Consider the following 57,116-nt stretch of genomic DNA (forward strand, 5'->3'; position numbering starts at 1 on the left):
CAGGACCGACTGCAGCACACCCAGCACGAACGCCACGATCACCGTTCCCTTCAGCTGGCCGATCCCGCCGACCACGATCACCAGGAAGGCGTCGATGATGACGTTGGTGCCCATCGTCGGCCCGATCGGGCCGACCAGCGTCAGCGCCACCCCGGCGATGCCCGCGAGCCCGGAGCCGACGAAGAACGCTGTGCGGTCGACGCGGGCGGTGGAGATGCCGGACACCTCCGCGAGGTCCCGGTTCTGCACCACGGCCCGGATCCGGCGGCCGAGCGGCGTCAGCCGCAGCGTCGACGCGAGCGCGACGACCGCCGCGACGGCGAGGCCCAGGATGAACAGCCGGCTGTTCGCGACCGTGAGCGGATCCGCGCCGCCGATCAGCGTGACGTTTCCGGTGAGCCAGTCCGGCGCCCGAGTCTGCACATTGGGTGCGCCGAAAATGTCCCGGGCGAGTTGCTGGAGCATCAGCGAGACACCCCAGGTGACGAGAAGGGTGTCCAGTGGCCGCAGATAAAGCCGTCGTATCAGCAACCATTCGAGCAGCGCGCCCAGGGCACCGGAGACGAGAAAGGCGACGGGCAGCGCGACCAGCAGCGACATTCCGGCGTCGGAAATGGATTTCTGCAGGACGTACGTTGTGTAGGCGCCCGCCATGATGAACTCGCCGTGGGCCATGTTGATGACGTTCATCTGGCCGAAGGTGAGCGACAGGCCGAGTGCGATCAGCAGCAGGACGGCACCGATGCTGATGCCGGTGAAGGTCTGACCGAGGATGACGGTCATGCGGCGCCTCCTCAGCTCAGGTCGGAGGCCCAGGAGTAACCCTTGAGGTACGGGTCGGGCTCGATGGGCTTGCCGGAGTCCCACACCTCCTTGATCAGTCCGTCGGTGCCGATCTCGCCGATGCGGGCGGTCTTGTAGAGGTGCTGGGTGGCGCCGTCCACGGTGACCTCGCCCTCGGGTGCGTCGAAGGTGATGCCGTCGGAGGCGGCCTTCACCTTCTCCGGGTCGAAGGACTTGGCCTTCTCGACCATCGCCTTCCACAGGTAGACCGAGGTGTACGCGGCCTCCATGGGGTCACTGGTCGGCTTGTCCTCGCCGTACTTCGCCTTGTACGCCTTCACGAACTTCTCGTTCGCGGCGCCCGCGGTCGTCTGGTAGTAGTTCCAGGCCGTCAACTGGCCCGCCAGATACTGCGAGCCGATCGATTTGACCTCCTCCTCGGCGATCGAGACGGAGACCACCGGCAGCGACTTCGCGGTGAGCCCGGCCGACTTGTACTCCTTGAAGAAGGCCACGTTGGAATCGCCGTTGAGGGTGTTGAACACGGCGTCCGCCTTCGCCGCCTTCACCTTGTTGGCGATCGTGCTGAACTCGGTGGAGCCGAGCGGAGCGTAGTCCTCGCCGAGAATCGTCATGCCGTTGGCCTTGGCGTACGCCTGGATGATCTTGTTGGCGGTGCGCGGGAAGACGTAGTCGCTGCCGACCAGGTAGAGCTTCTTCAGGCCCTTGCTCTTGAGGTAGTCCAGCGCCGGGACGATCTGCTGGTTGGTGGTCGCGCCCGTGTAGAAGATGTACGGCGACTGCTCCAGGCCCTCGTACTGCACCGGGTAGAACAGCAGCGACTTGTTCTTCTCGAACACCGGCTTGACGGCCTTGCGGCTGGCGGAGGTCCAGCAGCCGAAGGTGGCGGCGACCCGGTCCTCCTTGATCAGCTTCTGTGCCTTCTCGGCGAACGTCGGCCAGTCGGAGGCGCCGTCCTCGCTGATCGGCTGGATCTTCTTGCCGAGCACCCCGCCGGAGGCGTTGATCTCGTCGATCGCCAGCTTCAGGGAGTCGCGTACGGTCACCTCGCTGATCGCCATGGTGCCGGACAGCGAGTTGAGCAGACCGACCTTGACCGTGTCACCGCTGACGTCGGCCTGCGCGGCCTCGTCGGACGAGCCGGCCGCGTCGGTCTTCGCCCCGCACGCGGACAGCGCCACGACGGCCGTGAGCGCGAGGCCGCCGGACAGGAAGCGACGGCGGAGAATGATGGAAGCGCTGGACAAATGGACCCCCTCGGGTGTGGAGGACGACAACCTCCTGAAGTGCGGTCCACAGCCTCAAGTCGCTCTGTTTCCGGGGCGTTTCACGGGACTTTCCCCGAGGCAACAAAAAACGCCCCGGCGGTGTGTGATGTGCATTCGAAAGCAGAATTCACACGGATTCACAATTCGCCCGAGGCATTCTAGTTAGTTTCCGTGGGAAGTATCTTGACGTCCGCTCAGCCGTGTCAAGAGGGGGAGCTGTGAAGATCCAGCTCCGTGAGCACATCGAAGTCGCAGCCGTCCGCCCGCGCCAGATAGATCCGCTGACGCACATGGCCGCCCCGCAGCCGCAGCAGCCCGCGCGGCCCCTCGTACGACACCGTCCCGGCCGCCGCCCCGATCGCCCCCACGTCCAGCGTCCCGGCCCGCTTCAGCAGTGCCGCCAGCAGCAGGACGCCCTCGTAGCAGGACTCACCGAGGCTGCCGAGCGCGGGTGCCTCGATGCCGTACCGGCGCGAGTACTGGCCGTGGAAGTCGAGGGTGTTCTGGTTGGCGAGAGAGGCGAAGAAGCCGGCGGTGCTGTAGAGGTCGGTGGTCGCCGAAGGGCCGCTCGCCATCAGCATGTTCTCGTCCATCAGGGTGCTCAGCCGCAGGCAGCGCGCGTCGAGGCCGTACTCCGCGAACGCCCGGTTGAACCGCACGGCGTCGCTGCCGACCAGCAGCATCAGTACCGCGTCGGTGTCCGAGCGCTCGACGCGGCGCAGCGTGGGCTCGAAGTCGTGGGTACCGAGCGGGAGATACACCTCACCGGCGACCGTTCCGCCGGTCTCGCGCGCGTACGACCGTGCCGCCCGCGCCGTACGCCGCGGCCACACGTAGTCGTTGCCGACGACGAACCACCGGCGCACCCGGCGTTCGCGCGCCAGCAGGGTCATCGCGGGCCGCAGTTGGTCGCGGGGCGTCTCACTCGTCAGGAACACGCCCGCGGTGTTCTCCCCGCCCTCGTACAGGGCGGTGTAGACGTACGGCACCCGATGGGCGATCCTCGGCGCCAGCGCCTGTCGCACCGAGGAGATGTGCCAGCCCGTGACGCCCTGCACCACGCCCAGGTCCACCAACGCCTCGACATGGTCGGCGATCTGGCGGGGCGGCGCCCCGCCGTCGACGGGGATCAGCCGCAGCTCGCGGCCGAGCACCCCACCCGCGCCGTTGATCCGCTCGGCGGCGAGCCGGGCGCACAGCTCGCAGGTCGGCCCGAAGATCCCCGCCGGTCCCTGCAACGGGAAGACGAGCGCCACGCCGAGCACGGAGGCGTCGGCCGTGAACCACTCGCCGAGTGGGGGATCGTGCCGGAACATGCCGTCATGATTTCGGGTCCCCCAGGTGAACTCCAGTCCGTCTCATACGATGTACGCACACCGTGATCCAGGAGCAGGATGCCCACTTCATCTGCGTCGCGTCGGCCGCAGGACCTGATGCGGCTGCTGACGCGGGCCGAGCGGCTGGCCGCCCGCCGCCTGCAGGCCGCGTTGGACGAGGAGGGCTGCTCGGTCGAGACGTGGCGGGTGCTCGCGCTGCTCTCCGACGGGGCCGGGCACCACATGACCGCTGTCGCCGAGGCGGCGTTCCTGCCGGCGCCGACGCTCACCAAGCTGGTCGACCGGCTCGTCGACCAGAACCTGATCCACCGGAGGGTCGACCCCCTCGACCGGCGCCGCATCCTCGCCCACCTCACTCCACGCGGCCTGGAGTACTGGCGACGCGTCGACCGTGCGGTACGGGCGGACTGGCCGGGGCTAGACGAGGGCGACACGGACGTGCTGCGCACACTGCTGGAGCGGCTCGCTGCCGTGCTGGGGGAGACGGCGTCGCGCGTGTGACCGCGTTGCGCCTGGCCGCTCAGCTGAGCGGGGCGCGGCGGTCGTGCTTACCCTGGAGACGTGGCTCGTTCCAACGATGAGGTCGCCGCGCTGTTCGCCGAGTACGCGGACCTGATCTCGATCACCGGAGGAGACGCGTTCCGCACGCGCACCTACGAGAAGGCCGCCCGCTCCATCGGCGGCTACCACGCCGACGTGTCCACCCTGGACGTCAAGGGCCTGCAGGAGATCCCCAACGTCGGCAAGTCGATCGCCGAGAAGATCGTCGAGTACTTCCGCACCGGCCAGGTGTCGGCCGTCGAGGAGCTGCGGGCGAAGATCCCCGCCGGGGTCCGGCGGCTGACGGCCATCCCCACGCTCGGCCCGAAGAAGGCCATGGCGATCTACGAGGAGCTGGGCATCTCCTCGATCGAGGAACTGGCCGACGCCATCCACGAGGAGCGGCTGCGGGATCTGAAGGGCTTCGGTCCCAAGACGGAGGAGAACATCCTGCACGGCATCGCGCTGCTGCAGTCCTCCGGGGACCGGGTGCTGATCGACGCCGCGATGGACGTCGCCGAGGACGTCCTCGCCCAGCTGTCGAAGGTGACCGGCTGCCGGCGGTGCGCGTACGCCGGCTCGCTGCGCCGCGGCCGCGAGACCATCGGGGACATCGACATCCTCGCCGCCGCCGAGGACTCGGAGCCGCTGATGCGGGCGTTCACCGAGCTGCCGGCGACCAGCGAGGTCATCGCGCACGGCACGACCAAGACGTCGATCCGCACCACCAAGGGCCTCGCCGTCGACCTGCGGGTCGTACCGCCGGACTCCTGGGGAGCGGCGCTGCAGTACTTCACCGGCTCCAAGGCGCACAACATCCGCACCCGGGAGCGGGCCGTGCACCAGGGCCTCAAGCTCTCCGAGTACGGGCTGTTCGACGTCGAGAGCGGAGAGAAGATCGTCTCCGAGACGGAGGAGGACGTCTACGCCCGGCTCGGTCTGCCCTGGATCCCGCCGACCCTGCGCGAGGACCGCGGCGAGATCGAGGCGGGGCTGCGCGACGAGCTGCCCGAGCTGGTCCAGGAGTCCGACATCCGGGGCGATCTGCACACCCACACGGACCTCACCGACGGTCTCGCCCCGCTGGAGGAGATGGTCGCCGCGGCCGCCGAACGCGGCTACGCCTACTACGCGATCACCGACCACGCGCCCAACCTCTACATGCAGCGCATGACCGACGAACGGATGCTGGCCCAGCGGATGCGCGTCCGGGAGCTCGACGAGGAGTACGGGCGGCGCGGCAAACGCGGCGGGATGCGGCTGCTGCACGGCGTGGAGCTGAACATCGACCCCGACGGCGGCGTGGATTGGCCCGACGACTTCCTGGCCGACTTCGACATCTGCGTTGCCTCGGTGCACTCGCACTTCAACCAGGGGCACGACGCGATGACCCAGCGGTTCGTGCGGGCCTGCGAGAACCCGTACATCAACATCATCGGCCACCCCACCACCCGCATCATCGGCAAGCGCCCCGGCGTCGACGCCGACCTGGACGCCCTCTTCGCCGCCTGCGCCCGCACCGGCACGGCCCTGGAGATCAACTCCCACCCCGACCGGCTCGACCTCAACGACGAGCACATCCTGCGGGCCAAGCGGTACGGGGTGAAGTTCGCCATCGACAGCGACGCCCACTCCACCCTCCACCTGGCCCACCTGCGCTACGGCGTGGGCACGGCACAGCGCGGCTGGCTCACCAAGGACGACGTGATCAACACCTGGCCGCTGACCCGCCTGCGGCGCTTCCTGCGCAAGGGGCGGGCGGGCTAGGACTCGCGCCCCTCAGAGCGGCCGTTGGCGCAGGAGGTTGAGCAGAGCCCCGTGCCGTGTACGCCGCCACCAGGCCGGTGATCCGGCTCTGTTCGCGCCCTGTCAGTGCGTAGGCCACGCGCCGGTCGCCCCGCCAGGCGTCGACACGCACCACGAACCCTTCCCCGCCGAGGTGCACGGCGCGTCCGGCGGCTCCATGCACAGCACGACGGCGGCGAATCGCCGAGCGTCGCCAACTGCCGTCCGCAGTCCTCAGGTTCGGTGACGTCCACCCGAACACCCCCCAGCTCGTGCGTCAACTCGTCCGAAATCCCGGACAGTTCGACTGGTCTAAACCCTTGACTGGTACAGACCAACGCGGTTGAGTGTCGGTCCAACCCCCCACCACGGCCGCCCCCACCGTCCCTCCCCTGGGAGCGGCCGTGTACCGCAAAGGAGCTGAACCTGTGTCGAGGCGACGTATTCGCATCTCCGCACTCTTGAGCTCGCTCGCCCTCGCGGGCGCCGCCCTGGCCCTCCAGCCGACTTCCACCGCGTCCGCAGCCGGATTCGTGGTCAGCGAGGCGCAGTTCAACCAGATGTTCCCGAACCGGAACTCGTTCTACACCTACAGCGGTCTCACCGCCGCCCTCAGCGCGTACCCCGGCTTCGCGAACACGGGCAGCGACACTGTGAAGAAGCAGGAGGCCGCGGCGTTCCTGGCCAACGTCAGCCACGAGACCGGCGGCCTGGTGCACATCGTCGAGCAGAACCAGGCCAACTACCCGCACTATTGCGACTGGAGCCAGCCGTACGGCTGCCCGGCCGGTCAGGCCGCCTACTACGGGCGCGGCCCCATCCAGCTGAGCTGGAACTTCAACTACAAGGCCGCGGGGGACGCGTTGGGCCTGAACCTCCTCAACGACCCATGGATGGTGCAGAACAACGCCTCGGTCGCCTGGAAGACGGGCCTGTGGTACTGGAACACCCAGACCGGCCCCGGCACCATGACCGGCCACAACGCCATGGTCAACGGCGCGGGTTTCGGTCAGACGATCCGCAGCATCAACGGCGCCCTGGAGTGCGACGGCAAGAACCCCGCGCAGGTGCAAAGCCGGGTGAACAACTACCAGCGGTTCACGCAGATCCTCGGGGTTTCACCGGGCGGCAACCTCTACTGCTGACGCCGGTTCGCGGGGCATGGTGTCATGCACCTGACTCACCACCATCACCCCTGCGGACGAAGGGCATCGTCATGCGTCGCACCCCCCACGCCCTGCTCGCCACGACCGCCGCGCTGGCCGCCGCGGTCGTGGCGCCCTCGCCCCCGGCCGGGGCCGCGGCGGCCCCGGCTCCCGGCGCGTACTACGTGCAGAGCGCCGTCACCGGACTCAACGCGGCCGACAACCAAAGCGCGGTCGAGCAGCGCAGACCCAAGGGCAACGAGGACCGCCAGCAGTGGAATCTGCGGCCGAGCGGATCCTCGTACGTCCTCGAAAGCACGGACGCCACGGGCAACTGCCTCGGCCGCTCGGGCGACCAGGCGCGGACCGTCGCCTGCACGAGCGCCGACGCGGCCTGGGAGATCACGTCCACCGGCGCCGACCAGTACACGCTCAAGGCCCCCGGCACCGACCGCCACCTCACACTCGCACCCAAACCCTCCGGCGCCAACTACCCGGCCCAGCTGGCGATCGGCGCCCATGGCTCCCTCGCCTCCTGGTACCTCACCCCCGTCACCCCGGCCGCCACCCCCATGCCACCCCAGGGCCAGCGCACCCTGGACCAGGTCACGTTCCTCACCTCGCACAACGCCTACGCCAACGGTGTCGACGGCGGCTTCGCCCCGCCCTTCGTGAACCTCGTTCCGAACCAGTCGCGCGGCATCACCCAGCAACTCGCCGACGGTGTCCGGGGATTCATGCTGGACATCCACCAGACCCCCGACGGCGCGATCCTCTGCCACAACAGCTGCACCCTGGTCAGCAGGCCGGTCGCCCTCTGGGTCGACCTCCAGCGGATCGTGGACTTCCTCCGGGCCCACCCCGACCAGTTCGTCACCGTCTTCCTGGAGGACTACGTCGACCCGGGCATCCTGCGCGCCGAACTCGCCCGCGTGAACGGCCTGGACGACGTCCTGTACCGCCCCGACCGGACGGGCGTCCGCCAGAACGGCTGGCCCCGGCTCGCCGACCTGATCGCCGCCAACGACCGGCTGCTGATCTTCACCGACCACAGCCGCTCCGCCGACCAGTCCGCGGGCCTGACCCGGGACAGCTTCGGCGTGATGTACCAGCGGGAGTGGACCGTCGAGAACTACTGGTCCATGGGCTCGGGCATCGGCTCCTCCGACTGGTCCTGCTACAGCCGCTGGTACGACGCGAACACCAACATCCCACTGAACCGCACCGAGCCCGGCTTCCGCCCGCTGTTCGTGATGAACCACTTCCGTGACGTCCCGATCACCGCCACGGTCCGCACGGACAACACCAAACTCGCCGACCGCGCCCGCCGCTTCTGCCAGCCGGCCGCCCGCAAGAAGCCCAACTTCCTCGCGGTGGACCGCTATGAGCTGGGCGACACCGCGTCCGCGGTGAACGCGCTGAACACCTACACGTATCCGTAACGCCTCAAGGGGTGGGCCCCGGCCACCCGGGGCCCACGTGGCTCAGCTCAGTACCCGATCACCGGGTAGTGGTCGGAGAGATTGGTGTACGTGTAGTCGGTACCCCAGCTCGTCACCGTCCAGGGCGCGCTCTGCTCCTTGACGACCTCGTTCTTCCAGACCGTCGGCCGCGCGTGCCCCGCCCGGTGGAGCACGTGGTCGAGGTCCTCGCGCGGGTCGTCGGGATAGCGGTCCCGCGCGATGGAGTTCTCCTGGGTGTCGAAGGAGTACGGGTGCCCGGTGCGCGCGTCGCTGTCCACCAGCCCGGCGTCGCCCAGCATCGAGGCGTGCTCGGCACTGCGTGAGTCCACGTTGAGATCACCGGCGACCAGCACCTGCTCGCCCGCCGGGATGTTCTTGCCGTCCAGGAACGCGTCGATCGTCCTGAACTGCCGGCTGCGCATGGCGGCCGCCTCGCCCGCGTCACAGCCCGGGTCGGTCGACTGGGCGTGCGTGCCGAGGACGTGCACCCTGGTGCCGTTCACGTTCAGGACGACGTACGCGAAGCCCTTGTTGGACCACCAGTCGGCCCCGCACGCGTCCTTGTAGACCCACTGCTCCTGGCGCAGGATCGGCCACTTGCTGAGGATCGTGACCCCGCCGTCCTCGGGCGTCGTCGCCGAGTACGCCCCACCGGTGGCGTCCCAGCCGCTCCTGCTCCGCCCCACCACCGGCGTCTGGTACGGGTACTCGCCCGCCACGGCGCTCTTCAGCGCGTCCGAAGAGGAGTTGTCGAACGCCTCCTGCACGACCACGACGTCGTTTCCACGGAAGAAGGCCGCCTTCGCGATCTCCGAGGCCCGGTGGTCCTGGCCCCAGTTCGGATAGAGGGTCTTGCTGAACAGGAAGACGTTGTACGACAGCACCTTGAGCGACGGCGCCTGCTCGGCGGCCGACGCGGTGGGCGCCGAGCCCGCGAGCCCGACGGCGGCGAGCGAGGACGCGAGCACGACGGCGCCATGAGTGCGGCGCGGTCCGGAGAGCGGCACTGGATCTCCCTGCGGGTGAAAGGGGTGAGTGGCGCCGCACATCAAACCATCTGGAGTTACTCCCAGGTAACACCCGTGCGCGGGACGGATGACGGATGGGCGTATGCAAGGGGCTAGGGCCGCCCAGCTCGGACCTGCCGTACAAAATGAGGTATGTCGGACATGGGCGTAACGTGGCTGCATGGGTCCGGCCGCTGACTCCGGCTGCGATCCAGCGCTTCCCTATGGCTGGGATCCGTTAGCCCCTGCTGCGGATCAGCGACCCGCACGACCCAGCCGCTTCCGCCTCTCCAGCAGAAGGATCAGCAATGGGCACGGTCACCACCTCCGACGGCACGACCATCTTCTACAAGGACTGGGGCCCTCGCGACGGGCAACCGATCGTCTTCCACCACGGCTGGCCGCTCACTGCCGATGACTGGGACAACCAGATGTTGTTCTTCCTCGCCCACGGCTACCGAGTGATCGCCCACGACCGGCGCGGACACGGGCGGTCCGGCCAGCCCACGGCGGGCCACGAGATGGACACCTACGCCGCGGACGTCGCCGCGCTGACCGACGCGCTCGACCTGCAGGGCGCCGTGCACATCGGGCACTCGACCGGTGGCGGCGAGGTCGCGCGCTATGTGGCGCGGGCCAAGCCCGGGCGTGTCGCCAAGGCCGTACTCGTCGGCGCGGTTCCGCCGATCATGGTCAAGTCCGAGAGCAACCCGGGCGGTACGCCGATCGAGGTCTTCGACGGATTCCGCGCAGCTCTCGCCGCCAACCGCGCGCAGTTCTACATCGACGTCCCCTCGGGGCCCTTCTACGGATTCAACCGGGACGGCGCAAAGGTGTCACAGGGCCTGATCGACAACTGGTGGCGCCAGGGGATGATGGGCGCGGCCAACGCCCACTACGAGTGCATCAAGGCGTTCTCCGAGACCGACTTCACCGAGGACCTCAAGCAGATCGACGTGCCCGTCCTCGTCGCGCACGGCACCGACGACCAAGTCGTGCCCTACGAGGATTCCGCGCCGCTGTCGGTCCAACTTCTGAAGCACGGCACCCTGAAGTCGTACGAAGGGTTCCCGCACGGCATGCTCTCGACCCATCCGGAGATCCTCAACCCCGACCTCCTGGAGTTCTTGAAGGCCTAGACCACGGGCACGCCGACCAAGTGCCTTTTCTGGAGGTGAGCCATGTCCACTCCCGGCCCGGCCCTTACCCAACCAGGCACCGCACGGGCGGAACGAGGTCCCGGGCCGGTGCGGGTGAGACTGTCGGTCAACGGCACCGAGCACACCCTCGACATCGAGCCGCGCGTGAGCCTGCTGGACGCGCTCCGGGAGCGCCTCGACCTGACAGGCGCGAAAAGGGGCTGTGACCAGGGCACCTGCGGGGCCTGCACCGTGTGGGTCGACGGACGGCGTGTGCTGGCCTGTCTCACGCTCGCGATGAGCTGCGAAGGCCACGAGATCACCACCGTCGAAGGGCTCTCCCAGGACGGGGAACCGCACCCGATGCAGCAGGCCTTCGTCGAGCAGGACGCCTTCCAGTGCGGCTACTGCACACCCGGCCAGATCATGTCCGCCGTGGCACTGATCGCGGAAGGGCACGCCGGGGACGACGCCGAGATCAAGGAGTGGATGAGCGGCAACATCTGCCGCTGCGCCGCCTATCCGCACATCCGGGCTGCCATCCGCGCCGTCCGCGACCAGACGTAGGGAGGCGCCCTCGTGCGGCCCATCACCTACCTCCGCGCGACCGACACGGCGACTGCCGTCGCGGCCGTGAGCACGGATCCCACCAGCGACTTCCTCGCCGGGGGCACCACCGAGGTCGACCTGCTCCGCCAGGACGTGCTGAACCCCCGACGGCTCGTCGACATCAACGACCTCCCCCTGGCCGGCATCGAGGGCACCCCGGAAGGCGGCCTGCGCATCGGCGCCCTGGCCCGGATGAGCGAGGTAGCGGCCGCCCCCGTCGTACGCGAGCGGTTTCCGCTGATCGCGCAGGCACTGGAGCTGGGAGCGTCCGCGCAACTGCGCAACATGGCATCCATGGGGGGCAACCTGCTGCAACGCGTGCGCTGTTCGTACTTCCGTGACGCCGAGTCCCCGTGCAACAAGCGGGACCCCGGCACCGGCTGCTCGGCCATCGAGGGCTTCAGCCGCGGTCACGCGGTACTCGGCACCAGCGAGCACTGCATCGCCACCCACCCCTCGGACGTGGCCGTCGCCCTGGTCGCGCTGGACGCGCGCGTGCACACCCTGGGCCCGAACGGCGAACGGACCCATGCCATCGACGACTTCTTCCTCCTCCCCGGTGACTCCCCGCACCGCGAACACCCCTTGGAGCACGGTGAGTTGATCACCGCGATCGAGGTGCCCGCCGCACCTGTGGCGCGCCACTCCCTCTACCTGAAGGTCCGGGACCGCGAGTCGTACGAGTTCGCGCTCGTCTCGGTCGCGGCGGCGCTGTCCGTCATGGACGGCACCATCGCGGAGGTGAGGGTGGCGCTGGGCGGCGTGGCCACCAAGCCCTGGCGTGCCAGACGGGCCGAGGACTTCCTCGTCGGAGCAACCGTCCGGCGCGACGACTTCGCCATGGCCGCCCGCGTGGAGCTGGCCGACGCCCGGCCGACCCCCATGAACGCCTTCAAGGTCGAACTCGCCCAGCGCGCGATCATCCGTGCCCTGGACATGCTCAGCGACGGAACGGGCACGGGGCCCGCACCCCGGCCCGGGATCGGGAGCCCGTCATGACCGCGACCATCCCGTCCGCCATCGGACAGCCGCTCGACCGTGTCGACGGCCCCGCCAAGGTCAGTGGGAGCGCACGGTACTCCGCCGAGATTCCCCTCCCGGCCATGGCGTACGCGTACGTGGTCGGCTCCCGCATCGCCGCAGGGCGGGTCACCGGGATCGACACGAGTGCCGCCCTGGCCGAGGAGGGCGTACTGGCGGTCCTCACCCAGCAGACGCTGCCGAAGATCGCCGAGCAGCCGCCGCTCGTGCCCTCGCTCGCCGGTACGGCGGCCCCCGGGCAGACCTTCTTCCCCATGCAGGACGACACCGTGCACTACGCGGGCCAGCCGATCGCGCTCGTCGTCGCCGACACCTGGGAACGGGCCCAGTACGCGGCGCGACTGCTGCGCGTCTCCTACGCCGAGACCCCTCCCGTGACCACCCTCGACCAGGGCCGCGACCTGTCGTACGAACCCGAGCGGATCTTCGGCGGATGGATACCGGGCCGCATCGAACGCGGCAACGTGGAGGCCGGACTGCGGGAGGCGGACGTCCGGGTGGAGGGCACGTACACCTACGCCGCGAACAACCACAATCCGATCGAGCCGTCCTGCACCACGGCCCAGTGGGACGGCGACAACCTGCTGCTGTACGACGCCACCCAGGGCGTCAACGCCACGCAGATGACCGTCTCCCGGCTGCTCGGCGTCCCGATGTCGAAGATCCGGGTCATCGGCCACTACGCAGGCGGCAGCTTCGGCTGCAAGGCGATGATCCACGCCCACCCGACGCTCGCCGCGATGGCGGCCCGCGCGGTCGGCAGGCCCGTCAAGCTCGTCCTCACCCGCGAGCAGATGTTCACCTCGGTCGGCCACCGCGAGGAGCAGGAGCAGCATCTGACGCTCGGCGCGACACGCGACGGCCGGCTGACGGCCATACGGCACCACAAGCTGTCGCCGACCTCGCACTTCGACGACTGGGCGGAACCGTCCGTCGGCGTCTCCTCGCAGATCTACGCGTGCCCCCACTACGAGGGCGTCTACCGGTTGTTCCGCGCCAACACCATGACCCCCACCTTCATGCGCGCGCCGGGTGAGGCGAGTGGCATGTACGCGCTTGAGTGCGCGCTGGACGAGCTCGCCCACGAGCTGGGCATCGACCCCATCGAGCTGCGCCTGCGCAACCACACCGATGTCGACGCCATGACGGGCCTTCCCTGGTCCAGCAGCGGCCTCAAGGAGTGCTACGAGCGCGGTGCCCAGCGCTTCGGCTGGGCCGGTCGCGATCCCCGGCCGGGCTCCCGCCGGGACGGGAACTGGCTGATCGGCACCGGCATGGCCACCGCCTGCTACCCGGTCGCCCCCCTCGCCAATCCCCAGCGCGCCCGCGCGCGCCTCTACGCCGACGGCACGGCGGTCGTCCAGGCCGCCACCCCCGACTTCGGCACGGGAGTCGCCACGGTGATGACACAGGTCGCCGCGGACGGCCTCGGACTGAGCGTGGACCGCTGCCGCTTCGAGAACGGTGACACCGACCTGCCCAACATCGCCGCCGCGGTGGGCTCGGCGGGCGCCGGCATGATCAGCGCGGCCGTGCACAGCGCGGCCACCGCGCTGCGCAGTCAGCTCATCCGGAGCGCCGTCGGTGATCCCGGTTCACCGCTGCACGGTGCCGACCCGGTCGACGTCGTCGTGCGCGACGGCGTCATGACCGCCGGAACCGCCTCCGAGTCGTACAGCGACCTGCTGAGGCGCACCTTCCAGCCGGACGTCGAGGCCGCGGGGCAGTGGAACCCGCCCGCCCATGACATCCCCTACGCCACGATGACCTTCGGCGCACAGTTCGCCGAGGTCGCCGTGGACGCTGAGCTGGGCCTTGTCCGGGTGCGGCGCATGACCGGGGCCTTCGCGCCCGGCCGGGTGCTCAACCCGAAGACGGCCCGCAGCCAGCTGATGGGCGGCATGCTGTGGGGCCTGGGCCAGGCACTCCTGGAGGCCAACCACATGCAGCCGGACACCGGCCGCTGGGTCAATGCGAGCCTCGGGGAGTACCTCGTCCCCGTCAACGCGGACGCTCCCGACGTCGACGTCGAGCTGATCGAGGTCGAGGACGACATCGTCAATCCCCTGGGCGTCAAGGGGGTCGGTGAGATCGGCCAGGTCGGTGCGGCGGCCGCGATCGCCAACGCAGTGCACCACGCCACCGGGCGGCGGGTGCGGAAACTGCCGATCATGATCGAGGACCTTCTCTGAGCAGCGCGTCGGCAGCCCAGAGCGCGCGGAATGAGTCCGGGCCCTCTGAAGGTTGACCACCCCATGGCAGCAGCAGACCCCGCCCACGGAGCGGACGACGTGGCGGCAATGATCGGGGATGCGGGGAACGCCGTCGGCGCGGCCCTGCGGGCCCTGCTGACCCACTCGGTCATGGGGTTCGCCGTCTGGGACACCGATCTGCGCTGCATCTGGTCCAACGACGCCCTCGAACGCTACGACGGAATCGCCCGCGACCAGCGGCTGGGCCGACGGCCACGCGAATCCCTGACCGGAGACGCCGTCGAGTTCGAGGCGGTCGTACAACGGGTGCTGGACACCGGTGAATGTGTCATCGGCCGCGAGTACCGTGTCCCGGCTGTTCCGGGCAGACGGCGTGACGGTGCCTTCTCGGCCTCCTTCGTGCGTCTGGACGACGCCGACGGCCGCCCGCTGGGCGTGTGCATGGTGCTGGTGGTCGTCAAGGACCGCCGATGGGCAGGCGACCGCCTGGCCGTGGTGAGCGAGGCAGGCGCCCGCATCGGCACCACGCTGGACGTGATGCGCACGGCCCAGGAGCTGGCCGACTTCACGGTGCCGTTGATCGCCGACTACGTGACCGTCGACCTGACGGAGGCGGTACAGCTCGGTGAGGAGCCGCTGGACCGGCTCGGGCTCTCTCAGGGACGCATCCCCAAGTTCCGCCGGGCGGGCAGGGCCTCCATCCACCACGGTGCCCCGGAGTCCCTGTGGACACCGGGCGAGGTCGTCTACGTCCCCGAGACATCGCCGTTCACGCAGGTCCTGTGCTCGGGCCGCCCCGTGCTGGAGCCCGTCCTCGACGTCTCCCGCGCCACCTGGCTGGACAACGACCCGGAGCGGGCCGCGAAGATCCGGGAGTTCGGCATGCACTCCCTGCTGATCCTTCCGATCCACGCACGCGGCGTGCTCCTGGGCGTGGCGGTCTTCGTGCGGACGGAGAACCAGACGCCCTTCGACGAAAGCGATCAGCTGCTGGCCGAGGAGCTGGTGGCCCGGGCCGCGCTGAGTCTGGACAACGCCCGCCGGTACACCAGCGAGCGGAGGACGGCCCTCGCCCTTCAGCGCAGTCTGCTGCCGCACCGGGTGGACGGCGGTTCCGCCATGGAGGTGGCCGCCCGTTACATACCCGCGGACGCCGCGGACAGCGTCGGCGGTGACTGGTTCGACGTCATCGGCCTGCCCGGCGGACGTCTGGCGCTCGTGGTGGGCGACGTGGTCGGGCACGGCATCAACGCTGCGGCGACCATGGGCCGGTTGCGTACGGCCATCCGCACGCTCGCCGATCTCGATCTGTCTCCGGGGGAGCTGCTGACCAGGCTGGACCGGACGTTCATCCGGCTCACCGAGGACGAGGAGGCCGCCGGTACGGAGGCTCCGTCCATGGGTGCCACCTGCGTCTACGCGGTCTACGATCCCGCCACGCGGAAGTGCACGCTGGCACTCGCCGGGCATCCGCCGCCCGCCGTGGTCCACCCGGACGGTCACGTTTCGTTCCCCGACCTGCTGCCCGGCCCTCCGCTCGGCGTCGGCCTGTTGCCCTACCAGCCCGCGGAACTCGATCTCCCCGCAGGCAGCCTCATCGCCCTGTTCAGTGACGGGCTCGTCGAGGAGCGCCGTCAGGACATCGACGTCGGCCTGGAACGCGTGGCCCGTGCCCTCGCCGGGAGGGCCTCGTCCCTGGAGGAGCTGTGCACGGCGGTGATCGGCACGCTGCCGACCACGACTCCGGCCGACGACGTCACCCTGCTGCTGGCGCGCGGCCTGTGAGACGCACTCGTCCGTGACGGACGACTGGCGCCCGTTGCGTTTTACGTATAACCTCTCCGGTCAATCAGCCCTCCCGGAAGGCCCCGATGCGACGTATCGCCCTGGTCACCCTCGTCGTCGACGACTACGACGAGGCGATCCGCTTCTACACCGAGGCCCTCGGCTTCCGCCTCGCCGAGGACGCGCCCCGCGAGGACGGCTCCCGCTGGGTCGTGGTCGAGCCCGGAACGGCGGGCGCCGGTACCGCCCTGCTGCTCGCCCGCGCCAAAGGTGAGACGCAGCGGGCCCGGGTGGGTGACCAGACCGGCGGTCGCGTCGGCTTCTTCCTGCACACCGACGACTTCGCCCGCGACCACGCCCGGATGCTGGCCGCGGGTGTGACCTTCCTGGAGGAGCCGCGACACGAGCCGTACGGCACGGTCGCCGTCTTCCAGGACCTGTACGGCAACCGGTGGGACCTGCTTCAGCCCGCCTGACCCGCACCTCCGCTCCGTATCAACGCCCGCCCGAAGAAACTCCGCATCAACGCCCCGCCCGAGGAAAGCCCACCATGACCGCTACGCGCGTAGACGCCGCCACCCTCCGACGCCTCCCCAAGGCCGTCCTGCACGACCACCTCGACGGCGGCCTGCGCCCCGCCACCGTCGTCGAGCTCGCGGAGACCGTCGGCCACACCCTGCCCACCACCGACCCCGATGCGCTGGCCGCCTGGTACTACGACGCCGCGAACTCCGGGGACCTGGTCCGCTACATCGCCACCTTCGAGCACACCCTCGCCGTGATGCAGACCCGCGAGGGCCTGCTGCGCACCGCCGAGGAGTACGTCCTCGACCTCGCGGCGGACGGTGTGGTGTACGGCGAGGTGCGCTACGCGCCGGAGCTGATGGTCAAGGGCGGGCTGACGCTGCCCGAGGTCGTCGAGACCGTGCAGGAGGGGCTCGCGGCGGGCATGGCCAAGGCGGCCGCCGCCGGCACGCCGGTCCGGGTCGGGACGCTGCTGTGCGGGATGCGGATGTTCGACCGCACCCGGGAGATCGCCGATCTCGCCGTCGCCTTCCGGGACGCCGGTGTCGTCGGCTTCGACATCGCCGGCGCCGAGGACGGCTTCCCGCCCGCCGACCACCTGGCCGCCTTCGAGCACCTGCGCCTGGAGAGCGTGCCGTTCACCATCCACGCCGGTGAAGCGCACGGCCTGCCCAGCATCCATCAGGCGCTCCAGGTGTGCGGCGCGCAGCGCATCGGGCACGGCGTGCGGATCACGGACGACATCGTGGACGGCAAGCTCGGCCGCCTCGCCGGGTGGGTGCGCGACCGCCGGATCGCGCTGGAGATGTGCCCGACCTCCAACCTCCAGACCGGCGCCGCCACCTCCATCGCCGAGCACCCCATCACGGCGCTCAAGGACCTCGGCTTCCGCGTCACGCTCAACACCGACAACCGCCTGGTCTCCGGGACGACCATGACCCGCGAGATGTCCCTGCTGGTCGAGGAGGCGGGCTGGACGGTCGAGGATCTGCGCACGGTGACCGTGAACGCCGTCAAGAGCGCGTTCATCCCGTTCGACGAGCGGAACGCCCTCATCCGGGACGTGATCCTGCCCGGCTACGAGGCCTGAAGCAGCCCTCGTACGTAGGCGGCCTGCCCGACGTGCTGAAGGTCGTCGGACAGGACGCTCACCAGCCGTACGCCGAGGCTGACCGGCGGATCCCAGCGGTCGTCGATGATCTCCTCCAGGTCCTTGGCGGTCAGCCCGCGCACGAAGCCGAGCGTCTGCTCGTGCACCGCGTCGTAGTAGCCGGTGAGCAGGTCGGGGGAGTCGACCCGCACCTTGGCCACCTTCGCCGAGCTGTGCCCGTACCCGGTGTCGAGGCGCGGCAGCCCGAGTCCGAAGCGCTTCTCCCAGTCCTGCGTCAGCCAGACCTGGTCGAGCCCGGAGGCGTCGGCGATGTGGTCGTCCTGGACGCGGGTCAGGTGCCAGATCAGCCAGGCGATGGAGTTGGCGGCGGGGCCGGGACGGGCGTTGACGTCGTCGCCCGTGAGGCCTTCGACGGCGGCGTGGACTTCTTCCTGGATGCGGCTGTAGCCGTCGGTGAGGATGTCCTTGGCATGCATACGTCCCACCATGGCGCATCGCCGGGATTCCCACGACGACGCACCGCCGAGATCCCCGCGACGGTGCGCCGTGAGATCCCGCGAGGGACGCTGCCGAAATCCCGCGACGGCGCGCCGGGAGCTCGCGCGACAGGCGTACCGCCAGGCGGCCGCGACGGTGCGCCGCCGAAGTCCCGCGACGGTGCGCCGTGAGATCCCGCGAGGGATGCTGCCGAAATCGCGCGACGGTGCGCCGGGAGGTCGCGTGACGGCGTACCGCCAGACGGCCGCGTCGGTGCGCCGCCGGAGTCCCGCGACGGTGCGCTGTGAGATCCCGCGGGGGACGCTGCCGGAATCGCGCGACGGCGCGCCGGGGGGTCGCGTGACGGCGTACCGCCAGGCGGCCGCGTCGGTGCGCCGCAGGAGTCCCGCGACGGTGCGCCGAGAGTTTCCACGAGGGCCCGTGGCGAGATCCCCCGACCGCGCACCGCCGGGATTCACGCGTCGAGGAGCGTCATCAGGGCCCGTGCCGCCGGGCTCGTCGCCTCTCGGGGCGGCAGCAGGGCGACCGTCTCGTACATCGCCTCGCCGGTGCCCTTCAGGGGCAGTGCGGTGAGTGAGGCGCGCTTGTGGCGGAAGTGGTCCGGTACGACGGCGATGCCCAGGTTTTCGTCCAGCAGGTCGAGCAGGCTGTGCACGTCGTTCACCTCAAGGGCCACCGTCCGCCGTACACCCGCCCCGGCGAACGCGGCGTCGGTGGCGCGGCGCGGCCCCCAGTCGGGGTGGAAGTCGACGAACACCTCACCGCCCAGCTCCTGAGGCGTCACGGCCGCGCCGACGGCGGCGAGGCGGTGCGTCGGATGGCACAGGACCGTCATCGGCTCGCTGGTCAGCGGTACGGAGCGCAGCTGGTCGGTGTCCTCCTGCGTGCGCACCGCGAAGGCCAGGTCCAGGCGCCCCGCGGCGACCTCCTCCGCCAGCGCGCCCGAGCCCGCCTGCCGCAGACAGATCTCCACATCCGGGTGCCGGTGCCGGAACGCCGCGAGCAGCCGCGCCACGTTGACCCCCGCGATGCACTGCTCGGTGCCGAGCGCGAGCATGCCGCGCAGTACGCCCTGCACCGCGGCCACCGCCTCATGCGCCGCCCGCACCTGCGCCAGGATCCGCTCCGCCTCGCCCAGCAGGGCCCGTCCGGCCGGGGTGAGCGTCACCCGGCGGGTGGTCCGCACGAACAGCGGGGTCTGCAACTCCCGCTCCAGCGCCCGGATCGAGGCCGACAGACCGGACTGGGACACCATCAGCCGTTCGGCCGCCCGGGTGAAGTGCTGGTCCTCGGCGACCGCGACGAAGTGCTGGAGATGGCGCAGTTCCATGACTGAGAAGCGTAATCGCTGAATTCCATCGGATTCTTCTGTTGGACCACTGCCCGCAGGTCACGAAAGAGTGAGGGCCACACTGTCCCATCCGTGCCCACCCCTCTGGAGTCGCGTTGTACACGGCACACCCCGACCGCTACGCGGACATGCCCTACCGGCGTACCGGACGCAGCGGCCTCAAGCTCCCCGCCCTGTCGCTCGGCCTGTGGCACAACTTCGGCCCCGACCGGCCGGTCGAGACCCAGCGGGCCATCCTGCGCCGCGCCTTCGACCTCGGCGTCACCCACTTCGACCTGGCCAACAACTACGGCCCGCCGCCCGGCGCCGCCGAGTCCGCGTTCGGCGAGGCGCTCAAGGCCGACTTCGCGCCGTACCGCGACGAGCTGGTGATCTCCACCAAGGCCGGCTATCTGATGTGGCCCGGCCCGTACGGCGAGTGGGGCTCGCGCAAGTACCTGCTGTCGTCGCTGGACCAGAGCCTGAAGCGGATGGGCCTGGACTACGTCGACATCTTCTACTCGCACCGCCCGGACCCCCAGACTCCGCTGGAGGAGACGATGGGGGCCCTGCACTCGGCCGTCCAGCAGGGCAAGGCGCTCTACGTCGGCGTCTCGAACTACTCCCCGGAGCAGACCCGCGAGGCCGCCCGCATCCTGGGCGAGCTGGGCACCCCGCTCCTGATCCACCAGCCCCGCTACTCCATGCTCGACCGCCGCCCCGAGGACGGACTGCTGGACGCGCTGGACGAGCTGGCGGTCGGCTCGATCGCCTACTCGCCGCTGGAGCAGGGCCTGCTCACCGGCCGCTACCTCGACGGCATCCCGGAGGACTCGCGGGCCGCGAGCGACAGCCCGTTCCTGAACTCCGACGCGCTCACCGAGGAACTGGTCGGCCGGCTGCGCGCCCTCGACGACATCGCCAAGTCCCGCGGCCAGACGCTGGCCCAGATGGCCCTCGCCTGGGTCCTGCGCGGCGGCCGTGTGACCTCCGCCCTGGTCGGCGCGAGCAGCCCCCAGCAGCTGGAGGACAGTGTCTCGGCGATCGGCAACCTCGACTTCGACGCGGAGGAACTCTCCCGCATCGACGCCATCGCCCAGCCCTGACCCCCACCGATGCCCCCGTGCCCGGAGGCGAACCACCGCCTCCGGGCACGGCCGCATTGCGACGTATTCGGGCCAGACCACATACGTCCATCCGCCTTTACTCAGGCCCTTCGCAGGACGCCGGTGAATTTCCGCATCCGCGTTTCCGGTCGTCCCCCTGGCGGTCTCCCCGCACGGTGATCTAGGAAGTCTTCGATCCTCAGACCTCGTAAACCGGAAAAACTCATCGCGGAGTCTCTCACTCCGGTCCGGGCCGAAGATCCGCACCGTCCGGCCTGCGCGCCTCACCCGTAGCGTTCCGGCCAATACGCGCGGTGAATATGCCAGGAGACTGGCCGGAAAGGCATGGTGACAGTGGTTCAAGAGTGAAGATACTCGAATCTCAGGGACTCTCAGGGACTGTTTCACCGCACAGGAGCCGCACCGAAAGCGAGGCATCACCGCAAGCGGGCAACGCGACGGGGGAGGCGAACGTGCACGACGAATTCCTGTGCCATGTCACGGGGTACGGCGTCTGCGGCGGCCGGCGCATTGGCGTACCGCTCGGCACCTACCGGGCACCCACCCTGGCCCTCGCGCTGTGGTGGCTGCGCGACCGCGCCACCTGGATCGCGGAGCGGCTCGATCCGCAGCCCGGCGACGCGCCGTTCCCGCCGAACGCGCTGATTCCGGTCGGGGACTCAGTGGCGGATGTGCCGTCGGTGCTGCGCGCCTGGTGTGCTGACTTGGACCAGCAGGAGCTGATCGCCGACCAGTTGGCGGCCGGGCGGCTGGTCAGGATCGCCACCAGTGACGACACCACGGAGTACGAGCTGCTCGCCGAGTCCGTCGACGCCCTGCGGATGCAGCGCACCATCCCCGCGCTGGTCGTTCCCGTCGCCTGACACGTGCCATCGGCAGCCGCCGGGCTGTCATCAATCAGCGCACATGTGAGCGAATCGGTAGCATTTTGACCATGGCGGAGCGGCCTGTCGCATCGACGGCACCCGAACTCGTCGTGGAGACCGAGACGGGCTCCACCGTGATGAGCCCCGTCCGCGACTACCACGTCGGACGCGACCCGCACAGCGACATCGTCATCGACGACCCCCGCGTCTCCTGGCACCACGCGGTGCTGCGTCCCGTGGACGGCCACTGGACGCTGAAGGACGAGCACAGCACCAACGGCACCTACGCCGAAGGCCACCGGGTCCAGGAGTGGGACGTCGGCCCCGGCAGCGTCCTGCGCTTCGGCGATCCCACCAACGGCCCCCGCGCCGTCCTGGTGGGGCTCGCCGCTACCCCGGAGCGCCCCTCGGCGGTCCACCGGCCCGCCCGCACCCACACCTTCCGGAATCCCGCCTCGGTACGGCCGCTGCCCACCCATACGATCCGGATCGGCCGCGCCGAGGACAACGACCTGATCGTCGCCGACCTGGTCGTCTCCCGCCGGCACGCGGAACTGCGCGCGCACGCCGACGGGACGTACGAGATCATCGACCTCGACAGCCACAACGGCACCTACCTCAACGGGCAGCGCGTCACCAGAGCCCCGGTCGGCCCCGGTGACATCATCGGCATCGGCCACTCGGCGTTCTGCCTGGTCGGCGGCCAGTTGCAGGAGTACGTCGACACCGGCGAGATCTCCCTGGACGTACAGGACCTGACGGTGGCCGTCGACCGTGGGCGCAGGACGCTGCTGGACGGCGTGTCGTTCCCCGCACGGGAGAAGTGCCTGCTCGCGGTCGTCGGCCCGAGCGGCGCCGGCAAGTCCACACTGCTGGGCGCCCTGACCGGCCAGCGCCCCGCGGACCACGGCACCGTGCTGTACGACGGCCGAGACCTCTACCACGACTACGCCGAACTGCGACAGCGCATCGGACTGGTCCCGCAGGAGGACATCCTGCACACCCAGCTGACCGTCCACGCCGCCCTGTCCTACGCCGCCGAACTGCGGTTCCCGCAGGACACCGCCGAAGCGGAGCGGCGCGCCCGGGTCGACGAGGTGACCCGCGAACTCGGTCTGGAGCAGCGCGCCCACCAGCCCCTGCACAGCCTCTCCGGCGGGCAGCGCAAGCGGGTCAGCGTGGCCCTGGAGCTGCTGACCAAGCCGTCGCTGCTGTTCCTCGACGAGCCGACCTCCGGCCTCGACCCCGGCATGGACCGCTCGGTGATGCACACGCTGCGCGGCCTCGCCGACGACGGCCGGACCGTCATCGTCGTCACGCACAGCGTCCTCAGCCTCGACGTCTGCGACCGGCTGCTCGTCCTCGCCCCGGGCGGCAGGGTCGCCTACTACGGCCCGCCCGGCCACGCCCTCGCCTTCTTCGGCTTCACCCAGTGGCCGGAAGCCTTCGAGGCCTTCGAACACGACCAGGACCGGGACTGGGCGGGTGAGTACCGCGCCTCGCCCTTCCATCGGCACTACGTCGCCGGCGTCGGAGCCCGGCCCGAGGAGCCCGGCGAGGGCCCGGTCGCCGTGGGCCCGCCGCCCCGGCCGCGCGGCTGGGCCGCCCAGCTGGGCACGCTGGTCCGCCGCTACACGGCCGTGCTCAGCGCCGACCGCACCTTCCTCCTCGTCATGATCGCGCTGCCCTTCGTCCTGGGCGGCATGGCCCGCGCCCTCGCGGGTGGCGAGCTGGACCGCCGGTCGGCGATGAACACGCTGCTCATCCTCTGTGTCGGCGGGGTGCTCACCGGCGCCGCGAACGCGGTGCGCGAGATCGTCAAGGAACGTGTGATCTACCGGCGGGAGCGGGCCGTGGGCCTGTCCAGATCGGCGTACCTGACGTCCAAGGTCGTCGTGCTCGGCACGGTCACCGTGCTCCAGGCCGTCGTGCTGACCCTGGTCGCCCTGTACGGCGTCGACCTCAACGCGCCCGGCGGGCAGGGGGTGCTGATGCCGCCGTTGATCGAGATCGCGGTCGCTGTCGCCCTCCTGGCGTTCACGGCGATGATGCTCGGCCTGCTGATCTCCGCGCTGGTGCGCAGGGAAGAGGTGACGATGCCGCTGCTGGTGCTGCTCGCCATCGTCCAGGTCGTCTTCTGCGGCGCCCTGTTGCAGCTGGACGGCGTGCCGGGGCTGGAGCAACTGGCCTGGCTGGTCCCCGCCCGCTGGGCGTTCGCCGCGATGGCCGCCACCGTCGACCTGGGCCGGCTGTCCCCCGACGAGCTGAGCGGCGACCCGCTGTTCGCCCACACGGCCGGGGTGTGGCTGCTCGACACCGGCATGCTCGGCGCCCTCTCGGTGGTGTTCGGCTACGTCGTCCACGAACTGCTGCGCCGCCGCGAGCCCGCCGTGATGCGAAAGTAGCCGCCGCGCCCGCCGCTGCCGGTCCGGCCCGTGGAGCGGCACGGCGACTGGCGCCACATCCGGTACGCCAACGGCTGGACCGCGCGCTCGACGGCCACCGCTGATCGCCGTACTGCAGCACCCGCCGACCGAGAACGAGCCGCTGACCGCGACGGCCGACCCCGCGGGCTGCTGCTCGCCGTGCGGCGCGGTGGCTGGGGCTACTTCCGGTGCGCCGACGGCTGGGCCGCTTGGCTTGACGGCAGCCGCTGGTCGACGTACGGCAGGACCGGCCGACCGAGGACGAGCCGCTGACCGCGACGGCCGACCCCGCGGGCTGCTGCTCGCCGTGCGGCGCGGTGGCTGGGGCTACTTCCGGTGCGCCGACGGCTGGGCCGCTTGGCTTGACGGCCACCGCCGATCGCCGTACCACAGGACCCGCCGACCGAGGTCGAGCCGCTGACCCGCGACGGCCGCCCTCCAGCCCGCTGCTCGCCCGCGCCGAGCAGGAGGTGGCCTGCTCCCGCGCGGCCGTCGACGCGCCGATGGGGGCGCGGCCTCGACGGCGAGTCCTTCCGGACCGCACGCGCGGGCAGCGGATCGGCGTGGTGGTCGACGGGAAGCCCGTCCGGCTGTACGACGCCGAGGCCGAGCGGTGGGCGCATACCGACGGAACGCGGCTGTGGCCGGCGTCCGGCCGGTGCACCCCGGCGAGCGTCTTGATGAGGGTCGACTTGCCCGCGCCGTTCTCGCCGGCGAGGGCGTGCACCTCTCCGGGGAACAGCTCCAGGGACACGTCCCGCAGGGCGCGTACCGCGCCGAAGGACTTGGAGATGCCCTTGAGCGCCACTACCGGGGCCGGCCCCGTGTCGGACGGGTGGGTCATGAGGGGCTCCTCGACGACGCGGCGAGGGCGGCGAGGCGCCGAGTACCTACGCGACGGACGAGCACCACGCGGCAACCCGACAAGGAACTCGGCTGCGGCGGCACCGCGTCGTTCACCCGAGCCCGCGACCTGCGCCGGAACCGCACGGTCGCGCTCACGCCGCTCGCCCCACGACGCCAGCCGGTCCTCCCCGGCGAACCCGCCCCCGTTCAGGACTGGACCAATGACACACCGTCCCGCATGATGACGCTGCCATGACAACGCCGTCCGGGATGGTGACCGTGCGCGCAGCCTTCGTCAGGGCCACACTGGCCGCCGTACTGCTCCTTCTGCCCCTGGTGCAGGCGCCCCAGGCCGAGGCGGCCGTCGACTGGACCGCGCCGCTGAGCACCCGGGGCCGCTGGATCGTCGACGCCGACGGCGACCGCTTCAAGCTGCGGTCCGGCAACTGGCACGGCGCCAGCGGCACCTGGAACGGCTCCGGCAGTACGGCCGACGACGCCAACCACCACGCCGGTGAGAACTCCGGCCGGATCCCGCTCGGCCTGGACCGCGCGCCCATCGCCGAGATCATCGCCGGATTCCAGGAGATCGGGATCAACAGCATCCGCCTGCCCTTCTCCAACGAGATGATCCACGACACCGTCCCCGTCACGGACGACGCCGTCGCCGCCAACCCCGCCCTGCGCGGCATGACCCCGCTCCAGGTGTACGACGCCGTGGTCCGCGAACTGACCGCCGCCGGACTCGCGGTGATCCTCAACAACCACACCAACACCACCCGGTGGTGCTGCGGAGTCGACGGCAATGAACGCTGGAACGCCAGCCAGTCCACCGAGGCCTGGGAGAACGACTGGCTGTTCATGGCCCGCCGGTACCAGGACAACAAGCGTGTCGTCGGCGCCGACCTCTACAACGAGGTGCGCCGCAACGTCTGGGACGACCCCAACTGGGGCCTCGGCGACAACCACGACTGGTTCGCCGCCTCCCAGCGAGTCGGCGACCGCATCCTGACGGAGGCCAACCCCGACCTCCTGATCATCGTCGAGGGCATCAACTGGACCGGCATCCCCGTCGACGGCCTGCCGCACGAACGCCCCACCCTGGAGCCCGTACGCCGTCTCTCGCACACCCTCGTCGACTCCGGCAAGCTCGTGTACTCGGCCCACTTCTACGACTACACCGGCCCGAACCACAGCGGCGCCACCGGAACGGGCGAGACCAGCGACCCCCGCTACCGCGACCTCGCCCCGACCGAACTGATCGACGTACTGAACCGCCAGGCCTTCTACGTCACCGCCGAACAGGACCGGCACTTCACCGCGCCGGTCTGGATCAGCGAGTTCGGCATCGGCGGCCGGGAGGAGACCGGCGCCAAGCAGCGGGCCTGGTTCGAGAACTTCGTCGACCATCTGATCCGCACCGACGCCGACTTCGCGTACTGGCCACTCGTCGGCTGGCACGAGAACCGCAAGGGCAACGGCTGGGCGCTGCTGCACTGGGACGCCGCGGGCAACCGCATGGGGCTGTACGACGGTGACGACTGGCGGGCCCCCGCATGGACCCGGCTCATCGACGCGCCCGGCCGCACCGGACCGGTGGCGCCGGTGACGGAGTGGTCCATGCTCAGCCCCGACCACGGCGACTTCGATCAGTCCCGGCGGATGCGCGCCCTGCCCGACTGGGACCCGGGCGCCCGCAAGGCGGCCTGCCCCGACGGTCAGCGGCTGCTCGGCCTCAGCCACACCGGCAACCGCGGCCTGTGCTCGGACGTGTCCGGCTCGTGGCCCCCGGCCGGCGGACACGAGGTGGTCGTCGACGAGCGGCACGTCACGACGGGCAACGACTGGGCCACGGGCTACACCAAACTCCAGTGCGCCACCGGCCACTACCTGAGCGGCTACAGCGTCCGGGGCTCCGCCGTCTCCGCCGCCCTCTGCGCGTCCGCCCCGGCGGGTGAGCTCGGCACCAGTGGCCGTACCGTCTGGTTCGACCGCGGCGACAACCGGGGATCGACACCCAAGGGCGGTGACTTCGCGGTCGGTCACTACAAGGGGCAGTGCGCGGACGACGAGTACGCGGCCGGGATTGCGTACACGGGACGGGTGGGCTCATCGCGGACGCCGGACGCGTTGTACTGCCGGAAACTTGGCTAGGGCGTCGCGCCCCGCCGCCGTACCCTCTTCGCCAGCAGTCCGCCGAGCAGGCCGGTCACAAGCCCCCACAGCACGGCGAGCCCCAGCGCGATCCAGATCCGGGGCCGCAGGAACAGTTCACCGGCGAGGTCGCCGCCCAGGTCGCCGATGCCGAGGACGGACAGGCCGTAGGACGCGGAGATCCGGCCGACCAGGCAGATCATGAGCACGGTGAGCGCCAGCGCGACGGCCATGTGCACGGCATGCTGCCAGAGCCGCACCCGCGCCGGTGAACGGGCCGCCATCACGAACGCGGCCCCGAGCACCAGCACCGCCGCCACGACCACCAGCCACCACCACCGGCCGTCCTGCTCGGAGAGCGTGCCGACGTTGACGGCCTGGACCTCCGAGGAGCGCAGCACCTGGTCCAGCACGTGCGGCATCGGCAGCTCGAACGGGCCTTCCACCCGGCCGTCCCAGGTGGCGCCCAGGCCGAGGGTGAGCCCGAGCCACACCAGGTTCGGCAGCCCGAGCAGCAGCACGGCGAAGGTCTCGACGGCATGCCCACGGGTCGCCGCGACGATCAGGCCGATGACAAACCCCAGTACGACGTAGGCGAGCAGCAGGACGACCATCGCGTACGCGGCCGGACGCACCGATTCCTGAAAGCGCAGCAGCCGGCCCGGCAGCGGGGCGCCGCGCGAGACCAGCAGGGCCAGCGCCAGCACACCCACCAGCCACAGCAGACCGAAGAACAGGGACAGCGGTACGTCCGTGGTGAAGCCGATCTCCGGCGTGAGACCCAACAGATCACCGATGTCAGTGATCGCACCCTCGCCGAGCGAGATCCGGAAGGTCTGCCGGGCCCCGAGGGCCAGTCCGAGCAGGCCCAGCAGCCACAGGACGGCCACCTTCCCGGCCCACGCGCCCAGCTCCCCGGCACCCGCCACCGCCCGGTGCCGCAGCGGTCGCAGGAAACCCGCGGCGATCACCAGCGCGCCGACCAGCGTCACGGACAGCGGGATCACGCTCAGCCCCGCCGCCGTCTCGGCGAGGCCTCCGACATCTCCCGACAGCTCGACGACACCGCCCACCGACGTCACGACGGTCGCCGCGACCACCCGGGGAAACGCCCCGTCCGGCAGATCCGCCGCCCCGGCCGCCCACAGGCCCAGCGCGGCGGTGACCCCCATGGCGACCAGCCCGGCCAGCACCACGACCACGGCCTGCACCCAGCCGGGACGGGACAGTGCCTGGTCGGAGAGGGCCCGCGCGCTCACCCTGCCACGCTAAGCAGCACCGGCCCCGGGCGCGCGCCGGGAGGTCCGTCCGCGCTCGCAGGCACCCCTCAGATGGAGGGCCGCCGCGCCGGGCTGCCCCGCCCGTTCGGCGGCCCTCAACCGCTCGGCGTCAGCGGCAGAAGACCCACCCTGGCCACCCGAGAGGCCAAGGCGTCACTGTTGGCCCACTGCCCTCAGTGCTGCTGGGCCTTCTGGGGGGTCGCCTCGCTCGGTCGTACGACGACGTATCCCTCTCCCTGGAGCACGAGTTGTACGGCCTCCCCGGAACCGCCGCGCAGCATCGACCCGATGGACTGCGAGCGGTGCAGGGACGTCTGCAGACCTGCGGTCCAGCCGACGACCGCGTCCGTGTCGACGTACACCGGATACTGCGCCGAGACAGGGATGACCAGCGGGTTGCCGTCACACACCAGCCCGAGCCTGCCCTGTCCGCTGAAGACGCTGTTGAACAGCCCGCCGCCGGTGATGCCCGCCCCCTTCACCGTGGCGATCCGGTACGACAACGAGGCGTCGAAACACAGGACGTTGCGGCCGTTGACCGTGAACTCCTCGCCCGGCTCGATGTCGACCACGAAGCAGTTCTGCGCCTCGTGCGCGAACCAGGCCTCGCCCTGGCCGCGCACCGCCATGAGGGGCAGCCCCTCGCCCGTGACCGCGCGCTTGAGCATGCCGCCCACGCCCTGGCCCTTGCGTTCGAATGTGAGGTTGCCGCGGTAGGCGATCATCGCGCCCTGCCGGGCCAGCATCTCGCCGTTGACCGCGTACCTGATGCACTTGGCGTTCTCGACGGTCATGCCCGGCGCCTGCGCGGGCTGGACCATGTGCTCGCTGGAAAAGAGGTCACCCTTCATGCGGGCATCCTGTCCGGTGTATGTCGTTCTGCCAACATTGCCGGGCGAACTGCGGGCGGCGTGCCCGCGTGTCGCCACTCACCCGCCGCCGAAGAGCTGGGTCCAGTACGTCCCCGCCCGGCCGCCGCCGACGAAACCGATGCCGATGTGCGTGAAGCCGGGCTTGAGGATGTTGGCGCGATGACCTGGGCTGTTCATCCAGCCGGTCACCACCTCGGTGGGGGAGCGCTGGCCGCAGGCTATGTTCTCGCCGATCGAGCGGCGGGTGGAGCCCGCGGCGGCGGCTCGGTCCCAGGGTTGGCTGCCGTCGGGTGCGGTGTGGGAGTAGAAGTCCCGGGCCACCATGTCGGCGCTGTGCGCCTGCGCGGCCCTGGTCAGCACCGGGTCGGGGGCCAGGGGCGGCAGACCGGCGCGGGCGCGTTCGTGGTTGGTGAGGTCGATGACGTCGGCTGCCGTGCGGGTGAGGTCGGCGGGGGTGAGCGGTTTGGCCCACAGAGCGGTCCAGTAAGTGGTCCCGGAGCGGCCACCGTTGGCCTGGGCCAGTCCGGCGTGTGTGAATGTCGGGTCGTGGAGCGTGCGGCGGGGGCCGTCCGTGCGCAGGCAGTAGTCCATGAACTCGGTGGGCGTGCGCGGGCCGGAGACCAGGTGCTCGCCGATGGTGATGTACGGGTATCCGGCGGCGGTCACGCGCTGGTAGACGGCGACACCGTCCCGGCTCTCCACGCCGAGTCGGCCCGCGGCCGCCATCGCCGAGGCGTGCTGCTGGGCGGCGGTGGTGAGGCGGGCGTCGAGGGAGACGGGTGGCGAACCGGCCTGGGCGCGGGCGGAGTTGATGAGGGGGAGGTAGCCGTGGGGGTCGGGGGCGGACGGTGGGTGGGGTGTGGCAGTGAGGCGCGTGGCGTTCACCGGCCCGGTGGTGGTGGGGGTGCCCGCCGAAAAGGCCGACGGCGTGTCGTCGTCCAGTACGTCCACGCCGAAGTCGCGGGCCAGGCCCGCCAGTCCGTCGGCGTACCCCTGTCCGAGGGCACGCACCTTCCAGCCCGCGCCGCGCCGGTACAGCTCGGCGAGCAGGAGGACCGTCTCCTGGCCGGGGCGCGGGGGAGTGAACCGGGCGAGGTGGCGGCCGCCGGGATCGGTCACGAGCAGCGTGGGGACCGGCAGACCGCCCAGCGGCGTGCCGGGGTCGGCGGGGCTGACGACGACCGTGACGCGGGTGGCTCCGGCGCGCAGCCGCCCCGGGTCGACAGTGAGCGTGTCGCCGCGCAGGACGGCTCCCGGCACGGACGGCTGGTTGTAGAACACGAAGTCGCCGTCGCCGCGCACCTTGCCGTCGTCGTCGGTGATGAGCGCGGACACGTCGAAGGGGCCGGGAACCCGCACGGTCAAGGCGCCGCCAGGGAGCGGCAGATTGCCTCCGGGGACCAACTCACTCATGGCGCCGCCCTGCTGGTGGGGTGTCGACGGGACAACGTGCACCGGTGGGCGGCGGTTCCCAGCGGCACAACCCCTTCGAACAGCCGTCAAACCCTGTGGTGGGCCATGCATTTGAAAGAACTCGGGGTGGATCGAATCAACCTTCTGTTGATTCCTGCTTCTTTCATTGACAGCGGAAAATAAGGCGCCTAGGTTCCCGCCATGCCCCCGAGCTCCCGCCCCGAGGTGTTCCCGGTCCATACACCGGCCGCCTCGCAGATCTTCACCACCGTGCTGTCCCACGGCCCCCTCACCCGCTCCGAGATGGCCGGGCGGACCGGGCTGTCCGCCGCCGCGGTGACCAAGGCGGTCCGGCCGCTGATCGAGGCCGGATACCTGGTGGAGGACGTCGACGAGGAGGCCCGCCGCGCGCTCGGGCGGCCCGCGAACCCGGTGCGGGTCGACGGCGGGCGGGCCCTGTTCCTCGGCGTCAAGGTGACCGGCGACGAACTCATCGGCGTCCTCACCGACCTGTGCTGCCGCATCCGCGTCGCCCGGCACCTGCCGCTGACCGACCGCGACCCCAAGCCGGTGCTGGCGCAGATCGCGGAACTGGTGCGGGAGTTGCTCACCGAGGCGGACGGCTTCGGCGTACGGGTACGGGGCCTCGGTCTCGCCGTCTCCGGTGACGTCGACCGCGCGGCGGGAGCCGTCCGCTACTCGCCGTTCCTGGAGTGGCGGGACGTACCGCTCGCCGAACTCGCCGCCATGACCACCGGATTGCCGGTCACCGTCGACAACGACGTACGGGCCCTGACCGTCGCCGAGCAGTGGTTCGGCGCCGGAGTGGGGCTGTCCGACTTCGCCGTGGTGACGGTCGGCGCGGGCATCGGCTGCGGCCTCGTCGTGCACGGGCAGGTCGTCGCCGGGGCGCACGGTGTGGCCGGTGAGATCGGGCACGTGGCCATCGACCCGGCCGGCCCGCTGTGCCACTGCGGCAACCGGGGCTGCGTCGAGGCCATCGCCGGGGAGGAGGCGATCGTCGCCGCAGTCGGGGAGGCGGCGGGCGTCCAGGTCGCCGACGCCGCCGAGGCCCTGGCCTTCGCGCACCGGGGCGATGCCGGGGCCCGCGCGGTGTACGCGCGCGCGGGCGAGGCGATCGGCCGGGGCATCGCCACCGTGGCCAACCTCCTCGGACCCGAGCTGGTGATCATCTCCGGCGAGGGGCTGGCCGCCTACGACCTGTTCGCCGAGCAGATCCGCGACGCCTTCGCCGCGGCCGCGTTCGGCTCCGCCGCGCAGTGCGCCGTACGGACCCGCCCGCTGCCCTTCGAGGAATGGGCACGCGGCGCGGCGGCCACCGCGATCCAGAGCTTCATCACCACGGACCAGAACTAGCCCCACCAACCCGCAGCTGCACCAACCCCCAGGAGGTACGACCCATGCGGTCACCCTCGTACTCCGTCCTGCCCGCACGCGGCCTGAGAACCGTCGTCGTCCTGGCCCTCACGGCGGGCCTCGCGACAGCCATCCCGCAGGCGCAAGCCCAATCGGACGACACGCCCCTGGCCGCCAAGCCCTACATGGGCTGGTCGAGTTGGAGCATGCAGTCGTCGAAGTACCCGGGCCTCAACCCGGACGGCGACTACAGCTACCTCACCGAGGCGAACGTGCTGAAGCAGGCCGACGCGATGGCCCAGAAGCTGAAGCGGTACGGCTACGAGTACGTCAATATCGACGCCGGCTGGTGGCGCGACAAGGCGTGGAAGCCCTCCTTCGACGCGTACGGCCGCCAGAAGGCCGACCCGGTCCGCTTCCCCCGGGGCATGAAGGCGGTCGCCGACCACATCCACGCCAAGGGGCTCAAGGCGGGGATCTATCTGCCCGTCGGTCTGGAGAAGGAGGCGTACGGCGACGGCAAGGTGCCGATCTGGAACGCCGACGGCTGTACCACCGCCGACATCGTGTACGACGACCTGCGCACGACCAACGGCTGGGACAGCGCCTACAAGATCGACTTCTCCGATCCCTGCGCGCAGAAGTACATCGACTCCCAGGCCCAGCTCTTCGCCGACTGGGGCTACGACTTCCTCAAGCTCGACGGCGTCGGCCCGGGCTCCTTCAAGAGCGGCGACAACTACAACAACGTCGCCGACGTGGCCGCCTGGCAGAAGGCCATCGCAGCCACCGGACGCCCGATCCATCTGGAGCTGTCCTGGTCCCTGGACATCGGGCATGTCGAGGACTGGAAGAAGTACTCCAACGGCTGGCGCATCGACACCGACGTCGAGTGCTACTGCAACACCCTCGTCACCTGGGAGAACTCCGTCGCCGACCGCTGGGACGACACCCCCGCGTGGACCCGGCACGCGGGCCCGGGCGGCTGGAACGACCTGGACGCCCTCAACGTCGGCAACGGCGAGATGGACGGCCTGACCAAGGCCGAACGGCAGAGCTACGCCACCCTGTGGGCCATCGCCAAGTCCCCGCTGTTCACGGGCGACGACCTCACCCGCCTCGACTCCTACGGCGTCTCCCTGCTGACCAACCGCGAGGTCATCGCCGTCAACCAGGGCGACACCCCGCCCGCGAAACTGCTCACGCCGTCCGACCCGCAGCAGGTCTGGGCGGCGAAGAACCCCAACGGCACGTACACCGTCGCCCTGTTCAACCTCGCCGACTCCCCGGCCGCCGTCACCGCCGACTGGGGCATGCTCGGCTTCGCCGGTAAGGCGAGCGTCCGCGACCTGTGGAACCACGAGAACCTGGGCACGTACCGGAAGGGCATCACCCAGGCCCTGCCCGCCCACGGCTCCCGCCTCTTCACCATCACCCCGCGCGGCACCGCCGTCCCCACGACCGCCTACGAGGCCGAGTCCCCGGCCAACACCCTCGGCGGCCACGCCTCCGTCGCCGACTGCTCCGCCTGCTCCGGTGACCGCAAGGTCGGCAACCTCTACCTCGGCGGCAAGCTCACCTTCAACGACGTGGTCGTCGACAAGGCGGGCACCTACCAGATCAAGGTCGCGTACGTCAGTGGCGACCCGCGCTCGCTCGACGTCTCCGCCAACTCGGGCGGCGCCACCCGCCACAAGTTCGCGTCCACCGGCGACTGGGGGACGGTCGACACCGTCAGCGTGCCGGTGAAGCTGAAGGCGGGCGCGAACACGATCACGTTCGACAGCGGGTCGGGCTACGCACCGGACATCGACCGGATCGACGTACCGAAGTCCTCCTCCTGACCCCTCCCGGGGGGCCCGGCCCTGCGCCGGGCCCCCCGCCCCCGACGTCCTTCGGAGCCGCACATGGACCCCCGCTCTCCCGACCCCAGCAGAAGAACCCTGCTCTCCGTCGCCACGACGGGCTCGCTCGCCGCCGCCCTCGGTGGCCTGCCCGCCTTCACCGCCTCCGCAGCCCCGCAGCGCCCCACCACCTCGCCGCTCCTGACCGGTTCGGACCGCGACGGACTGTGGTGGCAGGCCCCCGGCGACGAGGGCTCGCTCATCGAACAGGGCCTGCCGGTCGGCAACGGCCGCCTCGGCGCCCTCGCGAGCAACGACCCCGGCCGCGAACTGCTGCTCATCACCGACGCCACGATGTGGACCGGCGGCCTCAACGACACCCTCGACGCCGACGGACAGTTCCCCTACGGCCGCGCCGACTTCGGCTCCTTCACCCTGCTCGCCCGGCTCACCGTCGACATCCCCGACCACGACCTGTCCGCCGTCACCGGCTACCGCCGCACCCTCGACCTCGCCCAGGGCGTGGTGGCCTGCTCGTACGTACGCTCGAAGGTCACGTATCGGCGGCAGGTGTTCGCCAGCCGCCCGGACGACGTGATCGTCCTGCACTTCACGCAGAGCGGTGGCGGCACCTACACCGGCACCATCACCCTGGAGGGCACCCACGGCGAAACCCCGTCAGGGGCGGAGTCCTTCGGGGCGTCCTTCCCCAACGGGCTGCGCTACGGCGCCGCCGTCCGGGCCCACAGCAGGGGCGGCCGCGTCGCCGTGAACGGCTCCCGGATCGACTTCACCGGGTGCAGGGAACTCACGGTGGTCGTCAGCGGCGGCACCAACTACGCGCCCGACGCCACCACCGGCTACCGCGATCCGTCGCTCGACCCCGAGCGGCTGGCCCGTACGAAGGTACGCGCCGCCGCGACCCACTCGGCGGGCACACTGCTGCGCACCCACGTCGCCGACTATCGCGACCTGTACGGCCGACAGGAGCTCTCCCTGGGCGAGTCGGCCGCCGACCAGCGGGCGCTGGACACGTGGGAGCGGCTGAAAGCGCGCTTCCGTGACGGGGTGCCCGATCCCGAACTGGAGGCCGCCTACCTCCAGTTCGGCCGCTACCTGATGATCTCCGGTTCGCGCGGCAGTCTGCCCCTGAACCTCCAGGGGCTGTGGCTCGACGGCAACGATCCGGACTGGATGGGCGACTACCACACCGACATCAACATCCAGATGAACTACTGGATGGCCGACCGCACGGGCCTGTCCCCGTGCTTCGACACGTTCACCGACTACTGCCTCGCCCAGCTCCCGTCCTGGACCGAGCTCACGCACCGGCTCTTCAACGACCCGCGCAACCGCTACCGCAACTCCACGGGCAAGGTCGCCGGTTGGACGGTCGCCTTCTCCACCAACCCGCACGGCGGCAACGGCTGGTGGTGGCACCCGGCGGGCAATGCCTGGCTGTGCAACAGCCTGTACGAGCACTACGAATACACCCAGTCGCGGGAGCATCTGGCGAGGATCTACCCGCTGCTCAAGGGCGCCTGCGAGTTCTGGGAGGCGCGGCTGCTGACCACCACGCTCCCCGGCACCTCCAAGGAGGTGCTCATCGCCGACAGCGACTGGTCGCCCGAGCACGGCCCGCAGGACGCCAAGGGCAACACCTACGCCCAGGAGATGGTGTGGGCGCTGTTCGGCAACTTCTGCGTCGCGGCCGCCGAGCTGAAGAAGGACACCGGCTACGCCGACACCATCGCGGGCCTGCGCAAGAAGCTGTACCTGCCCGAGGTGAGCCCGAAGACGGGCTGGCTCCAGGAGTGGATGTCGCCGGACAACCTGGGCGACACGACCCACCGGCACCTGTCCGGTCTCGTCGGCCTGTTCCCCGGCGACCGCATCCGCCCCGACGGCTCCACCCCGAAGGACATCGTCGACGGCGCCACCGCACAGCTCATCGCGCGCGGCATGAACAGCTTCGGCTGGGCGAACGCCTGGCGCGCGCTGTGCTGGGCCCGGCTGAAGGACGCCGACAGGGCCTACCAGCTCATCGTGAACAACCTCCGCCCGTCCACCGGCGGCGGCAACGGCACCGCGTTCAACCTCTTCGACATCTACGAGACTCAACCGGGCCGCGGCATCTTCCAGATCGACGCCAACTTCGGCACCCCGGCCGCGATGATCGAGATGCTCCTGTACTCCCGCCCGGGCCACCTGGAACTCCTCCCGGCCCTTCCGGACGCCTGGGCAGCCTCCGGTCACGTCACGGGCGTCGCCGCGCGGGGCGGCTTCGTCGTGGACCTCCACTGGCGGGACGGGAAGCCGACCTCGGTCCGGCTCCGTAGCGTCGGGGGCCGGACCACTGTGGTGGCGTACGGGGAAGTCTCCCGGACGGTGACGCTGAAGCCCGGCGAGTCCGTCACGCTGAAGGGCTTCGCCCGGTGACCGGCCGTGTGGCGCGGCTGATCACCGGCCTGCTGGTGGTTTCGGCGCTGCAGGGCACGGTGACGGCAGCGCAAGCAGCGCCTGCCCGGCACGACGTCGTCACCTGGGGCGCCAGTGCCGACCGCATGGGCGACGCCGTCGCCGACCGCAGCTACCGGCTGGTCGTCCGCACCAGCGTCGGCGGCGACAACCTGCGGATCCGGCTCTCCAACGCCTTCGGGGACCGGCCGGTGACCTTCGACAGCGTCTACGCCGGCATCCAGCGGGTGGGCGCCGAACTGGTGCCCGGCAGCAACCGGCGGCTGACCTTCGGCGGCTCGCGGACCGTCACCGTCCCCGCGGGCGCCACCGCCTACAGCGACCCGCTGCCCGGCAAGGTCGCCGCCGCCGCGAACCTCGTGATCAGTCTGCACAGCCCCGACGCGGCGGGACCGGCGACGGGCCACGGGATGGCCATGCAGACGTCGTACGCGGCCCAGGGCGACCACACCGCCGAGGTGGGCGCCGCCAACTGGACCGACACCATCGGCTCCTGGTTCTACCTCGACGCCGTCACGGTCCGCACGAGCACCGCGACGGGTGCCGTGGTCGCGCTCGGCGACTCCATCACCGACGGCTGGCAGTCCAGCACCGACCTCAACCGCCGCTGGCCCGACTACCTCGCCCGCAGACTCCGGGCGACGGCCGGGTCGACGGTGCAGGGCGTGGCCAACGAAGGGATCTCCGGCAACAAGGTCCTGGCCGACGGCGCCGGGCAGAGCGCCCTCAACCGGCTGGAGCGGGACGTGCTGTCCCACCCCGGTGTCCGCACGGTCTTCCTCTTCGAGGGCGTCAACGACATCAAGGCCCACACGGGCGTCACAGCCGAGGATCTCATCGCCGGATACCGGGAGATCATCGACCGGGCGCACGCGGCGGGCAAGTGCGTCGTCGGCGCCACCGTCGGCCCCTTCAAGGGCTGGTCCGAATGGGACCCCGCCGCCGAAGCCGTACGCCAGGAGGTCAACACCTTCATCCGCGACAGCGGGGAGTTCGACGCCGTCACCGACTTCGACCGCATCCTGCGCAATCCCTACGACCCCGAGCGGATCATGCCGTTCTTCGACAACGGCGACCACCTGCACCCCAACGACAAGGGGATGCAGGCGCTCGCCGACGCCGTCGACCTCAAGAGCCTGGAGTGCTAGCAGTCACCCCGAGTCTCTGAGCCCTCAACCCCGCAACGTCCGAGCCCAGTCCGCAGGAACCCGCCCGGCCGGACCCGGCGCCGGCTGGTCGGCGGGATGGCTCACCGGCGGCGCCAGCTCGGGCCCGGCCTCGTACATCTGCCCTGTCGCGAAGTTCCAGAACCACTCCTCACCCGGCTCGAAACTCCGCATCAGCGGATGCCCCGTGGCCTTGTAGTGCGCGCTGGCGTGCTGGGCGGGTGAGGAGTCGCAGCAGCCGATGTGCCCGCACTGCGCGCAGCGCCGCAGATGGAACCACCACCCCCCGGCCTCGTCGCACTCCACGCACCCCGCGCCGCTGGGCGGCACGCTCGGGTCGATACCGCTGATGTCACTGGTCATGCCGACTCCTCGGGGGCCGTCTCGTCCTCGGTGGCGGTGAGCGGAAGCAGCACCTGGAACCGCGTGTCGCCCGGCACGGACTCGACGTGGAGGCTGCCGTGATGCTTGTTGACCACGATCCGCCAGGAGATGTCCAGGCCGAGCCCGGTGCCCTCGCCCACCGGCTTGGTGGTGAAGAAGGGGTCGAAGATGCGGTCCCGGATCTCCGGCGCCACCCCGGGACCGGTGTCGCGGAACTCCACCAGCAGCCGGTCGTGATCGAGCCCCGTGCGCACGGTCAACGCCCCTTCGCCGCCCGCGCTGTTGATCGCGGCGACCGCGTTGTCGATCAGGTTGGTCCACACCTGGTTGAGCTCCGCCGGGTAGGCGGGGATCTTCGGGAGCGTACGGTCGTAGTCCTTGACGACCTTGATCCGCTGCCCGATCTTGCCCGACAGCATCAGCAGGGTGCTGTCGAGGAGTTCGTGCACGTCGGCCATCCGGTAGGGGGCGCGGTCGAGCTGCGAGTACTGCTTCGCCGCGTCCACCAGCTGCGAGATCCGGGTCGTGGAGTCCTGGATCTCGTCCATCAACAGCTCGGTCTCGACCGTGTAGTTGAGCCACCCGATCGCGCTCGGCAGTATCTCCTCGTCCACGGCCGCCGCGACCTGGTCCAGCCAGTCCAGGTCGAGCCCGGCCTGCACGAAGGTGGGCGCGAGCCGCCAGCCGTCGGGGATGCCGTGGTCGTCGAGCCAGTCGGCGAGCGCGTCCTCGCGGTCCGACGCCTCCAGCGGACTCAACGAAGGCGCCTTGGCGACGCGTTCGGCCGTGCGGTCCTGGATCTCGATCAGACTCGCCAGGGCCTCGCGCGAGTACGTGCCCGCGGAGATGATGCTGAGCTTGTGCCGCATCTTCGCCACCCGCTCCTGCAACGTCGCGGTCGCCCGTACGGCCGCGGCCGCCGGGTTGTTGAGCTCATGGGTGAGCCCGGCCGACAACGAACCAAGCGCCAGCAGCCGTTCGCGCTGGCCGACCATCCGCTGGGTGTTCTTCGAACCGAAGAAGAGCCCCTCCAGCAGGTGGACCGCCATCGGGAACCACTCCTGCATGATGGCGGCGAACGTGTCGGCGGGCAGCACGAAGAACCGGGTCGGCTCGGTCACCCGCATCGAGTTGTTGTAGACCTGCCGGACACGGTCGCCGATGTACGCCTGCATGGCCCCGGCGTACACCCCGCGCTGCGAGGTGCGGGTGACCTCCACGTCGTCCCCGCCGACCCGCCGCGACAGCACGACCGTGCCTTCGATCATCACGTAGAAGCAGGTGGCGGGCTCGCCCTCGGTGTACACCGGCCCGGGCTCGAACCGCTGCACCTGTCCGTCCGCGCACAGCCGTCCGAGCTGTTCGGGGCTGAGCTTCTCGAACAGGAACAGGGAGCCGATCTCCTCGGCGTTGCACGGCATCGGCTGACCGCTCATGACTGCTCCAGATAACGGTGGACGAGCATCACGGCCATGGCTCCCTCCCCGACGGCGGAGGCGACCCGCTTCGCGGACTCGGCACGCGCGTCGCCCGCCACGAACACGCCGGGGACATTGGTCTCCAGGTGGTACGGCGGCCGGTCCAGCTCCCAGTCGGCCGGCGGCCGCCCGTCGGGCGTGAGGTCGGGGCCCGCCAGGATGAACCCGCGTTCGTCACGCAGCACCGTGCCGTCCAGCCAGTCGGTCAGCGGGGCCGCGCCGATGAACACGAACAGCCACTGAGCGTCGACCAGTTCGGTCTGCCCGGTCGCCGCGTCGCGCAGCGTCAGCTGCTCCAGGTGGTCGGAGCCGTGCGCGGCCTCGACCACCGTGCCGCAGCGCACAGAGATGTTCGGCGCCTGCTCGATCTGCTGGATGAGGTAGTAGGACATCGACGCGGACAGCGACGACCCGCGCACCAGCAGGGTGACCGACTTCGCGCCCCGGGCCAGGTACATCGCCGCCTGCCCCGCCGAGTTGGCGCCGCCCACGATGTACACGTCGTGGCCCTGGCAGGCCGCCGCCTCGGTCAGCGCCGAGCCGTAGTACACCCCGCAGCCGCTCAGGTCGTCGCAACCCTGCGCCTGAAGCTGCCGGTACTGCACACCGGTCGCCAGGATCACGCTGTGCGCGGCGATCGCCGAGCCGTCCGCGAACCGTACGACCCGAGCGGCCCCGTTGACCTCAAGTCCCGTCACCTCGCGCGCGGTGAGGATCTCGGCGCCGAATCTGGTCGCCTGCCGCCGCGCCCGGTCGGTGAGCTGCGCGCCCGACACGCCGTCGGGGAAGCCCAGGTAGTTCTCGATGCGCGAGCTCTGCCCGGCCTGCCCGCCGGTCGCCGACCGCTCCACGAGCACCGTCCGCAGCCCCTCCGACGCCCCGTACACGGCCGCGCCGAGCCCGGCCGGGCCGCCGCCGATGACGACCAGGTCGTAGAAGTCGGCGGTCGGTGTCGTCGCCAGCCCCACGTGGGCGGCGAGCTCGGGGGCCTCCGGCTCGACCAGCGGCGTGCCGTCCGGCGTGATCACCAGCGGCAGCCGCTGCCCGTCCGCCCCGGCGGCGGCCAGCAGCCGCCGGCCCTCGGGCTCGTCGGCCGAGTACCAGCGGTACGGCACCTGGTTGCGGGCCAGGAACTCCCGTACGTCCGTGGAGCGCGCCGACCAGCGGTGCCCGACGACCTTGGTGCTGGGCACGGGCCGGTAGTCGCTGCGCCGCCACGCGTCCAGCAGATCGTCCAGGACCGGGTAGAGCTTCTCCTCGGGCGGGTCCCACGGCTTGAGGAGGTAGTGGTCGAGATCGACGACGTTGATCGCGTCGATCGCCGCGTTGGTGTCCGCGTACGCGGTCAGCAGCACCCGTCGCGCGCCCGGATACACGTCCAGGGCCTGCTCCAGGAACTCGATGCCGTTCATCTGCGGCATCCGGTAGTCGGCCAGGACCACCGCCACCAGGTCGCCACGCAGCTTCAGCTCGCGCAGCGCCTGCAGCGCGGACTCGCCGGACTCCGCGCGCACGATCCGGTACGACTCGCCGTAGCGCCGCCTGAGATCGCGGGCGACGGCACGGGAGACTCCCGGGTCGTCGTCCACGGTCATGATGACGGTCCGCGCTGCGTCGGCGGCCTGTGCCATACGTCTCCCACCCCGAGCGGTCGGTGTCAGGGCACGGCGGCCCCGTTGTCACCGCGCCGGTCCGGCCATCGTATGTGCGTTCGTCCGGCTTCGCTCGGGTAAGGAGAATGGCGAGATCCGCTCAATGTGCCGCGACCGCTCAATGGTGCCGGGACCGCAGGACGCAGAACTCGTTGCCCTCCGGGTCCGCGAGCACCACCCACGTCTGCTCACCCTGTCCGACGTCCGCGGGCCGCGCCCCGAGGGCGAGGAGGCGGGTGACCTCGGCCTCTTGGTCGTCGGGGCGGAAGTCGAGGTGGAGGCGGTTCTTGACGGACTTGCCCTCCGGCACCGGCTCGAAGATCATCCCTGGCAGCCGGTCCTTGGCCGGCCGGATCTCGAAGTCCTCGGCCGTATCGTTGATCACCAACCAGCCGAGCGCCTCCGCCCACCAGTTCCCCAGGGCCACCGGATCGGCGGCGTCCACGACTACCTGCTCCCATTCGAGGCTCATGTCGGCAGCTTAGGGAAGACTGTCCGTGACGGATGGTGAACGCGACACGAGGAGGCAGCCGGATGACGCGCCCGATCACCACAGGGGTCGACGGATCGGAGGAGAGCCTCGCCGCACTGGCCTGGGCGGGCCGCGAAGCCGTCCGGCGCGGACTGGCGCTGCGTGTGGTGCACGCCTGGCGGTACGAGCCGCACGAGGCCGTCGACGGCGACCGTCAGACGCAGGCCCAATGGGTGCGGGACGCCGTGGACGCGGGTGTGCGGACCGTCAGCGGGCGGTACGCCGGCCTGGAGGTGACCACCGACATCGTGGAGGGCGACGTCGTCGACGCCCTCACCGCGGCGGCGGCCGAGTCCGAGATGCTGGTGCTGGGCTCGCGCGGGCACGGCCGGGTCGTCGGGTTTCTGCTCGGCTCCGTCGGGCAGCAGGTGATCGCCGAGACGGTCCGCCCGGTCGTCCTGGTGCGGTCCGGGGACCGCGCCGCGACCGAGGTGGACGGCCGCGAGATCGTCGTCGGGCAGGAGGGCGACGCGGACGACAGCGCCGCCGCGCTGCGGTTCGCGTTCGAGACGGCCGCCGCGCGCGGGGCGACGGTGCGGGCGGTGCGGGCCTGGACGCTGCCGCCGGTGTTCGCCTACAGCCCCGGCTCGCTGAAGCTGCTCGACGAGGCGGGCGGGCCCGAGCCGTACGAGATCAAGGCGCTGGCCGAGGCGTTGCAGCCGTGGCGGGAGCGGTTCCCGGACGTGCCGGTGGTGGAGCACGTGGAGATGGGCAGCGCGGGGCAGGTGCTGCTGTCGATGGCCGGGCGCGCCCAGCTGATGGTCGTCGGCCGCCGGGCCCGTCGTACGGCCGTGGGGGCGCGGATCGGCTCGGTGGCGCACGGCGTCCTGCATCACGCGGAGTGCCCCGTGGTGGTCGTACCGCCCGCGTGAGTCACTCGGCCACCGGTGCCTCCAGGGTCTCCCGCGCCCGCGGCAGGATGTTCTCGACGTAGTCCTTGACGGCCGTGTCGAGGCCGATGTCCTGCTGCGCCCGCTCGGACAGGTACCAGCGGTGTTCGAGCAACTGGTGATAGATCTCGGCCGGGTCCACCGCGCCGCGCAGCTCGGGCGGCACGGCGCGCACGGTCGGCCGGAACACCTCCCGCACCCAGCGGTGGGCGAGCACCTCCGGGCGGGCGGCGAGGGGGTCGCCCGGCGCGTAGTCGTCCTGGGTGGCCATCCAGCTCTCCAGGTCGTTCAGCAGCCGCCGGGCCTGGTTCTCCTCGGTGTCCAGCCCGGTCAGCCGCAGCAGCTGCCGCTGGTGGTGACCCGCGTCGACGACCTTCGGCACGAAGGTGACCGTGTCGCCGTTCGAGGAGTGCTCGATCTGCATCTCGGCCACGTCGAAACCGAGGTCGTTCAGGCGGCGTATCCGGCGCTCTATGTAGTGGTACTTGCCCGCCGGGTAGACCGAGGTGCGGGTCAGCTCCCGCCACAGGTCGTGGTAGCGGGCGCAGATCTCCGTGCCGAACTCGATCGGGTCGACCGACGGGTGCAGCGCGCCGGACGCCTCCAGGTCGAGCAGCTCGCCGCTGATGTTGACGCGGGCGAGGTCGAGGTCGTAGTCGCGCTGGCCGTCGCTGAGGCGGGCGTGCAGCTCGCCGGTCTCGGCGTCGACGAGGTAGGCGGCGTAGGCGCCGGCGTCCCGGCGGAACAGGGTGTTGGACAGCGAGCAGTCGCCCCAGGCGAACCCGGCCAGGTGCAGCCGCACCAGCAGCACCGCCAGCGCGTCCATCAGCCGGTGCATGGTCGCCGGGCGCATGGTCGTCTCGAACATCGACCGGTACGGCATCGAGCCGCCCAGGTGCCGGGTGATCAGCACCGACTCCAGCGGGCCGCCGTCCGCGTCCGTGCGGCCGGTGACCACGCCGAGGGCGTCCACCGCGGGGATGCCGAGCCGGTCCAGGTCGCGCAGAAGCTCGTACTCGCGCAGGGCGGGCCGCTGCGCGAGTTCCTTGACGGCGACGACCTCGCCGCCCGCGCGGGCGTAGCGCACCACGTGCCGGGAGATACCGCGGGGCAGCGGCACGAGGTGCTTCTCCGGCCACTCCTCCAGCGGCAGGTGCCACGGCAGCTCCAGCAGGAGTGCGGGGTGCTCCGGGTTGGTGGCGCTGATCTGCAAAGCCATGGCGGGAGCCTAGACGGCCCGTTCCCGTGCCTGGCGGGCGGCGTCCGGTACGGAACCCCGGTGGACCGGCCCGTGCCCGGGCAGCAGGACGTCGGCCGCGAGGCCCTCGATCAGCTCCAGCGAGGCCAAGGCCTGGGCGCGCTCGTGGTGGAACATGTCGGGCAGCAGTTGCGGGCCCTTGATCCGCGAGGTCGCGTGGCCGCTGACCAGGGCGTCACCGGAGATCACGACCCCGGCCCCGGGCAGATGGAACACGGAGTGCCCGGCGGTGTGGCCGGGGGTGTGCACGGGCACCGGACGCCCCGGCAGATCCAGCGGACCCGTCCCCGGGAACGGCTCGGGCGAGGTCACCGGGACGTGCGCGGTGCCGCCCGACCGGATGGCGTGCACCGCCCACGGCAGCACACCCGGACGCCAGCCGTTGCGCAGCACCTGGCCCACGGACACCTGGTGCAGGAACTCCCGGCGGGCGTGCGGCACTTCCGCCTCGTGCAGATACACCGGCGTGCCGTAGGTCTCGCGCAGATACTCCGCCGAGCCCAGGTGGTCGTTGTGGGCGTGGGTGATCAGCACCGCGGCGACCGCCTCCGGTGAGCTCCCCACCGCCGCGAGGGAGTCGAGGAGCTGCTGCCGGTCCCCGAGGTACCCGGTGTCGACCAGGGTGACGGCGTCCCCGTCCTTGAGGATCACCCAGTTCGTGTTGCTGCCGTGCACCAGATAGGTGCCGTCGGCGACTTGCTGCACATCCGCCCGCATGATCGTCCCGCATGGTGAGGTCCGCGCCCGACGACAGACAGCAAAGCAGATCACGAAAACCGGTTCGCCGGAGGGTCGGAGCGCAATCGGGGAGACCGGCTTCAGTTCACGCCGTGCGGGCGGAACTGGATGCTGATCCGCGGTCCCGTCGCGCGCGTGGACTTCGGTACGCAGTGCTCCCACGTCCGCTGGCAGGAGCCGCCCATCACGATCAGGTCGCCGTGCCCGAGCGGGCGCCGGACGGTCCCGCCGCGGCCGTGCATGGGACGCAGCAGCAGGTCACGGGGTGCTCCCACGGAGAGGATCGCGACCATCGTGTCCTCGCGGGCACCGCGCCCGATCCGGTCGCCGTGCCAGGCGACGCTGTCCCGGCCGTCGCGGTAGAAGCACAGACCCGCCGTGGCGAACGGCTCGCCCAGCTCGTCGGCGTAGTGCGCGGACAGCGCGTCGCGCGCCTCGGCCAGTACCGGGTGCGGCAGCGGGTCGTCCGCGCCGTAGTACGCCAGCAGCCGAGGTACGTCGACGACGTGGTCGTACATCGTGCGGCGCTCGGCCCGCCACGGCACCTCGGTCGCCAGCTGTTCGAACAGCACGTCGGCCCCGCTCAGCCACCCCGGCAGTACGTCGATCCAGGCGCCGGAGCCGAGCGTGATACGGCGCAGCCCGTCGAGCGGGCCGAGCCGGACGTCGTCGGTCTGGTCGAAGAGCGAGCCCTGGAGGTGCGTGGCCATGACCTCAGCGTACCTCTGATTCGAATGTGTGTTCCATAGGAGCGTAGGGCGTGTGACTCCACCCTTTGGATACATTCCTGTATCGGATACATTCGCGTATCGAACGGAGGTCGGACATGGAGCGAACAGCCGCGCGGGTGACCAGGCGCCGCGTCCGCACGCGCGCCAACCTCCTGGACGCCGCCTTCGAGGTGTTCGCGGCCAAGGGCTTCGGGCGGGTGTCGATCGAGGAGGTCTGCGAGGCCGCCGGGTACAGCCGGGGCGCCTTCTACTCCAACTTCGCCAGCCAGGACGAGCTGTTCTTCGCCCTCTACCGGCAGCGGGCCGACCTGATCGCCGAGCAGGTCTCCGGGGCGCTCGCCCAGGACGGACCGGACCTCGACGTGCCCGCCGCCGTCGACCGGGTCACCGAGGTGCTGCTCCTCGACCTGGACTGGCTGCTGGTGAAGACCGACTTCCTGGTGCACGCGGCCCGTGACCCTGCCGTTGCACAGTCCCTGCTGGAGCACCGGGCCCGGTTGCGCGGCGCGATCGCCGAACGGCTCGCCCGGGCCGTCCCGAGCCACACCGAACTGCCCGCCGTACTGGGCGACATCGACTCCGCCGCCCACGCGGTCGTCGCCGCGTACGACGGGGTCACCACCCAACTGCTGCTGGACAAGGACGTCGAGCACGCGCGCGCGTGGCTCAAGCAGCTGCTCACCGCGCTGCTGACCGACGGCAGCGGCAAGCACGACCGAGTCGTACGAACGCCGTAGGAGAAAGGGAACTTCTCGCCATGGACGCTGACGTCATAGTCGTCGGAGCCGGTCTCGCGGGTCTGGTCGCCGCGCACGAACTCACCAGCCGGGGCCGCCGCGTCGCGCTGGTCGACCAGGAGAACGCCGCCAACCTCGGCGGACAGGCGTTCTGGTCCTTCGGCGGGTTGTTCCTCGTCGACACGCCGGAGCAGCGGAGGCTCGGCGTCAAGGACTCCTTCGACCTCGCCTGGAACGACTGGCAGGGCAGCGCCGGGTTCGACCGGCTGGACGACGAGGACTCCTGGGCGGTGCGCTGGGCACGGGCCTACGTCGAGTTCGCGGCGGGGGAGAAGCGGTCCTGGCTGGAGGGGCACGGCATCAAGTTCCTGCCCACGGTCGGCTGGGCCGAGCGCGGCGATCTGCGCGCCCACGGACACGGCAACTCCGTGCCCCGCTTCCACATCGCCTGGGGCACGGGCACGGGGGTCGTGGAGCCGTTCGTGCGGTACGCCAGGCAGGCCGCCCGGGACGGGTTGCTGACCTTCCACCACCGCCACCGGGTCGACCGGCTCGTCATCGAGGACGGCGCCGCCCGCGGCGTACACGGCACCGTGCTGGCCGACGACAACTCCCCGCGCGGCGTCGCCTCCAACCGGGACGCCATCGGCGACTTCGAACTCACCGCCCAGGCGGTGATCGTCACCACCGGCGGCATCGGCGCCAACCACGACATCGTCCGCCGCTACTGGCCCGAACGGCTCGGCACCCCGCCCGCCGAGATGGTCACCGGCGTCCCCGCCTACGTCGACGGCCGCATGCTCGACATCAGCGCCGAGGCGGGCGTACGGCTGGTCAACCGCGACCGCATGTGGCACTACACCGAGGGCCTCCAGAACTGGGACACGATCTGGCCCGGCCACGGCATCCGCATCCTGCCCGGCCCGTCCTCGATGTGGTTCGACGCCCTCGGCCGCCGACTGCCCGACCCCTGCCTGCCCGGCTACGACACCCTCAACACGCTCAAGTACCTGCGCACCACCGAGGACATCGCCGGTCACGACCACTCCTGGTTCATCCTCACCCAGCGGATCATCGAGAAGGAGTTCGCGCTCTCGGGCTCCGAGCAGAATCCCGACATCACCGCCAAGGACCGCAAGGCGTTCCTGCGTGAACGCGTGCTCGGCAAGGGTGCGCCCGGCCCGGTGGCGGCGTTCCTGCGCAACGGCGCCGACTTCGTGACCGCCCCCACCGTCGAACAGCTCGTCGAGAAGATGAACGGCCTGACCGACAAGCCGCTCCTCGACGCCGAGGTGATACGACGTCAGATCGAGGCCCGCGACCTTCAGATCACCAACCCCTACAGCAAGGACGCCCAGGTGCAGGGCATCCGCAACGCCCGCCGCTACATCGGCGACCGCCTCGGCCGCGTCGCCACCCCGCACCGCATCCTCGACCCGGCGGCAGGCCCCCTGATCGGCGTCAAGCTGCACGTGCTGACCCGCAAGACGCTCGGCGGCATCCAGACCGACCTCGACTCCCGCGCCCTGGGCGTCGACGGGCAGCCCGTCGACGGGCTGTACGCGGCGGGCGAGGTGGCCGGCTTCGGCGGGGGCGGCGTGCACGGCTACAACGCGCTGGAGGGCACCTTCCTCGGCGGCTGCCTGTTCTCGGGCCGTGCGGCGGGGCGGGCGGCGGCCCGGCAGACCGGCTGAGACCGGCTCAGGCCCGCCTCCTCAGGACTTTCCTCAGGACTGAAGGAGGCGGGCCAGCACCGCCGCGTGGCCCTGCTCCAGGTTCTTCGAGGCGGTCACCAGTGTCACGGTGCCCTTGGCCGCCAACTCGCGTACGCGGTCCACGAGTTCGGCCGCCTCGGGCTCGGCCAGCTCCGCCTCGTACCGGCGCGCGAACTCCTCGTACGACCCCTCGCCCGCGTGATACCAGCGGCGCAGCTCGGTGGACGGCGTGAGCCCCTTGGGCCACTCGTCCACGCGGGCCGCGTCCTTGGCCAGGCCGCGCGGCCACAGCCGGTCGACCAGGACCCGCGTGCCGTCCTCGGACTCCGGCGGTTCGTAGACTCGGCGGACACGGACACTCATGCGGGAAGCCTTTCGAAGTTTCGAATGGGGAGAGGTGTGACGGGAGCGTACGCCGGGCGAGTGGATGCAGCCGTGGAACCCGACGGGTTCCTCACCTGTGTCGGCCAAGGTCGACACATGATCAGACGCACCTGCCGGTTCCTGCTGCCCGCCGCCGCCCTGCTGCTGACGGCGTGCGGTGCCCAGGGCACGGACGCGGCACCCGCGCGCGGGCCCGTCGCTTCCGCCGAGGCCAAGGCGCCCGGGCCCGGCCCCGAGCAGTCCCTCGTGACGGCCCCGCGGCAGCTGCCCGGGCTCGGCCCCGCAACCCGGGCCCAGGTGCCCGCCGACGCACGTCAGGCCGTGGTGGTGACCGGCCGTGGCAGGAACTCCGCGGTGTCCGACGTCGTCCTGTACGAACGCACCGTGGCCGGCTGGCAGGCGCGCAGGAGTTGGCCCGCGCACAACGCGCTGCGCGGCTGGACCGACCACCACCGGCTCGGTGACCTGCGCTCACCCATCGGCGTCTACACCCTCACCGACGCAGGCGGGCTGCTTCCCGACCCCGGGACCCGGCTGCCGTACGACCACTCGACCGGGTTCACGGCGACCGGTTCCGGCTTCGAGGGCGAGCCGCTGGCCGGCTCCTTCGACTACGTGGTCGCCATCGACTACAACCGCGAGCCCGGCACCTCGCCCCTCGACTGGACGCGGCCGCTCGGCCCCGAGCGCGGCGGCGGCGTCTGGTTCCACGTCGACCACGGCGGGCCCACCCAGGCCTGCGTCAGCCTCAGCCGGACCCACATGAAGGAGCTGCTGCGGGCGCTGGACTCCGACCGGCACCCCGTGGTCGTCATGGGGGACGCCGCCGCACTGGCCCGCTGAGCACCTGGCGACCGGTCGGCGCGCAGGCAACCGGACGCCGCTCGTCCGATTCCGCTCGCCCCGTTCGGGTACTTCGGTCGCCGGACGCCGAGGAGGGAGGCCCGCCATGAGCGCACCGGACGACCTGCCGGTCGTACACACCCTCGCCGAACTCGTCGGGCTGGTCGAGCGGCACCAGGGCCTGTACGTCCGCTGGTCACGCGGCCCCGAGGCCGATCTCCCGTCGGTCTCCAGCACCGACGACCTGACGGGCGTACCGATGACGGGCCTGTCGGCCAATCCGCTGGACGTCGAGGAGTGGTGGGAGGGGCGGCCGGTGGAGCTGTGGGTGGCACGGAGGCTGTACGACTACGCCCATCTGCCGCACGACAAGGGGCCCGGCGTCCGCCCCTGGGTGCTGAAGGGGCGGGAGCGGGGGCGCGGGCCGGACAACGAGCCGCTGGTGGCGGACGTGCAGCCGATGCGCTGGGTGGAGGACCGGGTCATCGAGGAGGCCCGGGCGGAGGTGAAACGGCAGGAGAACACCTGGGGGCCGCTGCGGCGGACGGGGAGGTGATCCCCGGGCCGCGTTCGGCGTATTGGGTCCGGTCCTCGCCGCTCTCACCCGCCCGACCGTCACCCCGTACGCAGTGCTTGCGCGGCCGCCGCCGTCACCGCCTGCGCCACCGCCGCCAGCGCGGGCGAGTCCAGCTTCCACTGCTGCCAGTACAGCGGCACGTCCACGGCCCGGTCGGGCGCCAGGTGGACCAGGCGGCCCGAGGCCAGCAGCGGCTCGGCCTGAACCTCCGGGACCACGCCCCAGCCGAGGCCCGCGGCGACGGCCTCCACGAAGCCGTCCGAGGTGGGCACGAAGTGCCGTACCGCGCTCGCGCCGCCGCTGCCGCGTCGCAGCCTGCGGACGAACGCGTCCTGCAGGTCGTCCCGCCGGTCGAAGACCACGACCGGCGCGTCCGGGAGTCTGTCGTGCAGCGGTCCGTCCAGATGCCGCTCGGCGAAGTCGGGGCGGGCCGCGGCGACGTACCGCATGATGCCCAGCGCCCGCACCGAGCAGCCCGGCACGGGCACCGACGACGATGTGACCGCGGCCATCACCAGGCCCTCGCGCAGCAGTGCCGCCGTGTGGTCCTGGTCCTCGCGGCGCAGTTCGAAGCAGAGCCGCAGCTCCTCGGGGACCCGGGTGAGCGCGGGGAGGAACCAGGTCGCCAGCGAGTCGGAGTTCACCGCGACGGACACCCGGGTCGCCTCACCGGCACCGCTCATCCCGAGGTCGGCGCGCGCGTCCAGCTCCAGCCGGGCCAGCTGACGCGCCAGCCGCACCACGACCTCGCCGGACTCCGTCGGCCGTACCGGCTTGGTCCGCATCAGCAGAATCCGCCCGGTGCGCTGCTCCAGGGCCTTGACCCGCTGACTGACCGCGGACGGAGTCACGTGCAGTGCGGCGGCGGCCGCTTCGAAGGTGCCCTCGTCGACAACCGCCAGCAGGGTCCGCACCTGGTCGAGAGGAAGCTCCGTCATCACCGTGCCCATTCCGTCGGCATTTACCTGCGCTAAGGGTACGTAAGAATCTTTAGCTGTACCTACGGTGATCGTCTCCGTAGCGTCGATGGCATGTCCCAGGCTCTCTCCGCCGCGGCCGCCGGATTCGGCACCGGCCTCTCGCTCATCGTCGCCATCGGCGCCCAGAACGCCTTCGTCCTGCGTCAGGGGGTCCGCCGGGAGGCGGTCCTCGCCGTGGTCGGCATCTGCGCGCTCTCCGACGCCGCCCTGATCGCCCTCGGTGTGGGCGGTGTCGGCGCGGTGGTGGTGGCCTGGCCGGGCGCGCTGACCGTGGTGGGCTGGATCGGCGGCGCCTTCCTGCTCTGTTACGGCGCCCTGGCCGCCCGGCGGGTCGTGAAACCCCAGGGGGTGCTGCGAACGGAGGGGGACAGTGCCGGGTCGCGTCGGCGGGCGGTGCTCACCTGTCTGGCGATGACCTGGCTCAACCCGCACGTCTACCTGGACACCGTCTTCCTGCTGGGCTCGCTCGCCGCCGACCAGGGCGCGCTGCGCTGGACGTTCGGGATCGGCGCCGCTACGGCCAGCCTTTGCTGGTTCGCCGCGCTCGGCTTCGGCGCCCGGCTGCTCGGCCGCTGGCTGACCAAACCGGCCGCCTGGCGGGTGCTGGACGGACTGGTCGCGGCGACCATGATCGCCCTCGGGGTCATGCTCATCGCCGGGAGCTGAGCCCAGGCACTTCCCAAGGGCCTGCGATAGTGATCCCCGGTTCCGATAGATGTAACGAGCAACCGGGAAGCGCGTGGACACGAGCGAGAGCAGCACCGAGCACCCCACAGAGGATCCCGCCCCCGCCAGACCGCCCCGGCGCGGCTGGCGGCGCTGGGCGATGGACACCCGCCCCCTGCGCCGCCCGGCCTACCGCAGGCTGTGGGCCTCGACCGTCGTCACGGCCGTCGGCAGCCAGCTGACGGCGGTCGCCGTGCCCAAGCAGATCTACGACATCACCGGCTCCTCGGCCTGGGTCGGCTACGCGAGTCTCGCCGGTCTGTTGCCGCTGGTGGTGTTCGCGCTGTGGGGCGGTGCGGTCGCCGACAGCATGGACCGCCGCAAGCTGCTGCTGATCACCAACAGCGGCATAGCCGTCACCTCGGTGCTGTTCTGGCTCCAGGCCGCCACCGGCCTCGAATCGGTCGCCGTCCTCATGGTGCTGCTCGCCGCCCAGCAGGCCTTCTTCGGTCTGAACGCCCCGGCCCGCAGCGCCTCCATGGCCCGGCTGGTCCCCGAGCACGAACTGGCCGCCGCCAATGCTCTCGGCTCGACCGTCATGCAGACCGGCCTCGTCGCCGGTCCGCTGCTCGCCGGTGCCCTCATCCCGGTCATCGGCCTGCCCGAGCTGTATCTGATCGACGCCCTCGCGCTGTGCGTCGCCGTCTGGGCGGTGCTGCGGCTGCCCGCGCTGCCGCCGCTCGTGGCCACGGTGACGCGGCGCGCCGGGGTACGGGAGGTCGCGGCGGGCTTCCGCTACATCGCGTTGCACAAGGTGCTGCTGCTGTCCTTCCTCGCCGACATCGTGGCGATGGTCCTCGGCATGCCCCGCGCCCTGTTCCCGCAACTCGCCGCGCAGACGTACGCCCCCTACGGCGAGGGACTCGCCCTCGGTCTACTGTTCGCGGCAATCCCGATCGGCGCGGTGGCGGGCGGACTGTTCTCCGGCACCTTCTCGCGGGCGCGGCGGCACGGCTGGATGGTGATCGGCGCGGTCGTCGCCTGGGGCGTCGCCATCACCGGCTTCGGGCTGAGCGCCAGTCTCTGGGTCGCCGTGGCTTTCCTGGCCGCCGCCGGTGTCGCCGACATGGTCTCGATGGTATTCCGCGGTGCGATCCTGCTGTCCGCCGCCACCGACGAGATGCGCGGCCGGATGCAGGGCGTCTTCACGGTCGTCGTCGCGGGCGGCCCCCGGCTCGCCGACGTCCTGCACGGCACGGCCGGCTCGGCCTTCGGCGCGCGCACGGCCGTCGTGGGCGGCGGCGTCCTGGTCGTCGCCGTGATGCTGACCCTGGCCGCGGCGGCACCGGAACTGCGGCGGTATCGCGTCTGAGTCGCCGTGGTGCCTAGCGGCTGCCGCCGCGCCGGTGCATCGTGTACTGCTCCATCAGCTGGCCGCGGGTCATCTCCAGCCGGTAGGCGAGGATCTCGGCGACGATCCGGACCAGCGACATGCCGAGCTGTGGGTCCTGCTCGCACAGTGCGAGCACCGGCCGCGCCTCGAACTCGTAGGCGCGCACGGGGCTGAAGGCCTCCGCACCGAAGTCCCACTGGTGCGGCGGGAACAGCCACGACCAGCCCAGCAGATCGCCCGCACCGAGGCTGGCCACGGTCACCCGCTGTACGGACGTCACCTGCTGGTCGAGGGAGACCGCGCCCGAGCGGATCACCCAGAAGCGGTCGGCCGTGCCGCCCGCCTCGAAGATCCGGCTGTCCTCGGGGAAGGACACCTCCCGTGCCAGCGTCATCAGGCGCTCTCGCTGCGGCGGAGGCAGGGCGGTCAGCAGTTTGGTCGCTCTGGTCATGGCGCAACGCTCCTCGCCGGCGGTGGGACCCGGTGCTGTTCCTATGCCCATTTCAGCGGCTCGGGCCGCACGGAGCACGTCGGCGGCATGGAGAAGCCCTGGCTGGACGGGGGAAGCCAGCCAGGGCCGTTGGGGGTGGTGTACGGAGGAGGAGGCCATCGACCCCGCCACCACGCATGTATGAACGATAAACCATCTGGAGGTGTGTTACCCACCCGTAGGCCGGTCACGTGACCTGTTTCACTTCGTCGTCCTCGCGACTGTGAGGTCATCGCTCCGCCACCACCCTGACAGTCTCCAGCCGAGGGTCGCTGGGGTCGGGGAGGTTCATCCCGGCCGCCAGGCCGGTGCGCAGATAGCGCAGCACCGGCTCGTTGAGCCGTTCGCCGGGCAGTACGGCCGGGATGCCCGGCGGATACGGCGTGATCATCTCGGCGGCGACCCGCCCGGCCGCCGCGGACACGGGCACGTCCTGCGTCGGGCCGAAGAACGCGTCCCGCGGCAGGCTCACCTGCGCCAGACGCAGCTCGGACGGCGGCGGTACGTCGACGCGCCCGGCCGGGCCCAGGTCGGGCGCGGCGGTCGTCAGGTCCTTGAGCGCGGCGAGCAGTTCGCCGGTCGTCTCCGGGTCGTCCCCGTGCGTGAGCTGCGCGCCGATGCGGCGGTGGTCGGTCAGATGCGCCTCGATGTCCCGGTGCTCGCGCAGCCAGTCCGCGGCCTGAAACCCGGTGATCCCGAGCCCGTCGACGTCGATGACGACGGGCAGCGGGTCGAAGTCATCGGCCAGGCCCGGCCCGCAGAAGTCGGCGCGGTCGTTGACGTGCAGCCCGTCGATCGCCTCGACGGCGGCCCGGACGTCCGCCGCGAGGTCCAGGGCGGCGCCCATGAGGTCCCACCCGCGGAGCGCCATCTGGCGGCGCCAGCCGTCCAGTCCGGCGTAGATCAGCACCGACGGGCTGGTCGTGCTGAGCAGCCCGGCGCGCAGCTTCAGCAGTTCGGGCGGCACCAGCTCGCCCTGCAGATGGAACACCGAGCCCTGTTCCAGGCCGCTGCCCATCTTGTGGATGCTCGTCACACAGATGTCGGCGCCCGCGTCCATCGCCCAGGACGGCAGATCCGGATGGAACGGCAGATGCGCGCCCCACGCCTCGTCCACGATCAGCGGGACCGAGCGCCGGTGACAGACCGCCGCGATCGCCCGCAGGTCCGCGCAACCGCCGTACGGCGTCGGACTGGTGACCAGCGCACCCTTGGCATCCGGATGTTCGGCGAAGGTTTCGGCGAACTCCTCGGCGGACGGCGGATGCGCCAGATGCCGCTCCGCGTCCCAGCGGGGCTCGACCCACACCGGTTCGATCCCGGACAGGATCAGGCCGGACACCACGGACTTGTGGGCGTCCCGCCCGATCAGCAGCTTCTCGTGCGGACCGGCGACGGCCAGCATCGCCGCCTTCACGGACAGGGAACTGCCGCACGTCGTGAAGAAGGTGTGGTCGGCGTGCACCGCGTCGGCCATCAGCTCCTCGGCCCGCGCCAGCACCCGGCCCCGGCTCAGCCGGTCGTCCAGACCGCCCGACGCCAGCACGTCACCGAGGAACACCGCGTCCCCCAGCACATCGCGCACGGCGGGGTCGGCGCCGCGGGCCTGCTTGTGCCCGGGCGGGGTGAACGACAACCGCCCCGTACGGCGGTACTCGGCGAGGGCTTCCAGCACGGGTGCTCTGGTGTGATCGACGGACATGGGGGGACGGGTTCCCGGCACCCCGGCCGCCAATCCGGCCGCCCGGTGACCGGTCAGCCCACCTCGGCGTGCCGGCCGGGCGTCAGGATCTCGTCCAGCACCCTGAGCACCGCCTCGTACGCCAGCCGCCGTACCGCAGCCTCGCGGGCTCCGGCCGGGTCGGTCGGCTCCAGGGCCTCACTGCGCGCCCGCCACGCGCGTTCCTCCTGTTCCGCGCACGCCCGGCCGCGCTGGATGCGCCGCAACAGCTCGTCTGAGTCCACGACATCGGTCATGTTCTCCACCTACCCCCGTGTCCGGCATCGATGGCCGGGGCGCGGGTTTGGTGTGGCCCAAGGGGGTGAGCCGACTAATACGGGCAGCGCCGGACAGAGCCGTTTCTTTCCACTCAGTGGTTGCTCCACGAGTCGATCAGTCAGGGAGCTGAGAAGTGAGCGCGCAACAGTGGACCGCACCCGAAGGTGAACCGGCAGGACAGGTCCGGCCCGGCCGAAGTGGAGTGTGCCGTCCGGCCGATGTCCGCCGGGCGGTGCGGCACGCGGTGGCGGGGCGATGCCGGGCCACCGGCACCCCCTGCGACGAGGAAGGGCTCTCGGACGCGCTCCTCGTCGCCTCGGAACTGACCACCAACGCCATCCTGCACGGCGGTGGCGTCACCGGCGTCGACGTCGATGTCGTCGGGCACGAGGTGCGGGTCTCCGTGAGCGACCGCAGCGACCGGCTGCCGGTGGTCGTCGCGCCGGTCGACGAGGAGGGGCGACGGCGGACCGGAGGACGCGGCTGGCCGATCGTCTGCCGGCTGGCGTGCGACGTCCAGGTGGCCGACCTGCCCACGGGCGGCAAGCGCATCACCGCGGCGGTACCCGTTTTCTGAGCGACCTTCGGATGCCCGGAGTTTGTTCCTCCGACGCCAGGGCAGACGCAGTTTCGTGCTTCGGACCGGAGGCGCGCCAGCGGGGAGCGGTATGCGCTCCGGGTCCTCCGGATGACCGGGGCCGGCACCCTTCCCGCGGACAGTCCCTGAAGTCCCTGAAAAGACAGTTCAGGAGCGATTCCGCATGCTCATCGACATGTCGACAAGCCGTCCCGGCACGCCCGACTCCGCCGCCCCGCCCGCGCCCGCCCGGCGGCGCCACGACGACGCACCCGAGACCGCCGACCTCTTCGCCCGTCTGCACGCCCTGGAGGACGGGGCCGAGCGCGACACCGTGCGGGACGAACTCGTCACCGCGTGGCTGCCCATGGCCCACCGCATCGCCGGCCGGTTCCGAGACCGGGGCGAGTCCCTGGAGGACCTCCGCCAGGTCGCGGCACTCGGGCTGGTCAAGGCGATCGACCGGTACGACCCCTCCCGCGGCGCCTTCGAGAGCTACGCGGTGCCCACCATCACCGGGGAGGTCAAGCGGCACTTCCGGGACCGGATGTGGGCGCTGCGCGTGCCGCGCCGGGTCCAGGAACTGCGCAACAAGGTGCGGCTGGCCCGCCGGGAACTGACCCAGAACCCGGGCGCGCCGGAGCCCACCGTCGCCGACATGGCCGCGCACACGGGGCTGACCGAGGACGAGGTGAGCACGGGCGTGGAGGCGCTGGAGAGCTTCAGCACACTGTCGCTGGACGCCGAGCTCTCCTCCGACGACGACGGATACAGCCTCGCGGACACCCTCGGCGCACCGGACGGCTCGTACGACGTGGTGGTCGACCGCGAGTCCGCCAAGCAGAGCCTGCGCAACCTGCCGGAGCGTGAGCGGGCCATCCTCTACATGCGCTTCTTCGAGGACATGACGCAGAGCCGCATCGCCGACCGGCTCGGCATCTCCCAGATGCACGTCTCCCGCCTCATCAGCCGCAGCTGCGCCCGCGTCCGCGACGAGGCCCTCGGCCACCGCCCGCCCGGCTCCGCAGCGGCCTGACGGGCCCCGTCGGGGGTGGCGGGGGGACAGTGCAAGAACCTCCGACCCCCCCGTCACCCCTGCGCCGGCCCCGCCCCCTCCACATGGGCCCGGACCTGCTCCGGCGTCAGGTACGAGTCCGTGTACTCGGAGTCCTTGAGTTTCGCCGGTCGGCGGGCCTGGAAGCCGGTGCGGACGAAATCGTCGCCGGCCACCGCGTTGAGCAGCCAGTTGGTCATGACGCGGGTCTTGGCGACGTTGGTGCGCAGCGCCCCCCAGTGGTAGCCGCGGGCGACGGCCTGGGCCGGCAGACCGTGCAGTTCGACGCCGAGGGGCTTGGACACCGCGTCGCGGCCGCCGAGGTCGACGACCAGGCCGAGGTCCTTGTGGACGTACGGCTGCATCGGCTGGTTCCGCAGCGTCGCGATGACGTTGTCGGCGACCCTCTTGCCCTGCCGCATCGCGTGCTGCGCCGTCGGCGGGCAGATCGCCCCCTCCTCGCCCTTGGCCTGGTCGGGCACCGCCGCGGCGTCGCCCACCGCGAACACCCCGTCGTTGCCCGGCAGGTTCATCTCGGCGGTGACCGCGAGCCGCCCCCGCACCGTCTCCGCGCCCAGCGTGGCGATGA

At 71.1% G+C, this 57,116-nt stretch carries 50 protein-coding genes and 1 pseudogene (2 of these 51 cut by a window edge); 28 read left to right on the plus strand and 23 right to left on the minus strand.

Annotated elements, in window-relative coordinates:
* From urtB to SSP24_RS18805, 3 genes are all read right to left on the minus strand, one after another.
* Nucleotides 1-783, minus strand: partial view of an urea ABC transporter permease subunit UrtB gene (gene urtB / locus SSP24_RS18795; protein WP_141310798.1) — the 5' portion only. The gene continues 114 nt to the left of window position 1, outside the view; only the first 783 of its 897 coding nucleotides appear in the window; the start codon lies at nt 781-783; the stop codon falls past the left edge of the window.
* Nucleotides 784-794: 11 nt separating this feature from the next.
* Nucleotides 795-2,051 carry an urea ABC transporter substrate-binding protein gene (gene urtA / locus SSP24_RS18800; RefSeq protein WP_141310799.1) on the minus strand — a complete coding sequence of 419 codons (1,257 nt, stop codon included), beginning with the start codon at nt 2,049-2,051 and terminating at the stop codon, nt 795-797.
* 224 nt (nt 2,052-2,275) lie between these two features.
* Nucleotides 2,276-3,388, minus strand: coding sequence for a substrate-binding domain-containing protein (locus tag SSP24_RS18805; RefSeq protein WP_141310800.1), 1,113 nt, complete (start codon nt 3,386-3,388; stop codon nt 2,276-2,278).
* Nucleotides 3,389-3,466: 78 nt separating this feature from the next.
* Between SSP24_RS18805 and SSP24_RS18810 the strand changes: the two genes are divergently transcribed.
* The 4 genes from SSP24_RS18810 (at nt 3,467) to SSP24_RS18830 (ending at nt 8,321) form a co-directional block, all read left to right on the plus strand.
* Nucleotides 3,467-3,910 (plus strand): MarR family winged helix-turn-helix transcriptional regulator, encoded by a 444-nt coding sequence (locus SSP24_RS18810; RefSeq protein ID WP_141310801.1) that lies wholly within the window; start codon nt 3,467-3,469, stop codon nt 3,908-3,910.
* Nucleotides 3,911-3,970: 60 nt separating this feature from the next.
* Entirely contained in the window at nt 3,971-5,716 is a 1,746-nt protein-coding gene (gene polX / locus SSP24_RS18815; RefSeq protein WP_141310802.1) for a DNA polymerase/3'-5' exonuclease PolX, read from the plus strand.
* 509 nt (nt 5,717-6,225) lie between these two features.
* Nucleotides 6,226-6,879 (plus strand): chitinase, encoded by a 654-nt coding sequence (locus tag SSP24_RS18825; RefSeq protein WP_373306799.1) that lies wholly within the window; start codon nt 6,226-6,228, stop codon nt 6,877-6,879.
* 71 nt (nt 6,880-6,950) lie between these two features.
* Nucleotides 6,951-8,321, plus strand: coding sequence for a phosphoinositide-specific phospholipase C-related protein (locus SSP24_RS18830; protein WP_141310804.1), 1,371 nt, complete (start codon nt 6,951-6,953; stop codon nt 8,319-8,321).
* A 47-nt stretch (nt 8,322-8,368) separates the two neighbouring features.
* Here SSP24_RS18830 and sph read toward each other — a convergent pair whose 3' ends face one another.
* On the minus strand, nt 8,369-9,391 hold the full coding sequence (sph, locus tag SSP24_RS18835; protein WP_174864673.1) for a sphingomyelin phosphodiesterase: 1,023 nt from the start codon (nt 9,389-9,391) through the stop codon (nt 8,369-8,371).
* 266 nt (nt 9,392-9,657) lie between these two features.
* Here sph and SSP24_RS18840 point away from each other — a divergent pair, with 266 nt between their 5' ends.
* From SSP24_RS18840 to SSP24_RS18870, 7 genes are all read left to right on the plus strand, one after another.
* Nucleotides 9,658-10,488, plus strand: coding sequence for an alpha/beta fold hydrolase (locus SSP24_RS18840; RefSeq protein WP_141310806.1), 831 nt, complete (start codon nt 9,658-9,660; stop codon nt 10,486-10,488).
* 42 nt (nt 10,489-10,530) lie between these two features.
* Complete coding sequence (locus SSP24_RS18845) at nt 10,531-11,055, plus strand: (2Fe-2S)-binding protein (protein WP_141310807.1); 525 nt, start codon at nt 10,531-10,533, stop codon at nt 11,053-11,055.
* A gap of 12 nt (nt 11,056-11,067) precedes the next feature.
* Nucleotides 11,068-12,096, plus strand: a complete 1,029-nt coding sequence (locus tag SSP24_RS18850) for an FAD binding domain-containing protein (RefSeq protein WP_141310808.1) — start codon at nt 11,068-11,070, stop codon at nt 12,094-12,096.
* On the plus strand, nt 12,093-14,330 hold the full coding sequence (locus SSP24_RS18855) for a xanthine dehydrogenase family protein molybdopterin-binding subunit (protein WP_141310809.1): 2,238 nt from the start codon (nt 12,093-12,095) through the stop codon (nt 14,328-14,330). The genes SSP24_RS18850 and SSP24_RS18855 overlap by 4 nt, the downstream gene beginning before the upstream one ends.
* Before the next feature lie 63 nt (nt 14,331-14,393).
* Complete coding sequence (locus SSP24_RS18860; protein ID WP_229866178.1) at nt 14,394-16,136, plus strand: SpoIIE family protein phosphatase; 1,743 nt, start codon at nt 14,394-14,396, stop codon at nt 16,134-16,136.
* 86 nt (nt 16,137-16,222) lie between these two features.
* A complete protein-coding gene (locus tag SSP24_RS18865; RefSeq protein ID WP_141310810.1) occupies nt 16,223-16,612 on the plus strand; it encodes a VOC family protein in 390 nt (129 codons plus the stop codon).
* Between the two features lie 74 nt (nt 16,613-16,686).
* Entirely contained in the window at nt 16,687-17,751 is a 1,065-nt protein-coding gene (locus tag SSP24_RS18870) for an adenosine deaminase (protein WP_141310811.1), read from the plus strand.
* On the opposite strand, the gene SSP24_RS18875 is transcribed toward SSP24_RS18870, so the two are convergent.
* Entirely contained in the window at nt 17,739-18,248 is a 510-nt protein-coding gene (locus tag SSP24_RS18875) for a mycothiol transferase (RefSeq protein ID WP_141310812.1), read from the minus strand. The genes SSP24_RS18870 and SSP24_RS18875 overlap by 13 nt on opposite strands.
* A gap of 476 nt (nt 18,249-18,724) precedes the next feature.
* Nucleotides 18,725-19,600, minus strand: a complete 876-nt coding sequence (locus tag SSP24_RS18880) for a LysR family transcriptional regulator (RefSeq protein WP_141310813.1) — start codon at nt 19,598-19,600, stop codon at nt 18,725-18,727.
* Between the two features lie 116 nt (nt 19,601-19,716).
* On the opposite strand from SSP24_RS18880, the gene mgrA reads away from it, so the two are divergent.
* The 3 genes from mgrA (at nt 19,717) to SSP24_RS18895 (ending at nt 23,998) form a co-directional block, all read left to right on the plus strand.
* A complete protein-coding gene (mgrA, locus tag SSP24_RS18885; protein ID WP_141310814.1) occupies nt 19,717-20,706 on the plus strand; it encodes an L-glyceraldehyde 3-phosphate reductase in 990 nt (329 codons plus the stop codon).
* 473 nt (nt 20,707-21,179) lie between these two features.
* Nucleotides 21,180-21,590: a hypothetical protein gene (locus tag SSP24_RS18890; protein WP_141310815.1), complete on the plus strand. Its 411-nt coding sequence runs from the start codon at nt 21,180-21,182 to the stop codon at nt 21,588-21,590.
* Between the two features lie 71 nt (nt 21,591-21,661).
* Complete coding sequence (locus SSP24_RS18895) at nt 21,662-23,998, plus strand: FHA domain-containing protein (RefSeq protein ID WP_141310816.1); 2,337 nt, start codon at nt 21,662-21,664, stop codon at nt 23,996-23,998.
* 664 nt (nt 23,999-24,662) lie between these two features.
* On the opposite strand, the pseudogene SSP24_RS18900 reads toward SSP24_RS18895, so the two are convergent.
* Nucleotides 24,663-24,863: pseudogene (locus tag SSP24_RS18900) on the minus strand (ATP-binding cassette domain-containing protein); the annotation flags it as partial.
* 272 nt (nt 24,864-25,135) lie between these two features.
* Here SSP24_RS18900 and SSP24_RS18905 point away from each other — a divergent pair.
* Complete coding sequence (locus SSP24_RS18905; RefSeq protein ID WP_141310856.1) at nt 25,136-27,019, plus strand: glycoside hydrolase family 5 protein; 1,884 nt, start codon at nt 25,136-25,138, stop codon at nt 27,017-27,019.
* Here the strand turns inward: SSP24_RS18905 and SSP24_RS18910 are convergent.
* The 3 genes from SSP24_RS18910 to SSP24_RS18920 all read right to left on the minus strand — a co-directional run bounded on the left by SSP24_RS18910 (nt 27,016) and on the right by SSP24_RS18920 (nt 30,584).
* Nucleotides 27,016-28,278: a streptophobe family protein gene (locus SSP24_RS18910; RefSeq protein ID WP_141310817.1), complete on the minus strand. Its 1,263-nt coding sequence runs from the start codon at nt 28,276-28,278 to the stop codon at nt 27,016-27,018. The two genes, SSP24_RS18905 and SSP24_RS18910, sit on opposite strands and share 4 nt — an antisense overlap.
* Before the next feature lie 194 nt (nt 28,279-28,472).
* Entirely contained in the window at nt 28,473-29,150 is a 678-nt protein-coding gene (locus SSP24_RS18915; protein ID WP_141310818.1) for an AIM24 family protein, read from the minus strand.
* 78 nt (nt 29,151-29,228) lie between these two features.
* Entirely contained in the window at nt 29,229-30,584 is a 1,356-nt protein-coding gene (locus SSP24_RS18920) for a CAP domain-containing protein (protein WP_141310819.1), read from the minus strand.
* A 201-nt stretch (nt 30,585-30,785) separates the two neighbouring features.
* Here SSP24_RS18920 and SSP24_RS18925 point away from each other — a divergent pair, with 201 nt between their 5' ends.
* The 4 genes from SSP24_RS18925 (at nt 30,786) to SSP24_RS18940 (ending at nt 37,431) form a co-directional block, all read left to right on the plus strand.
* Nucleotides 30,786-31,961 carry an ROK family transcriptional regulator gene (locus SSP24_RS18925; protein ID WP_141310820.1) on the plus strand — a complete coding sequence of 392 codons (1,176 nt, stop codon included), beginning with the start codon at nt 30,786-30,788 and terminating at the stop codon, nt 31,959-31,961.
* Nucleotides 31,962-32,005: 44 nt separating this feature from the next.
* Complete coding sequence (locus SSP24_RS18930; RefSeq protein WP_141310821.1) at nt 32,006-33,805, plus strand: alpha-galactosidase D; 1,800 nt, start codon at nt 32,006-32,008, stop codon at nt 33,803-33,805.
* Nucleotides 33,806-33,868: 63 nt separating this feature from the next.
* A complete protein-coding gene (locus tag SSP24_RS18935; RefSeq protein WP_141310822.1) occupies nt 33,869-36,244 on the plus strand; it encodes a glycosyl hydrolase family 95 catalytic domain-containing protein in 2,376 nt (791 codons plus the stop codon).
* Nucleotides 36,241-37,431: an SGNH/GDSL hydrolase family protein gene (locus SSP24_RS18940; RefSeq protein WP_373306807.1), complete on the plus strand. Its 1,191-nt coding sequence runs from the start codon at nt 36,241-36,243 to the stop codon at nt 37,429-37,431. The genes SSP24_RS18935 and SSP24_RS18940 overlap by 4 nt, the downstream gene beginning before the upstream one ends.
* A gap of 24 nt (nt 37,432-37,455) precedes the next feature.
* Here SSP24_RS18940 and SSP24_RS18945 read toward each other — a convergent pair whose 3' ends face one another.
* The 4 genes from SSP24_RS18945 to SSP24_RS18960 all read right to left on the minus strand — a co-directional run bounded on the left by SSP24_RS18945 (nt 37,456) and on the right by SSP24_RS18960 (nt 41,435).
* Nucleotides 37,456-37,812, minus strand: a complete 357-nt coding sequence (locus tag SSP24_RS18945) for a UBP-type zinc finger domain-containing protein (RefSeq protein WP_141310823.1) — start codon at nt 37,810-37,812, stop codon at nt 37,456-37,458.
* Nucleotides 37,809-39,269: an ATP-binding protein gene (locus SSP24_RS18950; protein ID WP_141310824.1), complete on the minus strand. Its 1,461-nt coding sequence runs from the start codon at nt 39,267-39,269 to the stop codon at nt 37,809-37,811. The genes SSP24_RS18945 and SSP24_RS18950 overlap by 4 nt, the downstream gene beginning before the upstream one ends.
* Entirely contained in the window at nt 39,266-40,942 is a 1,677-nt protein-coding gene (locus SSP24_RS18955; protein ID WP_141310825.1) for an NAD(P)/FAD-dependent oxidoreductase, read from the minus strand. Before SSP24_RS18955 ends, SSP24_RS18950 begins: the two co-directional genes overlap by 4 nt.
* Nucleotides 40,943-41,081: 139 nt before the next feature.
* Entirely contained in the window at nt 41,082-41,435 is a 354-nt protein-coding gene (locus SSP24_RS18960; RefSeq protein ID WP_141310826.1) for a VOC family protein, read from the minus strand.
* A gap of 62 nt (nt 41,436-41,497) precedes the next feature.
* Between SSP24_RS18960 and SSP24_RS18965 the strand changes: the two genes are divergently transcribed.
* A complete protein-coding gene (locus tag SSP24_RS18965) occupies nt 41,498-42,367 on the plus strand; it encodes a universal stress protein (RefSeq protein WP_141310827.1) in 870 nt (289 codons plus the stop codon).
* A gap of 1 nt (nt 42,368) precedes the next feature.
* On the opposite strand, the gene SSP24_RS18970 is transcribed toward SSP24_RS18965, so the two are convergent.
* The 3 genes from SSP24_RS18970 to SSP24_RS18980 form a co-directional block, all read right to left on the minus strand.
* Entirely contained in the window at nt 42,369-43,604 is a 1,236-nt protein-coding gene (locus SSP24_RS18970; RefSeq protein ID WP_141310828.1) for a DUF4032 domain-containing protein, read from the minus strand.
* 9 nt (nt 43,605-43,613) lie between these two features.
* Nucleotides 43,614-44,360: an MBL fold metallo-hydrolase gene (locus SSP24_RS18975; protein WP_141310829.1), complete on the minus strand. Its 747-nt coding sequence runs from the start codon at nt 44,358-44,360 to the stop codon at nt 43,614-43,616.
* A gap of 101 nt (nt 44,361-44,461) precedes the next feature.
* Entirely contained in the window at nt 44,462-45,091 is a 630-nt protein-coding gene (locus SSP24_RS18980) for an alpha-ketoglutarate-dependent dioxygenase AlkB (RefSeq protein WP_141310830.1), read from the minus strand.
* A gap of 116 nt (nt 45,092-45,207) precedes the next feature.
* Between SSP24_RS18980 and SSP24_RS18985 the strand changes: the two genes are divergently transcribed.
* On the plus strand, nt 45,208-45,849 hold the full coding sequence (locus tag SSP24_RS18985; RefSeq protein WP_141310831.1) for a TetR/AcrR family transcriptional regulator: 642 nt from the start codon (nt 45,208-45,210) through the stop codon (nt 45,847-45,849).
* A 20-nt stretch (nt 45,850-45,869) separates the two neighbouring features.
* Nucleotides 45,870-47,543 carry an FAD-binding dehydrogenase gene (locus SSP24_RS18990; RefSeq protein WP_141310832.1) on the plus strand — a complete coding sequence of 558 codons (1,674 nt, stop codon included), beginning with the start codon at nt 45,870-45,872 and terminating at the stop codon, nt 47,541-47,543.
* A gap of 33 nt (nt 47,544-47,576) precedes the next feature.
* On the opposite strand, the gene SSP24_RS18995 is transcribed toward SSP24_RS18990, so the two are convergent.
* Nucleotides 47,577-47,927, minus strand: a complete 351-nt coding sequence (locus tag SSP24_RS18995) for a DUF488 domain-containing protein (protein ID WP_141310833.1) — start codon at nt 47,925-47,927, stop codon at nt 47,577-47,579.
* 117 nt (nt 47,928-48,044) lie between these two features.
* On the opposite strand from SSP24_RS18995, the gene SSP24_RS19000 reads away from it, so the two are divergent.
* Nucleotides 48,045-48,791 carry a hypothetical protein gene (locus tag SSP24_RS19000; protein WP_141310834.1) on the plus strand — a complete coding sequence of 249 codons (747 nt, stop codon included), beginning with the start codon at nt 48,045-48,047 and terminating at the stop codon, nt 48,789-48,791.
* Nucleotides 48,792-48,897: 106 nt separating this feature from the next.
* Entirely contained in the window at nt 48,898-49,347 is a 450-nt protein-coding gene (locus SSP24_RS19005; RefSeq protein ID WP_141310835.1) for a DUF6098 family protein, read from the plus strand.
* A gap of 59 nt (nt 49,348-49,406) precedes the next feature.
* Here SSP24_RS19005 and SSP24_RS19010 read toward each other — a convergent pair whose 3' ends face one another.
* Complete coding sequence (locus tag SSP24_RS19010; protein ID WP_229866316.1) at nt 49,407-50,309, minus strand: LysR family transcriptional regulator ArgP; 903 nt, start codon at nt 50,307-50,309, stop codon at nt 49,407-49,409.
* Between the two features lie 90 nt (nt 50,310-50,399).
* Here SSP24_RS19010 and SSP24_RS19015 point away from each other — a divergent pair, with 90 nt between their 5' ends.
* Nucleotides 50,400-51,014 carry a LysE/ArgO family amino acid transporter gene (locus SSP24_RS19015; RefSeq protein WP_141310837.1) on the plus strand — a complete coding sequence of 205 codons (615 nt, stop codon included), beginning with the start codon at nt 50,400-50,402 and terminating at the stop codon, nt 51,012-51,014.
* A 73-nt stretch (nt 51,015-51,087) separates the two neighbouring features.
* Nucleotides 51,088-52,386 (plus strand): MFS transporter, encoded by a 1,299-nt coding sequence (locus SSP24_RS19020; protein WP_141310838.1) that lies wholly within the window; start codon nt 51,088-51,090, stop codon nt 52,384-52,386.
* A 13-nt stretch (nt 52,387-52,399) separates the two neighbouring features.
* Here the strand turns inward: SSP24_RS19020 and SSP24_RS19025 are convergent, their stop codons facing one another.
* The 3 genes from SSP24_RS19025 to SSP24_RS19035 form a co-directional block, all read right to left on the minus strand.
* On the minus strand, nt 52,400-52,858 hold the full coding sequence (locus SSP24_RS19025) for a cyclic nucleotide-binding domain-containing protein (RefSeq protein WP_141310839.1): 459 nt from the start codon (nt 52,856-52,858) through the stop codon (nt 52,400-52,402).
* A 268-nt stretch (nt 52,859-53,126) separates the two neighbouring features.
* Nucleotides 53,127-54,599: an aminotransferase class I/II-fold pyridoxal phosphate-dependent enzyme gene (locus SSP24_RS19030; RefSeq protein WP_141310840.1), complete on the minus strand. Its 1,473-nt coding sequence runs from the start codon at nt 54,597-54,599 to the stop codon at nt 53,127-53,129.
* A 53-nt stretch (nt 54,600-54,652) separates the two neighbouring features.
* The gene (locus SSP24_RS19035; RefSeq protein WP_141310841.1) at nt 54,653-54,874 is read right to left on the minus strand and encodes a hypothetical protein; all 222 of its coding nucleotides are present in this window, start codon (nt 54,872-54,874) and stop codon (nt 54,653-54,655) included.
* Between the two features lie 155 nt (nt 54,875-55,029).
* Between SSP24_RS19035 and SSP24_RS19040 the strand changes: the two genes are divergently transcribed.
* Together SSP24_RS19040 and SSP24_RS19045 are read left to right on the plus strand one after the other, a co-directional pair.
* On the plus strand, nt 55,030-55,473 hold the full coding sequence (locus SSP24_RS19040; RefSeq protein ID WP_141310842.1) for an ATP-binding protein: 444 nt from the start codon (nt 55,030-55,032) through the stop codon (nt 55,471-55,473).
* Between the two features lie 184 nt (nt 55,474-55,657).
* On the plus strand, nt 55,658-56,509 hold the full coding sequence (locus SSP24_RS19045; RefSeq protein WP_141310843.1) for a SigB/SigF/SigG family RNA polymerase sigma factor: 852 nt from the start codon (nt 55,658-55,660) through the stop codon (nt 56,507-56,509).
* 53 nt (nt 56,510-56,562) lie between these two features.
* Here the strand turns inward: SSP24_RS19045 and SSP24_RS19050 are convergent, their stop codons facing one another.
* Nucleotides 56,563-57,116 carry the 3' end of an NAD(P)/FAD-dependent oxidoreductase gene (locus tag SSP24_RS19050; protein WP_141310844.1) on the minus strand. It continues 823 nt past the right edge of the window, so the window shows 554 of its 1,377 coding nt (coding positions 824-1,377); its start codon lies off the right edge, out of view; it ends in the stop codon at nt 56,563-56,565.

It is taken from the genome of Streptomyces spinoverrucosus (genome assembly GCF_006539505.1).
Taxonomy (GTDB): domain Bacteria; phylum Actinomycetota; class Actinomycetes; order Streptomycetales; family Streptomycetaceae; genus Streptomyces; species Streptomyces spinoverrucosus.

Bases quoted from the DNA above. Each gene is read 5' to 3' on its own strand.
- SSP24_RS18975 (WP_141310829.1), bottom strand. From the start codon at position 44,360: ATGCGGGCGGATGTGCAGCAAGTCGCCGACGGCACCTATCTGGTGCAC.
- SSP24_RS19035 (WP_141310841.1), bottom strand. From the start codon at position 54,874: ATGACCGATGTCGTGGACTCAGACGAGCTGTTGCGGCGCATCCAGCGC.
- SSP24_RS18990 (WP_141310832.1), top strand. From the start codon at position 45,870: ATGGACGCTGACGTCATAGTCGTCGGAGCCGGTCTCGCGGGTCTGGTC.
- SSP24_RS18970 (WP_141310828.1), bottom strand. From the start codon at position 43,604: ATGGCTTTGCAGATCAGCGCCACCAACCCGGAGCACCCCGCACTCCTG.
- SSP24_RS19025 (WP_141310839.1), bottom strand. From the start codon at position 52,858: ATGACCAGAGCGACCAAACTGCTGACCGCCCTGCCTCCGCCGCAGCGA.
- SSP24_RS18960 (WP_141310826.1), bottom strand. From the start codon at position 41,435: ATGAGCCTCGAATGGGAGCAGGTAGTCGTGGACGCCGCCGATCCGGTG.
- SSP24_RS18945 (WP_141310823.1), bottom strand. From the start codon at position 37,812: ATGACCAGTGACATCAGCGGTATCGACCCGAGCGTGCCGCCCAGCGGC.
- SSP24_RS19045 (WP_141310843.1), top strand. From the start codon at position 55,658: ATGCTCATCGACATGTCGACAAGCCGTCCCGGCACGCCCGACTCCGCC.
- SSP24_RS18895 (WP_141310816.1), top strand. From the start codon at position 21,662: ATGGCGGAGCGGCCTGTCGCATCGACGGCACCCGAACTCGTCGTGGAG.
- SSP24_RS18950 (WP_141310824.1), bottom strand. From the start codon at position 39,269: ATGAGCGGTCAGCCGATGCCGTGCAACGCCGAGGAGATCGGCTCCCTG.
- SSP24_RS18905 (WP_141310856.1), top strand. From the start codon at position 25,136: ATGGTGACCGTGCGCGCAGCCTTCGTCAGGGCCACACTGGCCGCCGTA.
- SSP24_RS18965 (WP_141310827.1), top strand. From the start codon at position 41,498: ATGACGCGCCCGATCACCACAGGGGTCGACGGATCGGAGGAGAGCCTC.
- SSP24_RS18855 (WP_141310809.1), top strand. From the start codon at position 12,093: ATGACCGCGACCATCCCGTCCGCCATCGGACAGCCGCTCGACCGTGTC.
- SSP24_RS18995 (WP_141310833.1), bottom strand. From the start codon at position 47,927: ATGAGTGTCCGTGTCCGCCGAGTCTACGAACCGCCGGAGTCCGAGGAC.
- sph (WP_174864673.1), bottom strand. From the start codon at position 9,391: ATGTGCGGCGCCACTCACCCCTTTCACCCGCAGGGAGATCCAGTGCCG.
- SSP24_RS18925 (WP_141310820.1), top strand. From the start codon at position 30,786: ATGCCCCCGAGCTCCCGCCCCGAGGTGTTCCCGGTCCATACACCGGCC.
- SSP24_RS18935 (WP_141310822.1), top strand. From the start codon at position 33,869: ATGGACCCCCGCTCTCCCGACCCCAGCAGAAGAACCCTGCTCTCCGTC.
- SSP24_RS18805 (WP_141310800.1), bottom strand. From the start codon at position 3,388: ATGTTCCGGCACGATCCCCCACTCGGCGAGTGGTTCACGGCCGACGCC.
- SSP24_RS18880 (WP_141310813.1), bottom strand. From the start codon at position 19,600: ATGGAACTGCGCCATCTCCAGCACTTCGTCGCGGTCGCCGAGGACCAG.
- SSP24_RS18875 (WP_141310812.1), bottom strand. From the start codon at position 18,248: ATGCATGCCAAGGACATCCTCACCGACGGCTACAGCCGCATCCAGGAA.
- SSP24_RS18845 (WP_141310807.1), top strand. From the start codon at position 10,531: ATGTCCACTCCCGGCCCGGCCCTTACCCAACCAGGCACCGCACGGGCG.
- SSP24_RS18865 (WP_141310810.1), top strand. From the start codon at position 16,223: ATGCGACGTATCGCCCTGGTCACCCTCGTCGTCGACGACTACGACGAG.
- SSP24_RS18840 (WP_141310806.1), top strand. From the start codon at position 9,658: ATGGGCACGGTCACCACCTCCGACGGCACGACCATCTTCTACAAGGAC.
- SSP24_RS18830 (WP_141310804.1), top strand. From the start codon at position 6,951: ATGCGTCGCACCCCCCACGCCCTGCTCGCCACGACCGCCGCGCTGGCC.
- SSP24_RS18955 (WP_141310825.1), bottom strand. From the start codon at position 40,942: ATGGCACAGGCCGCCGACGCAGCGCGGACCGTCATCATGACCGTGGAC.
- SSP24_RS19000 (WP_141310834.1), top strand. From the start codon at position 48,045: ATGATCAGACGCACCTGCCGGTTCCTGCTGCCCGCCGCCGCCCTGCTG.
- SSP24_RS18985 (WP_141310831.1), top strand. From the start codon at position 45,208: ATGGAGCGAACAGCCGCGCGGGTGACCAGGCGCCGCGTCCGCACGCGC.
- SSP24_RS18810 (WP_141310801.1), top strand. From the start codon at position 3,467: ATGCCCACTTCATCTGCGTCGCGTCGGCCGCAGGACCTGATGCGGCTG.
- SSP24_RS18870 (WP_141310811.1), top strand. From the start codon at position 16,687: ATGACCGCTACGCGCGTAGACGCCGCCACCCTCCGACGCCTCCCCAAG.
- SSP24_RS18920 (WP_141310819.1), bottom strand. From the start codon at position 30,584: ATGAGTGAGTTGGTCCCCGGAGGCAATCTGCCGCTCCCTGGCGGCGCC.
- SSP24_RS18930 (WP_141310821.1), top strand. From the start codon at position 32,006: ATGCGGTCACCCTCGTACTCCGTCCTGCCCGCACGCGGCCTGAGAACC.
- SSP24_RS18860 (WP_229866178.1), top strand. From the start codon at position 14,394: ATGGCAGCAGCAGACCCCGCCCACGGAGCGGACGACGTGGCGGCAATG.
- SSP24_RS19030 (WP_141310840.1), bottom strand. From the start codon at position 54,599: ATGTCCGTCGATCACACCAGAGCACCCGTGCTGGAAGCCCTCGCCGAG.
- SSP24_RS18980 (WP_141310830.1), bottom strand. From the start codon at position 45,091: ATGGCCACGCACCTCCAGGGCTCGCTCTTCGACCAGACCGACGACGTC.
- SSP24_RS19015 (WP_141310837.1), top strand. From the start codon at position 50,400: ATGTCCCAGGCTCTCTCCGCCGCGGCCGCCGGATTCGGCACCGGCCTC.
- SSP24_RS18915 (WP_141310818.1), bottom strand. From the start codon at position 29,150: ATGAAGGGTGACCTCTTTTCCAGCGAGCACATGGTCCAGCCCGCGCAG.
- SSP24_RS19005 (WP_141310835.1), top strand. From the start codon at position 48,898: ATGAGCGCACCGGACGACCTGCCGGTCGTACACACCCTCGCCGAACTC.